Source organism: Pseudodesulfovibrio sp., assembly GCF_028692895.1.
Lineage (GTDB): Bacteria > Desulfobacterota > Desulfovibrionia > Desulfovibrionales > Desulfovibrionaceae > Pseudodesulfovibrio.
The window spans coordinates 1-52,078 of the sequence record NZ_JAQUWN010000024.1 but is presented as its reverse complement, the minus strand read 5'-3'; the positions used below and the strand labels follow the sequence as shown (position 1 = coordinate 52,078).

The 52,078-nt window shown below is 68.5% G+C and carries 47 protein-coding genes; 26 read left to right on the top strand and 21 right to left on the bottom strand.

Features of this window, described 5'->3' with window-relative positions:
* Positions 1 to 88: 88 nt before the first annotated feature.
* From PHP91_RS08185 to PHP91_RS08175, 3 genes are all read right to left on the bottom strand, one after another.
* Positions 89 to 955, bottom strand: a complete 867-nt coding sequence (locus tag PHP91_RS08185; protein ID WP_300139419.1) for a methylenetetrahydrofolate reductase — start codon at positions 953 to 955, stop codon at positions 89 to 91.
* A gap of 392 nt (positions 956 to 1,347) precedes the next feature.
* Complete coding sequence (locus tag PHP91_RS08180) at positions 1,348 to 3,204, bottom strand: N-acetylmuramoyl-L-alanine amidase (RefSeq protein ID WP_300139418.1); 1,857 nt, start codon at positions 3,202 to 3,204, stop codon at positions 1,348 to 1,350.
* 190 nt (positions 3,205 to 3,394) lie between these two features.
* Entirely contained in the window at positions 3,395 to 4,144 is a 750-nt protein-coding gene (locus PHP91_RS08175; protein ID WP_300139417.1) for a metallophosphoesterase family protein, read from the bottom strand.
* Positions 4,145 to 4,263: 119 nt separating this feature from the next.
* Here PHP91_RS08175 and PHP91_RS08170 point away from each other — a divergent pair, with 119 nt between their 5' ends.
* The 3 genes from PHP91_RS08170 (at position 4,264) to PHP91_RS08160 (ending at position 7,501) form a co-directional block, all read left to right on the top strand.
* Positions 4,264 to 6,072, top strand: coding sequence for an ABC transporter ATP-binding protein (locus PHP91_RS08170; protein ID WP_300139416.1), 1,809 nt, complete (start codon positions 4,264 to 4,266; stop codon positions 6,070 to 6,072).
* An 89-nt stretch (positions 6,073 to 6,161) separates the two neighbouring features.
* Entirely contained in the window at positions 6,162 to 6,638 is a 477-nt protein-coding gene (locus PHP91_RS08165) for a chemotaxis protein CheD (RefSeq protein WP_300139415.1), read from the top strand.
* Positions 6,635 to 7,501, top strand: coding sequence for an HDOD domain-containing protein (locus PHP91_RS08160; protein ID WP_300139414.1), 867 nt, complete (start codon positions 6,635 to 6,637; stop codon positions 7,499 to 7,501). The genes PHP91_RS08165 and PHP91_RS08160 overlap by 4 nt, the downstream gene beginning before the upstream one ends.
* Before the next feature lie 54 nt (positions 7,502 to 7,555).
* Here the strand turns inward: PHP91_RS08160 and PHP91_RS08155 are convergent, their stop codons facing one another.
* The 5 genes from PHP91_RS08155 to PHP91_RS08135 form a co-directional block, all read right to left on the bottom strand.
* Positions 7,556 to 8,254 carry a peptidylprolyl isomerase gene (locus PHP91_RS08155; RefSeq protein WP_300139413.1) on the bottom strand — a complete coding sequence of 233 codons (699 nt, stop codon included), beginning with the start codon at positions 8,252 to 8,254 and terminating at the stop codon, positions 7,556 to 7,558.
* Between the two features lie 56 nt (positions 8,255 to 8,310).
* Complete coding sequence (gene aroE / locus PHP91_RS08150) at positions 8,311 to 9,132, bottom strand: shikimate dehydrogenase (RefSeq protein WP_300139412.1); 822 nt, start codon at positions 9,130 to 9,132, stop codon at positions 8,311 to 8,313.
* Positions 9,133 to 9,144: 12 nt separating this feature from the next.
* Entirely contained in the window at positions 9,145 to 10,071 is a 927-nt protein-coding gene (locus tag PHP91_RS08145; RefSeq protein WP_300139411.1) for an ACP S-malonyltransferase, read from the bottom strand.
* A 69-nt stretch (positions 10,072 to 10,140) separates the two neighbouring features.
* Positions 10,141 to 11,202 (bottom strand): NeuD/PglB/VioB family sugar acetyltransferase, encoded by a 1,062-nt coding sequence (locus PHP91_RS08140; RefSeq protein ID WP_300139410.1) that lies wholly within the window; start codon positions 11,200 to 11,202, stop codon positions 10,141 to 10,143.
* The gene (locus PHP91_RS08135) at positions 11,199 to 13,124 is read right to left on the bottom strand and encodes an alpha-ketoacid dehydrogenase subunit alpha/beta (protein ID WP_300139409.1); all 1,926 of its coding nucleotides are present in this window, start codon (positions 13,122 to 13,124) and stop codon (positions 11,199 to 11,201) included. Before PHP91_RS08135 ends, PHP91_RS08140 begins: the two co-directional genes overlap by 4 nt.
* Before the next feature lie 160 nt (positions 13,125 to 13,284).
* On the opposite strand from PHP91_RS08135, the gene PHP91_RS08130 reads away from it, so the two are divergent.
* The 12 genes from PHP91_RS08130 to PHP91_RS08075 all read left to right on the top strand — a co-directional run bounded on the left by PHP91_RS08130 (position 13,285) and on the right by PHP91_RS08075 (position 25,858).
* On the top strand, positions 13,285 to 13,902 hold the full coding sequence (locus PHP91_RS08130) for an acetyltransferase (protein ID WP_300139408.1): 618 nt from the start codon (positions 13,285 to 13,287) through the stop codon (positions 13,900 to 13,902).
* Entirely contained in the window at positions 13,903 to 15,027 is a 1,125-nt protein-coding gene (locus PHP91_RS08125; protein WP_300139407.1) for a DegT/DnrJ/EryC1/StrS family aminotransferase, read from the top strand.
* The gene (locus PHP91_RS08120; protein ID WP_300139406.1) at positions 15,024 to 16,883 is read left to right on the top strand and encodes a nucleoside-diphosphate sugar epimerase/dehydratase; all 1,860 of its coding nucleotides are present in this window, start codon (positions 15,024 to 15,026) and stop codon (positions 16,881 to 16,883) included. The genes PHP91_RS08125 and PHP91_RS08120 overlap by 4 nt, the downstream gene beginning before the upstream one ends.
* A gap of 513 nt (positions 16,884 to 17,396) precedes the next feature.
* Positions 17,397 to 17,822 (top strand): HIT family protein, encoded by a 426-nt coding sequence (locus tag PHP91_RS08115; RefSeq protein WP_300139420.1) that lies wholly within the window; start codon positions 17,397 to 17,399, stop codon positions 17,820 to 17,822.
* A 33-nt stretch (positions 17,823 to 17,855) separates the two neighbouring features.
* A complete protein-coding gene (locus PHP91_RS08110; protein WP_300139405.1) occupies positions 17,856 to 18,140 on the top strand; it encodes an integration host factor subunit alpha in 285 nt (94 codons plus the stop codon).
* A gap of 227 nt (positions 18,141 to 18,367) precedes the next feature.
* Entirely contained in the window at positions 18,368 to 19,096 is a 729-nt protein-coding gene (locus PHP91_RS08105; RefSeq protein WP_300139404.1) for a metallophosphoesterase family protein, read from the top strand.
* A gap of 276 nt (positions 19,097 to 19,372) precedes the next feature.
* Entirely contained in the window at positions 19,373 to 19,693 is a 321-nt protein-coding gene (locus PHP91_RS08100; protein WP_300139403.1) for a cytochrome c, read from the top strand.
* Between the two features lie 255 nt (positions 19,694 to 19,948).
* Entirely contained in the window at positions 19,949 to 22,138 is a 2,190-nt protein-coding gene (locus PHP91_RS08095) for a molybdopterin-dependent oxidoreductase (protein WP_300139402.1), read from the top strand.
* The gene (locus tag PHP91_RS08090; protein WP_300139401.1) at positions 22,138 to 22,890 is read left to right on the top strand and encodes a 4Fe-4S dicluster domain-containing protein; all 753 of its coding nucleotides are present in this window, start codon (positions 22,138 to 22,140) and stop codon (positions 22,888 to 22,890) included. Before PHP91_RS08095 ends, PHP91_RS08090 begins: the two co-directional genes overlap by 1 nt.
* Positions 22,883 to 23,599, top strand: coding sequence for a cytochrome b/b6 domain-containing protein (locus PHP91_RS08085; RefSeq protein WP_300139400.1), 717 nt, complete (start codon positions 22,883 to 22,885; stop codon positions 23,597 to 23,599). Before PHP91_RS08090 ends, PHP91_RS08085 begins: the two co-directional genes overlap by 8 nt.
* 86 nt (positions 23,600 to 23,685) lie before the next feature.
* The gene (locus tag PHP91_RS08080; protein WP_300139399.1) at positions 23,686 to 24,780 is read left to right on the top strand and encodes a rhodanese-like domain-containing protein; all 1,095 of its coding nucleotides are present in this window, start codon (positions 23,686 to 23,688) and stop codon (positions 24,778 to 24,780) included.
* 67 nt (positions 24,781 to 24,847) lie between these two features.
* The gene (locus PHP91_RS08075; RefSeq protein ID WP_300139398.1) at positions 24,848 to 25,858 is read left to right on the top strand and encodes a rhodanese-like domain-containing protein; all 1,011 of its coding nucleotides are present in this window, start codon (positions 24,848 to 24,850) and stop codon (positions 25,856 to 25,858) included.
* Positions 25,859 to 25,910: 52 nt separating this feature from the next.
* Here the strand turns inward: PHP91_RS08075 and PHP91_RS08070 are convergent, their stop codons facing one another.
* A complete protein-coding gene (locus PHP91_RS08070) occupies positions 25,911 to 26,537 on the bottom strand; it encodes a molecular chaperone TorD family protein (protein ID WP_300139396.1) in 627 nt (208 codons plus the stop codon).
* Positions 26,538 to 26,630: 93 nt separating this feature from the next.
* Between PHP91_RS08070 and PHP91_RS08065 the strand changes: the two genes are divergently transcribed.
* On the top strand, positions 26,631 to 26,924 hold the full coding sequence (locus tag PHP91_RS08065; protein ID WP_300139394.1) for a metal-sensitive transcriptional regulator: 294 nt from the start codon (positions 26,631 to 26,633) through the stop codon (positions 26,922 to 26,924).
* Positions 26,925 to 26,970: 46 nt separating this feature from the next.
* On the opposite strand, the gene era is transcribed toward PHP91_RS08065, so the two are convergent.
* The gene (era, locus tag PHP91_RS08060; protein WP_300139392.1) at positions 26,971 to 27,879 is read right to left on the bottom strand and encodes a GTPase Era; all 909 of its coding nucleotides are present in this window, start codon (positions 27,877 to 27,879) and stop codon (positions 26,971 to 26,973) included.
* Between the two features lie 113 nt (positions 27,880 to 27,992).
* Between era and PHP91_RS08055 the strand changes: the two genes are divergently transcribed.
* Positions 27,993 to 31,550 (top strand): PAS domain S-box protein, encoded by a 3,558-nt coding sequence (locus PHP91_RS08055; RefSeq protein WP_300139390.1) that lies wholly within the window; start codon positions 27,993 to 27,995, stop codon positions 31,548 to 31,550.
* 3 nt (positions 31,551 to 31,553) lie between these two features.
* Here PHP91_RS08055 and PHP91_RS08050 read toward each other — a convergent pair whose 3' ends face one another.
* The 4 genes from PHP91_RS08050 to PHP91_RS08035 are packed head-to-tail and all read right to left on the bottom strand — an operon-like array spanning position 31,554 to position 34,566.
* A complete protein-coding gene (locus PHP91_RS08050; RefSeq protein ID WP_300139388.1) occupies positions 31,554 to 31,958 on the bottom strand; it encodes a DUF1992 domain-containing protein in 405 nt (134 codons plus the stop codon).
* A 43-nt stretch (positions 31,959 to 32,001) separates the two neighbouring features.
* Positions 32,002 to 32,766, bottom strand: coding sequence for an aminotransferase class IV (locus PHP91_RS08045; RefSeq protein WP_300139386.1), 765 nt, complete (start codon positions 32,764 to 32,766; stop codon positions 32,002 to 32,004).
* Positions 32,763 to 34,058 carry a chorismate-binding protein gene (locus PHP91_RS08040; RefSeq protein WP_300139384.1) on the bottom strand — a complete coding sequence of 432 codons (1,296 nt, stop codon included), beginning with the start codon at positions 34,056 to 34,058 and terminating at the stop codon, positions 32,763 to 32,765. The genes PHP91_RS08045 and PHP91_RS08040 overlap by 4 nt, the downstream gene beginning before the upstream one ends.
* Positions 34,027 to 34,566: an aminodeoxychorismate/anthranilate synthase component II gene (locus PHP91_RS08035; RefSeq protein ID WP_300139382.1), complete on the bottom strand. Its 540-nt coding sequence runs from the start codon at positions 34,564 to 34,566 to the stop codon at positions 34,027 to 34,029. Before PHP91_RS08035 ends, PHP91_RS08040 begins: the two co-directional genes overlap by 32 nt.
* Positions 34,567 to 34,686: 120 nt before the next feature.
* On the opposite strand from PHP91_RS08035, the gene purD reads away from it, so the two are divergent.
* Both purD and purE read left to right on the top strand, forming a co-directional pair.
* Positions 34,687 to 35,964: a phosphoribosylamine--glycine ligase gene (gene purD, locus PHP91_RS08030; RefSeq protein WP_300139380.1), complete on the top strand. Its 1,278-nt coding sequence runs from the start codon at positions 34,687 to 34,689 to the stop codon at positions 35,962 to 35,964.
* 231 nt (positions 35,965 to 36,195) lie between these two features.
* Entirely contained in the window at positions 36,196 to 36,678 is a 483-nt protein-coding gene (purE, locus tag PHP91_RS08025) for a 5-(carboxyamino)imidazole ribonucleotide mutase (protein WP_300139378.1), read from the top strand.
* A 21-nt stretch (positions 36,679 to 36,699) separates the two neighbouring features.
* On the opposite strand, the gene PHP91_RS08020 is transcribed toward purE, so the two are convergent.
* The 3 genes from PHP91_RS08020 to PHP91_RS08010 all read right to left on the bottom strand — a co-directional run bounded on the left by PHP91_RS08020 (position 36,700) and on the right by PHP91_RS08010 (position 41,405).
* On the bottom strand, positions 36,700 to 38,928 hold the full coding sequence (locus PHP91_RS08020; protein ID WP_300139376.1) for an ATP-binding protein: 2,229 nt from the start codon (positions 38,926 to 38,928) through the stop codon (positions 36,700 to 36,702).
* A 43-nt stretch (positions 38,929 to 38,971) separates the two neighbouring features.
* On the bottom strand, positions 38,972 to 40,927 hold the full coding sequence (locus tag PHP91_RS08015) for an ATP-binding protein (protein ID WP_300139374.1): 1,956 nt from the start codon (positions 40,925 to 40,927) through the stop codon (positions 38,972 to 38,974).
* A gap of 100 nt (positions 40,928 to 41,027) precedes the next feature.
* Complete coding sequence (locus PHP91_RS08010) at positions 41,028 to 41,405, bottom strand: helix-turn-helix domain-containing protein (protein WP_300139372.1); 378 nt, start codon at positions 41,403 to 41,405, stop codon at positions 41,028 to 41,030.
* Between the two features lie 160 nt (positions 41,406 to 41,565).
* On the opposite strand from PHP91_RS08010, the gene PHP91_RS08005 reads away from it, so the two are divergent.
* The 5 genes from PHP91_RS08005 (at position 41,566) to PHP91_RS07985 (ending at position 46,937) form a co-directional block, all read left to right on the top strand.
* Complete coding sequence (locus PHP91_RS08005) at positions 41,566 to 42,075, top strand: nitroreductase family protein (protein WP_300139370.1); 510 nt, start codon at positions 41,566 to 41,568, stop codon at positions 42,073 to 42,075.
* Positions 42,076 to 42,084: 9 nt separating this feature from the next.
* On the top strand, positions 42,085 to 42,660 hold the full coding sequence (locus tag PHP91_RS08000) for a flavodoxin family protein (RefSeq protein ID WP_300139368.1): 576 nt from the start codon (positions 42,085 to 42,087) through the stop codon (positions 42,658 to 42,660).
* Positions 42,661 to 42,913: 253 nt separating this feature from the next.
* Entirely contained in the window at positions 42,914 to 43,762 is an 849-nt protein-coding gene (locus PHP91_RS07995) for an NmrA family NAD(P)-binding protein (RefSeq protein ID WP_300139366.1), read from the top strand.
* Positions 43,763 to 43,772: 10 nt separating this feature from the next.
* Positions 43,773 to 44,546, top strand: coding sequence for an HD-GYP domain-containing protein (locus tag PHP91_RS07990; protein WP_300139364.1), 774 nt, complete (start codon positions 43,773 to 43,775; stop codon positions 44,544 to 44,546).
* Positions 44,547 to 44,657: 111 nt separating this feature from the next.
* The gene (locus PHP91_RS07985; RefSeq protein ID WP_300139362.1) at positions 44,658 to 46,937 is read left to right on the top strand and encodes a PAS domain S-box protein; all 2,280 of its coding nucleotides are present in this window, start codon (positions 44,658 to 44,660) and stop codon (positions 46,935 to 46,937) included.
* 245 nt (positions 46,938 to 47,182) lie between these two features.
* On the opposite strand, the gene PHP91_RS07980 is transcribed toward PHP91_RS07985, so the two are convergent.
* The 3 genes from PHP91_RS07980 to PHP91_RS07970 form a co-directional block, all read right to left on the bottom strand.
* Positions 47,183 to 47,707, bottom strand: coding sequence for a cyclic nucleotide-binding domain-containing protein (locus PHP91_RS07980; RefSeq protein ID WP_300139360.1), 525 nt, complete (start codon positions 47,705 to 47,707; stop codon positions 47,183 to 47,185).
* Positions 47,704 to 48,879 (bottom strand): potassium channel family protein, encoded by a 1,176-nt coding sequence (locus PHP91_RS07975; protein ID WP_300139358.1) that lies wholly within the window; start codon positions 48,877 to 48,879, stop codon positions 47,704 to 47,706. The genes PHP91_RS07980 and PHP91_RS07975 overlap by 4 nt, the downstream gene beginning before the upstream one ends.
* A 75-nt stretch (positions 48,880 to 48,954) precedes the next feature.
* On the bottom strand, positions 48,955 to 49,107 hold the full coding sequence (locus PHP91_RS07970; protein WP_300139356.1) for a hypothetical protein: 153 nt from the start codon (positions 49,105 to 49,107) through the stop codon (positions 48,955 to 48,957).
* Between the two features lie 235 nt (positions 49,108 to 49,342).
* Between PHP91_RS07970 and PHP91_RS07965 the strand changes: the two genes are divergently transcribed.
* Positions 49,343 to 50,212: a tRNA (adenine-N1)-methyltransferase gene (locus PHP91_RS07965; RefSeq protein WP_300139354.1), complete on the top strand. Its 870-nt coding sequence runs from the start codon at positions 49,343 to 49,345 to the stop codon at positions 50,210 to 50,212.
* 69 nt (positions 50,213 to 50,281) lie between these two features.
* Here the strand turns inward: PHP91_RS07965 and PHP91_RS07960 are convergent, their stop codons facing one another.
* Positions 50,282 to 51,259, bottom strand: a complete 978-nt coding sequence (locus PHP91_RS07960) for a glycosyltransferase family 9 protein (RefSeq protein ID WP_300139352.1) — start codon at positions 51,257 to 51,259, stop codon at positions 50,282 to 50,284.
* Positions 51,260 to 51,454: 195 nt separating this feature from the next.
* On the opposite strand from PHP91_RS07960, the gene PHP91_RS07955 reads away from it, so the two are divergent.
* Positions 51,455 to 52,021, top strand: coding sequence for a calcium-binding protein (locus PHP91_RS07955; protein ID WP_300139350.1), 567 nt, complete (start codon positions 51,455 to 51,457; stop codon positions 52,019 to 52,021).
* Positions 52,022 to 52,078: the final 57 nt, after the last annotated feature.

Genomic DNA, 52,078 nt, shown 5'->3' with positions numbered 1-52,078 from the left:
GCCTTTGGCGGGTCCAGGGCAGCGCCCTGGCCTCCCCGGAGGGGCCGCCGGAGGCATTCCCCGTTCCATCTCGCGCCTTGTCGCCGTCCTACAATCCGGCGCGTTCCAGTATTTCGGCGCACATGTCGGGCTGGTTGAAGGGATAGAGGTGGACGCCGGGCGCGCCGTTTTCGAGGAGGTCGGCGACTTGTCGGGCGGCGAGGGAAACGCCGTATTGGCGCACGGCGGGGTCGCCGCCCTTGTCGTAGGCGTTTTCGACGGCGGCGAGGATTTTGCCGGGCACGGGGGCGTCGCAGAGGGAGGTGACGCGTTTGATCTGGCCCATGGTGCGGATGGGGAGGACGGAGGGGAGGACGGGTTTGTGGGTGCCGAGGGAGGCGAGGCGGTCGATCATGTCGAAGTAGCGGCGGTTGTCGAAGAAGAGTTGGGTGACGGCGAAGGCCGCGCCGGAGTCGAGCTTGAATTTGAGGAACCCGATGTCTTCGGCGAGGGAGGCGGACTGGGGGTGTCCGTCGGGGTAGGCGGCGACGCCCACGGCGAGGTCCGGGGCGAGTTCGAGGATGCGTTCCACGAGGTCGGAGGCGTGGGCGAGGGCGCGCGGGGGGCGGGGGGCGTCTTCGGGAAAGTCGCCGCGCACGGCCAGGGCGTTGCGGATGCCGCAGGCGCGGATGGTGTCGAGTTGGGGTTCGAGTCCGGTTTGCGCGGTATGGACGCAGGTGATGTGCGGCATGACGGTGAAGCCGTGGCTTTCGGCCAGGTCGCGGGCCACGGAGAGGGTGCCGACGCTGCCCTTGCCGCCCGCGCCGCAGGTGACGGCGGCGAAGAGCGGTTTCATGCGCTTGATGTTTTCGACGGCCCGCCAGAAGGCGTCCTGTTCGGCCTCCCGGCGCGGCGGCAGCAGCTCCACCGAAACGAACGGCCGGTCCAATCCCCTGAGCAAATCCGGTATACGCATGGTCGCAATCCTCTTTATTTATGGCTAAATCAATTAATCTCAATATACGGATAAATTGATGTATGCACCCAAAGAGGACGACCTGTCAAGGGTGGGGGGGCATGGCGGCAGTTGCGGGCTCAAAAGGGCCAAAACGGAATGCCGCCGTTCCTGAAGAAAGGGGCGTGGCCTGCGTCGGGCTTGGGGCCGCCCGATGACCGTTGACAAAGGGAGCCGGGCGCTTCAATTAATGATGGAGCCGTCGCCCCTTGGGATAAAACGCTTTCAGCGGCCGGGTCGAGGTTCCCATGCTGGTATCCGGCAGACCTTCAAGACTGGTCTGTCGGGATGCGGCGGCTCTTCCTTTTTTCCCAAGCAACGTTTGCTCGGCCGGGGCCGGCCGGAGCATTCGCCTACTTCATGGCGTAGCGCTCGATCTTGCCCTTGTAGGCCAGGACGCCGTCCACGATGCCCTGGGCCAGGTAGTCCTGGTAGGCGGCGGAGCTGAGGCGCTGGGCCTCGGTGCGGTTGGTGATGTAGCCGAGCTCCACCAGGACCGAGGGCATCTTGGCGCCCATCAGCACATAGAACGGGGCCTCGCGCGTGCCCTTGTTGTTGAGCTGCCACTTGCGGCGCACCCGGGTCAGGGTGTTGGTCTGGACGTCCTGGGCCAGGTCCCGGCTCTCCTTGATCTTGGAGTTGACCATCAGGTCGGTCAGGATGAACTGGAGGTCCGAGATGGAGCGCGGGTCCACCGCGTTTTCCCGCGCGGCGATGCGCACGGCGTCTTTGGACTTGGCCAGGTTCAGGCTGTAGGTCTCAAGCCCGTGGGCCGAGCGGCTCGTGCTGGCGTTGCAGTGGATGGAGATGAACAGGTCCGCCTTCTTGACGTTGGCCATGGCCGTGCGCTGCTCCAGCGGGATGAACACGTCCGTGGTCCGCGTGTAGAGGACGTGGAAGCCCTTGTGGGCCAGCTTGTCGCCCAGGAGCAGGGCGAAACGCAGGTTGACGTCCTTTTCCCTGAGCCCGTTGGCCACCGCGCCGGGGTCCTTCCCGCCGTGGCCCGCGTCGATCATGATGGTGCGCACGGTCAGGCCGAGCTGCTCCAGCAGGTCGCCAGCGTGCTGCTTGCTGCCCTTGGGCGGACGGTATTTGCCGTCCGCCGTGGTGTGGTGCGGTTCTTCCCGCCGGGACGAGGACGCGGCCTTGGCGGGAGCTTGGGCCCCGGCCCGGGGCTGGTCCGATCCGCCCTCGGGCGAATAGACGTCGATGACGATGCGGAAGGGGTTGTTCAGCGGAAAGATCTTGTAGTCCTGCATGGACAGGAAATCGAGGACCACGCGGGTGGTGTCCTTGTCGTACTGGCCGGTGCGGATGGAGCGCAGGATGCCGTCCGAGACAGTGGTCGAGGCCTTGACGTCGTGGCCCAGGCGGGAGCCCTGGATGTCGACGTAGAGCCGGTGGGGCCGGTTCACCGATGCGTCGGGCTTGAGCACCTGGTAGCGGTACTTGACCTGGTCGTCCAGCTCCAGGACCACGCGGGTGTATTCGTCGCTCGACTTGTAGCGCACGGTGTCCAGGTGGGCCAGGCCCGAGGGGTCCTTGGCGCGCTCGGCGGTCTCGGCGGGCTTGGCGATGGGCGGCGCGCCCGTCTTGGCCTCGGCCTCGGCCACCACGGCGTCCAGGCCGCTGTCGGGCTGGCCCGAGGGATGGGCGGTGATTTCGGCAACGGCCCACTTGTACTTGCCGAGCTTGCGCAGGGCCTGGTCGGCCTTGGCGCGCATGTCGGACCGGGGGTATTCCACGATGATCCGGGCCAGGTCCAGCCGGGCGGCGTCGTATTCCGCCAGCCGGGCCACGCGGATCTGCGCCCGGCGGTACAGGCAGTCGTCGGCCCAGCCGTGGCGCGGGTAGCGGGCGATGACCCGGCCGAAATAGTCCTCGGCCCGGCGGAAGTCGGACTTGAGGCCGCTGCGCAGCCCGAGTTCCTCCTGCACCCGGCCCAGGTAGTAGAGAGCCTTGGGCGCAAAGGGCCCGTCCGGGTCCTGTTTCAGGCAATCGGAGAACCGCCTGGCCGCGCCGTCCCAGTTGGAGCGGAGCTTGGCCTTGTTGCGGTTCTTGAGCAGGGCGTGGAACTCGTTGTAGCCCTTGGTGAACGCGGCCTGGGGCGAGGCGGCCGGGGCCGGGAGGGCGCACAGCAACAGGGCCAGCACGGCCGCGAGGGCCAGGGCCGGAAACGGGAGGAGTGCGGTGCGGCGTTGCGCTTTCATGCCATGCAAGGTCGGGTCGTGCGGTTTTTCCCGGTGCGTTCCCCCACGCCGGGAGCATATCGGGAATGGTAAGTTTGACGGTATTGTGGGGAAAAATCTAAAAAAAGTCCAGAGAAGAATCGCGACCTTGTGGAAAGGGTCGTCTCGGCGTCCGCGCCGGAGGGCCGTGAGGGGGGGGCGGCGGGCCCGGTCAGGCCAGGCCGGAGGCCAGCCAGCGGGCCCAGTCGGCCCGGCCGTTGCGCCCGGCCAGGGCGGCGGCCGCGTCCCAGTCGTAGGCCACGGCCACGAAGGTCGCGTCCCAGCCCGAGGGGGTGCGCTCGACGATGGCGTAGCGCGCGTGGGGCGAGCCCGAGGCCATGGCGTGGGGCGGCAGGTCGTCGTCGTAGGCGGGCAGGCCGACGGAGCCGGGGTTGACCACCGTGGCCGGGCCGCAATCCAGGCGGCCGGGGAAGTGGCTGTGCCCGGCCAGGACCAGGGTGCAGCCGTCCGCCTCGGGGGACAGGTCCGCGAGCACGGCCGAGCACGGCCGCATTGCCGGACGGCCCGAGGAGACGTCCTCCAGCAGGTAGGCGGCGTCGTCCCTCGGCGTGCCGTGGCAGAGCAGGACGTCGCCGTCCAGGCGCAGGGTGGCGGGCAGCGATCTGAGCCAGGCCAGGCCGTCGGGCCCGATGCCGTCCCGCGCGGCCCGGAGGGCCGGGGCGGCCTCCCGCGCCGGACCCCCTTCGAGCAGGATGCGGTCCTGGTTGCCGAGCACGGCGGGCATGGCGAGCCCGCGCAGGATCGCCCAGGTCGCGGCCGGGTCCAGGGGGCCGTAAAAGGTGTCGCCCAGGTTGGCGAAGCGGGTCACGCCGCGCGCCTTGGCATCGGCCAGGACGGCCCGGAGCGCGGCGGCGTTGCCGTGGATGTCGGCCAGCACGGCCAGGGGGAGTTGGATCGGCATGGTCCGAGCCTTGGTGAAAACGGGGTGAAAAGCAAGTCCTTTGGCTTTACGAAACCGCTCCGACCATTTACACAGTGCTTGGCGGCGCGTTCGGCCCGGCCGCCCGACAAGGAGACGACTTGGCCCGCGACACCAAACTGCACTACATGGGAAACCGCTACATGCTCCGGCGGAGCATCAGCTATTTCTCGCCCTACAAGCTGCGCGTGGCCATCGCCATCGTCGCCATGCTGCTCTACGCCCCCATCGCCCCGGCCCTGGCCTGGCTGACCAAGTACGTCACCGACCAGGTCCTGATGGCCCGCGACATGCCCGCCCTCAAGCTGTGCATCATCGGGCTGGCCGCGCTCATCGTGCTCAAGGGCGTGTTCCAGTTCATGCAGGTCTACGTCATGAACGCCACGGGCATCCTGGTCCTGCGCGACATGCGCCGCGACCTGTTCCGCAAGATCATCCGGCTGCCCATGCCCTTCTTCGCCGAGAGCGAGGTGGGCATGCTCATGAGCCGGATCGTCAACGACGTGGTGGCCGTGCGCCAGTGCCTGCCGAGCGTCATCATGTTCGTGCGCCAGATATTCACTCTCATCGGGCTCATCGGCACGGTCATCTACCTGGACGCCTACCTCGCCTTCTGGTCCCTGGTGGTCATGCCCGTCGCCCTCTACCCGATCATCTGGTTCGGCAAGAAGGTGCGCAAGTACGGCCGCAAGATGCAGTCCGAGCTCTCCGGGGTCAACGTGGTCCTGGAGGAGTCGTTCTCCGGCATCAAGGTCATCAAGGCCTTCGCCAACGAGCTGCGCGAGGACCTGCGCTTCAAGGCCGAAAACGAGAGCCTGTCCAAGGTCATCATCCGCCAGATATTCTACAGCGAGGTCTCGTCGCGGGTCATGGACTTCGTGTCCGCGGCCGCGGGCGCGACGGTGCTCTGGATCGGCGGCTCGCGCGTCATCCAGGGGGACCTGACCCCCGGCGACCTGACCGCGTTCCTCATCTGCCTGGTCCAGCTCTACGAGCCCATCAAGAAGATCAACATGTCCAACAACCAGATCCAGCAGGGGCTGGCTGGGGCCGAGCGCGTGTTCGACATCCTGGACTCCCCGGAGGTCCGGATGGAGGACGACGGCGACGTGGAGTTCGACGGCGCGTTCGACGAGATGGTCTTCGACGACGTGCGCTTCACCTATCCCGGCTGCCCGGTCCCGGCGCTGCGCGGCGTGTCCCTGACCATCCGGGCGGGCCAGAGGCTGGCCATCGTCGGCCCCAGCGGCTCGGGCAAGACCACCCTGGTCAACCTCATCCCCCGCTTCTACGATCCCCAGGAGGGCTCGATCCGGCTCAACGGCCTTCCGCTCACGGACTACCGGCTGGCCAGCCTGCGGCTGAAGCTGGGCCTGGTCTCCCAGGACACCTTCCTCTTCAACGAAACCGTGGCCGACAACATCGCCTACGCCCGCGACTCCTTCGACCGGACCGAGGTGGAGGAGGCGGCGCGCGCGGCCTACGCCCACGAGTTCATCCTGGAGATGCCGGAGGGCTACGAGACCATGGTCGGCGAGGGCGGCGTCAAGATTTCCGGCGGCCAGAAGCAGCGCCTCACCATCGCCCGGGCGATCATGAAGAACCCGCCCCTGCTCATCCTGGACGAGGCCACCAGCGCCCTGGACACCGAGTCCGAGCGCGTGGTCCAGCAGGCGCTGGAGAACCTGATGCAGGGCCGCACCTCCATCGTCATCGCCCACCGGCTCTCCACCATCCTGACGGCCGACCGCATCGTGGTCATGGAGAAGGGACGCGTGGTGGATTCGGGCACCCATGCGGAGCTCCTGGCCTCCTGCCCGCTCTACGAACGCCTCTACCAGATGCAGTTCGAGGACGCGGTCCAGCCTGCGGAACCCGCCCCGGCGGCCCCTACCTGCCCCAACCCTTGACAACCCGGTGGCGTCTTTCGCCGGGGTGGTGTAACGGTAGGCGCAGCCACCACCTCTGACCGCCGCGCCCGCGCGCGGCAGGACCGGACATGGGCCTGCTCGTCGTCTCCATATCGGACATGAAGTTCTCGCGTCGGCGCGAGGACGTCATCGTCACCTACTCCCTGGGTTCCTGTATCGGGGTCACGGCCTACGACCCCGGGACCCGCATGGGCGGCCTGGTCCACTGCCTGCTCCCCACGGCCTTCAACTCCCGCCATCGGGCCGAGGACAAGCCCTTCATGTTCGTCAACACCGGCGTGGCCCGGATGGTCCGCGCGCTGGTGGAGCACGGAGCCGACCGGGACCGGCTGATCTTCAAGGCCGCAGGCGGGGCGAACATGCGCGGCGATTCCCTGTTCAACACCGGCCTGCGCAACCACGAGGCCCTGTGCAAGCTCATGGAGGTGAACAGGGTCTCCCTGTCCGGCGAGGACGTGGGCGGGACCATCCCGCGCACGATGTTCCTGCACCTGGACACCGGCCGCGTGGTGGTGCGATCCCTGGGAAAGGAGAAGGAGTTATGACCCGGCGCGAAGCGATTCTCTCCAAGGTGGCCGAGGTGGTGGCGATCCCGTCGTTCGCCCCCAAGGCGGCCGTCCTGTTGAACGATCCCGACTCTGACCTGGTCCAGCTCGCCCGCATCATCGAGTACGATCCCGGCCTCACGGCCAACCTGCTCAAGATCGTCAACGCCTCCTTTTTCAGCGGGCGCAACCCCCTGCTCACGGCCCGGGACGCCATCGACCGGCTGGGCTCGGCCCAGATGCTCCGGTTCGTCGTCTCCACCGGCGTGGCCCCAACCTTCGTCTGCAAGGTGGAGGGATACGACCTGGCCCCCAACATGCACCTCCAGCACTCGGTGACCGTGGCCCTGGCGGCCCGCGAGCTGGGCGCGGTCCTGGGGCTCGACGCGCCGGACCACGTCTTCACGGCCGGGCTGCTCTCCGGGGTGGGCAAGATCCTGCTCGGGGCCTACGTGGAGGTGGACGTCCGGCCCATCCTGGACCTGGTGGACCGGGGCATGGCCTTCGACCGGGCCGAGGACGAGGTCCTGGGCGTGAACCACGCCGAGGTGGGCGCGCTGCTGCTGGAGAAATGGAAACTGCCGCAGCCCCTGGTCAACGTGGTCCGCCACCACCTGCGGCCCGAGGAGGCCCCGGAGCCGGACCTGGTCCTGGACCTGGTGCACATCGGCAACGTCCTGGCCAAGATGATCGGCGTCGGCCTGGGGCTGGACGGCCTCAACTACGAGCCGTCCCGCGAGGCGGCCCAGCGCCTGAAGCTGACTCCGGAGATCCTGGACGAGGTCTCGGCCAACGTGGTGGTGGACCTGCGCGCGGTCTGGGACCTGTTCCTGGAATGCGCGGGCGAGGCGAGCCCGCTGTAAAAAAAGGCGGGCTCCGGAGAGCCCGCCCTGTCGCGCTGGCGTTGCGTGCCCGGCCTACTGGGCCCGGTACATGCGCTTGATGAAGATGGGCTGGGCTGGCACGTCCTGGAACTGGCCCATGCGCGTGGTCTTCACGTCGAGCATCTTGTCCACCACGTCCATGCCCCGGATGACCCTGCCGAAGGGGCAGTAGCCCTGCCTGACGCTCCTGACGTTGTTCTCCTTGCCCTTGGGGTCGGCGGCGATCTCCCAGTCAGGGCGGTTGACGACGATGGCGTTCAGGCCCGGGTTGTCCTGGACGTTGAAGAAGAATTCGGCCTGTGCCGAGTCGGGGTTGCTCGACCTGGCCATGGCGATGGTGCCCCGCTCGTTGAGCAGGCCTGCGCCGCCCTCGTTGCGGATGGGCCCCCAGGTCGGCTGCTTGCGCTCCAGGGGATAGATGTAGCCGCCGCCCTGGACGATGTTGATGGACTGCTGCATGTCCTTCTTGGACAGTTCCTGGACTTCCATCTTCACGATGCGGTGGAAGATGGTGCCGTTGTAGAAGTTGCTGTCCACGTAGCGCAGGAAGTTGGCCACCGTGATCGGGGCGACGTCCGGATAGAGCATGACGATGATCCGTCCCATGGAGGTCTCGATGACCACCGCCGGATTGGGCTGGGCGCCCGCCAGGGCGGACGGCGCGTTCCCCGGCCCGAGGAGCAGGGCCCCGGCCAGGGCCAGGAGCATGAGGATTTTTCGCAGTTTGAGCATGTTCATCACCTTCGTATGGTTTGATCGGTCGATGATAGGAAAAAATTTCGCCCGTTTCAAGCCGCTGGCCGGGCCGCCAGGGCGTCGAGCAGCAGACGGCGCGCCCCGTCCTCGTCCATGTCCCGGCCGGTCCAGAGCCGGAACTGGGCCAGCCCCTGGTGCAGGAACATCTCCAGCCCGGAGACGGCGGCGCATCCGGCTGCGGCCGCCTCGCGCAAAAAGCGGGTCTCAAGCGGATTGTAGACGATGTCGTAGGCCACGCACCCCTCGGGGAAGCGGTCCGCGTCCCACGGGCTGCGGCCCTCCAGGGCCCCGGCCATGCCGAGCGGCGTGGTGTTGCATATCAGGCCGAAGGGCTCGTCCATGCGCGCCTCCCAGGCCACGGCCCGGACGCCGAAGTCCACGGCCAGGGCCGCCGCCTTGTCCGGGGTGCGGTTGGCCACGGCCACGTCGGCCACGCCCAGCTCCAGCAGCCCGGCCACGGCCGCCCTCGCCGCCCCGCCCGCGCCCAGCACCAGGGCGGAGGCGGGCAGGGAGGCCAGCCTGCGCAGGGGCGCGACCACGCCGATGACGTCGGTGTTCTCGCCGCACAGCGCGTCCCCGTCCCGGAACAGGGTGTTCACCGCGCCCACGCGCCGGGCCCGGTCCGTGATCCGGTCGAGCAGGGGCATGACCGCCCGCTTGTGCGGGATGGTCACGCTCAAGCCCAGGATTTCGCCGGTGCGGACCCGGTCCAGGAAGGCGGGCAGTCCCCCGGGCTCCAGGGGGAAGGCGTCGTAGCGGGCGTCGACGCCGAGCCGCCCGAACCCCCAGTTGTGCAGGGCGGGGCTCAGGGTGTGGCCCAGCGGCCAGCCGATGATGCCGTAGCGCGCGGTCATGTCCGGCTCCGGCTACAGGGCTTCGATCTGTTCCAGGGAGCCCGCGCCCTGGCCGGTCCAGTCTTCGCCCGAGTCCTTGAGGTTCGGGGAGAGGAGCTTGGCCAGCACGCCCTTGGGCCCAACCTCGACGAAGCGGCGCACCCCGGCCCCGTACAGGGCCTGGAGGGTCTGTATCCAGAGCACGGACGAGGTCATCTGGCGCTGCATGACGCCCAGGATGCTCGCCGGGTCCGGCTCGGGCAGGGCCGTGGCGTTGTGATACACGGGAAAGGCGGGGGCGTTCCAGCGCAGGGCGCCCAGGAACGCGGCGAACTCGTCGGCCGCCTCCTGGATGAGCGGGCTGTGGAACGCGCCGGACACGGCCAGGGCGATGGCCCGGCCCTTGGCCGCCTTGACGGCCTCGGACGCGTGGTCCAGGGCCTCCTTTTCGCCGCTGATGACGAACTGGGCCGGGGAGTTGTAGTTGGCGATGCGCAGCTCCCTGCCGGTGGCCGCGGCCGCGTCGGCCACGATGGACTCCACGGCGGCCTGGGGCAGCTTGACCACTGCGGCCATGCCGTGCCCCTCGCCGCCCGCCTCGGCCATGAGGCGGCCGCGCAGGACCACGGCGCGCACCGCGTCCTCGGGCGAGAGGACCCCGGCGGCCGCCAGGGAGGCGAACTCGCCCAGGGAATGCCCGGCCGTGGCCGAGGGGGAGAGTTTGTCCTTCGCCGCCAGCCACAGGGTCAGGTTGGTCACGGTCAGGGCGGGCTGGAGGGCGCGGGTGTCGGCCATGTCGCCCGCCTCGCCGTCCCAGTAGATTTCGCGCAGGGGCAGGCCGGATTCGGTCTCGGCCAGCTTCCACAGTTCCAGGGCCTCGGCGCGGCTCTCGGCCGCGTCCCGGCCCATGCCCTGCTCCTGGGACCCCTGTCCCGGGAAAAGTATCGCTGTCATGGTCATTGGTCGTCTCCTTGGATGGGTGGCGCATAGCCGGTTCCCCGGCCGCGCGCAACTGTGTGCAGGGACGCGTCAGCGGGCGACGCGCGTTCCCTCGGGCACGGACCGGAACAGGGCCGCGCCGTTTTCGATGACGCAACGCGCGCCGATGGCGATGCCGAGATAGGCGGTGACGCCCATGCCGATCAGGCACCCCTCGCCCACCTTGACCGCGCCCGCCAGCACCGCGCCGGGGGCCACGTGGGTGTGGCGGCCCACCCGGCAGTGGTGGGAGATCACGGCCTTGGTGTTTATCATGGCCCCGTCCTCCAGCACGGCCTCCGGGCCGACCACGGCCCCGGCGTGGACCTGCACGCCCCGGCCGAGCACGGCGCGCGGGTCCACCGTGGCCGAGGGATGGACAAAGGGCGGCAGCAGGGCCCCGGCCTCGGCGGCCCGGTCGAAGAGCCGGACGCGCAGGGCCGGGTCCGGGCTGACGAAGCCCACGGCGTTGCACACGGCCAGGGGGTGCTCCCGGCAGAGCCGGTCCAGGTCGGAAATCCTGCCCAGCACGGGGCGGCCGTCCACCGTGGCCCCGCGCGGCTTGTTGTCGTCCAGGTAGCCCAGGAGCCGGAAGGACGGGTTGCCCGCCACCAGGTCGCCCACCACCAGGCCGTGTCCGCCGCCGCCCAGGATGACCAGCGGGATGCGGCCGTCCGGGTCCTCCCCGGCCTCCAGGGCCAGGACGTCGGCGAGCCCCACCATGTCTCGCCCGGCGAACAGGGCGGGGTCGATGTCCTTTGCGCGCAGGTAGCGCTCGGCCGCTTCGGAGAAGACCGGCAGGCCCGGCTCCGAGGGATCGGCGACGCCCGGCGCGGCGAGGTCCGGTCCGGGCGCGGGCGCCGCCTCGGCCGGTCCGTCCGCGATGACCGCCGCCACGCCGCCCACCGGGACGTAGTCGCCCGGCGCGCAGCGGTAGGCCACGCGCCCGTCGGCCGGGGCCGCCACTTCCACCGTGGCCTTGGATGTCTCGTAGACCAGGATGGCCTCGCCCTCGGCCACGGCGTCGCCGTCGGCAAAAAGCAGGTCGGCGATCAGGACCTCGTCGTCGTTGACCGTGTCCTTGGGAATGCAGATCTCGATCAGGCTGTTCATGACAGGAACTCGCTCACGGTTCGGATGATGGACCGGGTGGTCGGCAGGACCCGGTCCTCCAGTTCACGCACGGACGGGATGGGCAGCGGCTCGGCCGCGATGCGCCGGACGCGCACCGGACGGGCCGAGCGCTCGGCCACCACGGCCGCCACCTCCGCGCCGATGCCCGCGAAGCCGGACCCCTCCTCGATGGTCACCAGGCGGCCGGTCACGGCCGTGGAATCGAGGATGGGCCGGGCGTCCAGGGGGCAGAGGCGGCTGGGGACCAGCAGCTCGGCCTTGACGCCGTGGTCCCGGAACAGGGGGGCCAGGGCGGCCACGGCCGCGTCGGCCATGCCGCCATGGGTAACCAGGGTCACGTCCGGCCGCGAGGACCGGGGCCGGACCCGCGCCCAGGGCCAGCCCCCGGCGGTGCGCTCGGCGACGTAGCCGGGCGCGGTCCGGGCCGCGATGCGCCGCCCGTAGTCCAGCTTGTGCTCGACGACCACGGTGGGGTGTTCGCGCTCGAACACTTTTTTATAGATAAGGGCCGGGTCCACCAGGGAGTTCAGGGCGCACAGGACGACGTTGTCGATGCCCGCCAGAAATTTCTCCAGGGACTGGGAGTGGGTGGGGCCGTATCCCCGGCCGCCGCCCATGGGCGTGCGCAGAATGAGCGGGCAGGTCGCCCGGCCATTGTACATGTGATGGAATTTGGAGGCGTGGTTGACCAACTGGTCCAGGGCCAGGAGCACGAAGTCGCCGAACATGATCTCCACCACCGGCCGGAACCCGCCGAGGGCCAGGCCGCAACCGATGCCGGTGAAGCCCGCTTCGCTGATGGGAGTGGAGACGACCCGGCCGGGAAAGCGGTCCGAGAGGTCGCGGGTGATCTTGAAGGCCCCGCCGTAGGGCGCGGCGATGTCCTCGCCCAGGAGCAGGGTCTCGGGATTTGCGGCCATCCGCTCGGCCAGGCAGGCGTGGAGCAGGTCGGCCTGCCGCCGCTCCGACGGCTCGGCCGGGACCCAGCGCGGGGCCGGGTCCGGGTCGGCCACCCGGGCGTACTCGGCCGGGGCCAGGGCGGGCGCGCCCTCCAGGCCGTCGAGCACGGCGCGGATCTCGCGGTCCGCCGCCTCGGCCAGGGCGGAAAAGGTGTCGGGCTCGGCCGCTTCCAGGCGGCAGAGCGGGTCCTGGGCCCGGCAGGCGGCCAGCTCGGCCGGATCGCGGTCGTCGTCGCCCTTGGAGTGCGGGGCCAGCCGGTTGGTCTCCACCAGGTGGAAGGCCGGGCGGCCGGTCTCGCGCACCTGCCGGATGGAGCGGGCCGCGTCGGCCATGAGCGCGTCCGGGTCGGCCGTGGCGGAGTGGAAAGTCGGGATGGCGAAGGCCTCGGCCCGGGCGAGGATGTCCCCGGCGATGGTCCGTTCCGTGGGCGTGGACTGGGCGTAGCGGTTGCGCTCGCAGACCAGGAGCAGGGGCAGCTCCCACTTGGAGGCCATGTTCAGGACCTCGTAGACCACGCCCTCGCCCAGGGTGCCGTCGCCCAGGAAGACCACGGCGATGTCGCCGCCGCCCCGCAGCTTGCGGGCCATGGCCAGCCCGGCGGCCACGGGCGCGGTGCCGCCCTGGATGCCGTTGGAGAAAAAGCCGTCGCGGCAAAGGTGCTGGCTGGAGCCGATCCCGCCGCAGACGCCCGCCGCCTTGCCCGTCAGCTCGGCCACAAGCCCGGCGAGGTCGCCGGTGAAGGCCAGGTAGTGGCCGTGGCAGCGGTGGTTGGAGACCACGGCGTCGCCCGGCCTGAGGCCGCCCGCAAAGGCCAGGGCCGAGAACTCCTGCCCGATGCAGGTGTGCACGGTCCCGTTGAGCCTGCCCTCGGCGAAGAGGCGGAGGAAGGTTTCCTCCACCCGCCGGATGCGCAGGGCGTCTGTGATCCATTCGCGTTTCATGATGCTGCGCTGGGAATATCCCGTGGCGGCGAACCGCGTCAAGCGCGCCCGGCCGCGCACGCGCCGGTTGACAGTAAAATTCACAACGGGGTAGGGAGTGACTGGTTGCGGAGCGGCCGGAATCAAAGCGTTTCAACCGGGACCTGACAGGAAGGCGCGAGTGAAGGTATTGATCGTTGGAAGCGGCGGGCACGCGCGTGTCGTGGCCGACATCCTGCTGGCCGCCCCCGGCGTGGACCCGATGGGCTTCCTCGCTCCCGGGACCGGAGCGGGCGAACCGTTCCGGGGACTGGCCGTCCTGGGCCGCGACCCCGCGGACGTGACCGGCCACGACGGCGTGGTCCTGGCCGTGGGCGACAACCGGGCCCGGGCCGCGCTGGCCGAGGACTACGCCCGCCGGGGCGTCGCCTTCGTCCCGGCCGTGCACCCGTCCGCCATCGTCGCGCCGGACGCCGAACTCGGGCCCGGCTGCGTTATCTGCGCGGGCGCGGTGGTCGGCGCCGGGGCGCGCATCGGCGCGCACGCCATCCTCAACACCGGCTGCTCCGTGGACCACGACTGCGTGGTCGGCGCGTGCTGCCATGTGGCCCCGGGCGCGCGCCTGGCCGGGGCCGTGACCCTCGGAACCGGGGCCTTCATCGGCATCGGCGCGTGCGTGATCCAGGGCCGCACCATCGGCGACTGGGCCACGGCGGGCGCCGGAGCGGCCGTGGTCCGCAACGTGCGGCCGGGAGCCGTCGTGGTCGGCGTTCCGGCCAGAGAACTGCAGGAGTCCTAGGTGACCAGGGATCGCATCTTTCTTTCCCCTCCCCACATGGGGGGCCGGGAGCTCGAATACGTCCACGCGGCCTTCGCCGCCAACTTCATCGCGCCCGCCGGGCCGCAGCTCGCGGCCTTCGAGCAGGCCTTCCGCGAGCTGACCGGGTTCGCCCACTGCCTGGCCGTGTCCAGCGGCACGGCGGCCATGCACCTGGCGCTCCGGCTGCTCGGCGTGGGACCGGGCGACGTGGTCATGGCCTCCACACTGACCTTCATCGGCTCGGTCACGCCCGTGACCTTCCTGGGCGCGGACCTCCACTTCGTGGACAGCGACCGCGCCTCCTGGAACATGGACCCCCGGCTCCTGGCCGAGGCCATCGACGCCGAGGAGGCGGCGGGCCGCCGCGTGGCCGCCGTCATCCCCACCGACCTGTACGGCCAGTGCTCGGACTACGACGCCATCCGAAGCGTGTGCGAGCCGCGCGGCATCCCCCTGGTCATCGACGCGGCCGAGGCCGTGGGCGCGACCTACAAGGGCCGCCCGGCCGGGCGCGGGGGCGACGCGGCCGTTTATTCCTTCAACGGCAACAAGATCATCACCACCAGCGGCGGCGGCATGCTGGCCGGGGACGACGGCGCGTTCATCCAGGAGGCCCGGCGGCTCTCCCAGCAGGCGCGCGACCCCGCCCCCCACTACGAGCACACCACCCTCGGCTACAACTACCGCATGTCCAACGTCTCGGCCGCCATCGGCCTGGGCCAATTGGAGATGCTCGACGGCTTCGTGGCCCGGCGGCGGGAGATTTCGGCCTGGTACGAGGCGGCCCTCGCGGACCTGCCCGTGTCCTTCATGCCCGAGGCCGCCTACGGCCGGTCCAACCGCTGGCTCACGGTCATGCTCCTGGACCCGGCCTTCGGAGCGACCCCCGAGGACCTGCGCCTGGCCCTGGAGGCGGAGAACATCGAGTCCCGCCCGGTCTGGAAGCCCATGCACCTCCAGCCCGTGTTCGCGGGCGTGCCGGTCACCGGCGGCGCGGTGGGCGAGGACCTCTTCGCGCGCGGGATCTGCCTGCCCTCGGGCACGGCCCTGACCGGGGAGGACCTCGAACGCATCGCGGCCGTGGCCAGGAGCGTGGCCGCATGAAGCCGAGCCTGCCCAATTTCCGCAACACCAACTTCTACGTCATGTTCCTCGCGGACCTGGCGATCTTCGCGCTGGCCCTGCTGGCCGCCTATTCCTTCCGCTTCGACTTCAACATCCCGGCCACCTACTTCACCCAGTACAAGGGGCTGCTCAAGTACGTCCTGGTCTTCAAGTCCGTGATCTTCGTGTCCTTCGGCCTGTACCGGGGCATGTGGCGCTACACCAGCCTGGACGACTACTGGAAGCTGCTCCGGGTCACGGCCCTGCAGAGCCTGATCCTCGTCTCCTTCGTCCTCTTCCGCTTTTCCTTCCTCGGCGTCCCGCGCTCCATCTTCGTCTTCGACTGGGTGCTGACCCTGGTCCTGTGCTCGGGGCTCAGGCTCTCCATCCGCGCCTTCTTCGCCCGCTCGGAGACGCACCTCGCGCCCCTGGCGGACCGCAAGACCGTGCTCGTGGTCGGCGCGGGCAGCCTGGCCGAGAAGATCAGCCGCGAGCTGACCGCCAACCCGGCCCAGTACCGCCTCGCTGGCTTCCTGGACGACGACCGGGCCAAGCGCGGCCGGACCATCCACGGCCGCCCCGTGCTCGGCCGGGTGGAGGACCTGCCCGCCGTGGGCGAGCGCGAGGGCGTGGACGAGGTCTTCATCGCCGTGGCCGAGGCCTCGGCCGGGCAGATGCGCCGCATCGTGGAGACCTGCAAGGCGTCCCCCTTCCCCTACAAAATCCTCCCCGCCATGACCGAGATCATGGACGGCAAGGTGGACATCGCCACCCTGCGCGACATCGACTACCTCGACCTGCTCGGCCGCTCCCCGGTCCTCCTGGACGCCGGGCGCATCAAGAGCTACCTCTCGGGCCGGACCGTCCTGGTCACCGGCTGCGGCGGGTCCATCGGCTCGGAGCTCTGCCGCCAGATCGTGCGCTTCGCCCCCGGCCACGTGGTCCTGGTGGATTCGAGCGAATACAATCTCTACGAAATCCAGATGGAGCTGCACCACGGCCTCGGGTTCACCGGCTACACCACGGTGCTCGGCTCCGTCGCCGACCGCGACCTCATGGCCCGCGTCTTTCACGAGCACCGGCCCGCCGTGGTCTTCCACGCCGCGGCCTACAAGCACGTGCCCATGCTGGAGCGCAACCCCTGGCAGGCCGTGCGCAACAACATCCTTGGCTCGCGCACCCTCATGGAGACGGCCGTGGAGGCCGGGGTGGAGCGGTTCGTGGTGGTCAGCACGGACAAGGCCGTCCGGCCCACCAACGTCATGGGCGCGTCCAAACGCGTCACCGAACTGCTCATGCAGTCCCTGAACGGCCGCGGCACCCGGTTCATGGCCGTGCGCTTCGGCAACGTGGTCGGGTCCAGCGGCTCGGTGGTCCCGCTCTTCCGGCGGCAGATCGAGGCGGGCGGCCCGGTCACCGTCACCCACCCCGAGGTGACCCGCTACTTCATGTCCATCGCCGAGGCCTCCCAGCTCATCCTCCAGGCGGGCAGCATGGGCGAAAAGGGCACCGGCGGCGAGGTCTTCGTCCTGGACATGGGCGTGCCCGTGAAGATCGCGGACATGGCCCGCGACCTCATCCGCCTCTCCGGCAAGGAGCCGGACGTGGACGTCCCCATCGTCTACACCGGCCTGCGCGAAGGCGAAAAACTCTACGAGGAGCTCATCACCGAGGGCGAGGACATCGTGCGCACCGAGCACGACAAGATCCTGGTCCTGGGCAGCGACTCCCCGCCCGACCCCGCCGAGCTGGAGCGGGCCATCGCAGAACTCGCCCGGGCCGCCGACGCCTGGGACGGCGAGGCCATCCGCGCCATCCTGCGCCGCCTGGTGCCGGAATACCGGCCGGGCGAATAGCCCCCGCCACGCAACACCGGCCGCGCAAGCCGTCACCCGAGGCCCGGCCCCCTCGCGCCGGCTCAACCCGTCGGGCGCGGCGCCGCCGTTCGCCCGCATCGATTCCCCCGCGCCCCAGGCCCGTCCCGCACCTTTTCCGCCTCTTCCACACTCCCTGCGCCGTCGAGACCGGGCCGGAATTTCCCGCCCCGCCCCCGGGGGCCGGGAACCCGCGTCCCACCTGATCAGGCCGGCAACCACCCGCTTAACCGACCGTAATAAATTATTTTTTTCACAAGTGATTTTTACGGCAATCAAAAAAATACGGCAACTTGCCGTATTTCAAGAACTTTTCTAGACTTCCCGCACGGCCGGGAAACGGGAATTTACGAGAAAATCAAATCGACAGACTTGATTTAACTGAATTTCCCGGTTAAGAATGTGGCTAAGTACGAAAAGGTCTTCGCCAAAGAGCGCGGGCGGCCGGGGGTTCCGGCCCGTCGGGCGCGGTTTTGCGGCGGAGCGGGAGACATGATGACGACCAGGGACCCGGATTGCATTTTCTGCAAAATCGTGGCGGGAGAGATCCCCTGCGCAAAAGTTTACGAGACCGGGACCTGCCTGGCCTTTCTGGATATCGCGCCCGTGAGCGCTGGACACGCGCTGGTGTTGCCCAAGGACCACCATCCCACGCTCATGGATGTTCCGGCCTCTCTGGGCGGCGACCTGCTCGAAGCCCTGGGCAAGGTCGGACGGGCGGTCATGGAAGCCACCGGGGCGGAAGGCCTCAACCTGTTCCAGAACAACTACGAGGCCGCCGGACAATTGGTGCACCACGCGCATTTTCATCTCGTGCCGCGATTCTCGGGCGACGGACTGCGGCTCTGGACCCAGTCCTCCTACGACGACCCGGACGAGATGCAAAGGTTGGCGAAAAAAATGGCCGACCTCTTGAAATAGTCTGTCAGTGAACCTTTTTTTTGGAGGCCACCAATGAGCACCCTCACCAAAGCCGGAATCGTGGACTACATCTACGAGCGCACGGACAAGAACCGGGCCGAAATCAAGGACCTGGTCGAGGTCATCCTCGACATCATGAAGAGCGCCGTGAAAAAGGATCACGCCCTCCTCATCTCCGGTTTCGGCAAGTTCGAAGCCTACGACAAACGGGCGCGCAAGGGACGGAACCCCCAGACCAGCCAGACCATCACCCTGCCCCCGCGCAAGGTCGTCGTCTTCCGGCTGTCCCGCAAGTTCCGCTCGGAACTGAACCCCTAAGCCGACCTGCCTCCCCAGGCCGGCCCGCGCCGCCGCGTCCCTCCGCCGGGGCCGCAGCGACGCTTCGCAACGCCAGAAGGTCAAACCCCGCCCGTGCACTCCACGCGTGGGGCTTGACCTTTTTTCGCGCCCCGCCGCACGCCCGGCCCTGCGGCGCGCAGGGAACCCCGAAGGCCCGCGGGGGCATCCTTGTTGCCCTGTACCGGCCAACGCGTTATTGTACGGGCATGTCGATCATAGCCGTTTATTCCGATGTGCACGCCAATCTGGAGGCGCTCCGCGAGGTCTTGCGCGATTTGGACGGGCGGGCGCACGATGCGGAGGTCTGCCTGGGCGACGTGGTGGGGTATGGGCCGCAACCGCAGGAGTGCTGCGACCTGCTCAGGGAGCGGGACGCGGTCGTCGTGCAGGGCAACCATGAGCAGGGGTTGATTAATATCCATCAGTTGGCCTGGTTCAACCAGTTGGCCAAGGACTCGCTCCGGCGCACGCGCGAGATGATCGACGACGGCACGTTCGAGTGGCTTATTTCCCACCCCCGGAGTGCGGTATTGGACGACTGCCGGTTCGTCCACGGGGTGCCGCCGGACGATGTGAAGGGGTATCTGTGGAAGTACGAGGACAGCGTGGGCGAACTGTTCGCGCGATTCGGGGAGCGGGTCTGCTTTGTGGGCCACACCCATGACCGGATGCGTTTCACGGAGGGGCCGGAGGGGGTGTCGCGCCGGTTGGCGCTGCCCGAGGGCGAAACCGTGCTGGACCCCGACAAACGGCATATCGTCAATATCGGCGCGGTCGGCCAGCCGCGCGACGGCGACAACCGGGCCAAGTACGGACTGTTCGACACGGAGAGCCGCGTCCTGACCATGCGCTTCATTACCTATGATATAAAAAAGACCGCGGACCTCATCCGCGCCCGCGGCCTGCACTCCTCTTTCGCCGACCGCCTCTGGTAGCAAAACCCCGCTTTCGTCGCCCCTGTCCGGGCGACGGCGCAGTCTTTTTTTCGACCGATTCAGGCCGTTTTCCATCTTTTACCTGGAATCTAAGGATTTATTTCCATACCTCTGGACTATTTAATTTTGCCGAATATACTTGACACCTATACCCCGTATGGGTATTTGGGTCTTGAAAGGTTGTTATCAATTTATAATGGCAATTTTGAGGGGCCATTCCTATAGCTGATGCTGGACTCCCCTCGCAGGACCAGAAAAAACAACATGGAGGATATGATGCACCGCAAGCTGACCCTGATTGTCGCCACGATTCTCATGGCCGTCTTCACCGTTTCCATGGCGTTCGCCATGGGTGGGGGCAACGCCCGCAAGGGCAAGTTTCTCTACCGCAAGAACTGCCGTTCCTGCCACGGCGCCACTGCCAGCGACCTGAGCCCGGCTTCCAAGACCCAGGCCGAATGGACCGCCACCTTCTCCGACAAGTCCAAGATCAAGTGTTCCGGCGAGTGGACCGTGACGGACCAGGAGCTCAACGACATCTTCTCCTACCTGCACGACTACGCCAAGGATTCTCCTTCTCCGGCCAAGTGCTCGTAGCGCCGCGCGCCGTCCGGACCACCCGGGCGGCCGTTTCCGGGGGAATGGGCCCGGAGGTTTGGGCGACCCCATTCCCGGCCGGATTGCTTCCGGACCGGACATGAACCGACGAACAGTCACATTGACGGCGGGCGGGCCGTCCGGCCTCCTCACGGCCGGCCCGCCAATCACCCCCCAGGGGTATATGCCCCGATGACGCGCCCGATAGCGCGCCGGATGGCGCGAGGGACAACGCGAGGGAAAAACGGAGTAACCATGCCCGACACCAGACACACCCTTTCCCGCCGGGATTTCTTCAAGGCCTCCGGGCTGTTCGCCGCAGGAGCGGCGGGCGGCGCGGCCCTGCTGGGCGGCCTGCGCAGGGCGCAGGCGGCCCCGGCTCCCCAGTGGGAATCGAAGTTTTCGGCCTGCGACATGTGCTTCAACAAGTGCGGCCTCATCGCCCGCGTCGAGGACGGGGTGGTGAAGAAGCTCGACCCCAACCCCAAGTTCCTCAAGTCGCGCGGGATGCTCTGCGCGCGCGGCAACGCGGGCGTGGCCCAGGTCTACGACCCCGACCGGCTCAAGTACCCCCTGCTCCGGGCGGGCGGGCGCGGCGAGGGCAAGTGGAAGCGCATCCCCTGGGACGAGGCCCTGGACATGGCCGCCCAAAAGATGAAGGAAGTGCGCGAGAAGTACCTGCCCTGCGGCCACCTCTTTTCGGCCGGGACGGACCTGCACTCCCAGTTCGTGGGCCGGTTCGCCGAGGTCTACGGCTCGTTCAACGTGACCTCCCACGAGTCGCTCTGCCTGGTCTCCAACAACCGCGCATTTCTCGACACCTACGGCGAGGTCCCCTTCGCCGACGTGCTCAACTCCAAGTACATCGTCATGGCCGGGGCCAACCGGTTCGAGGCCCTGGTCACGCCAGACTCCATGGACCTGATGACCGCCATGCGCGAAAACGGCTGCAAGCTGGTCGTCCTCGACCCGCGCTACACCAAGACCGCCGCCCTGGCCGACGAGTGGCACCCGGTCCGGCCGGGCACGGACATGGCCTTCATGCTCGCCCTGGCCCACGTCATCATCACGGAAAAGCTCTATGACCCCGAGTGGATCGAGCAAAAGACATACGGCATCGAGCAGCTCGCCGAGCACGTGAAGCCGTACACCCCCGAGTTCGCGGCGGACGAGTGCGGCATCCCGGCCGGAGACATCGCCCGCATCGCGCGCGAGCTGGCGGCCGCCGCCCCGGCGTCCATGATCTATCCCGGCCGGCGCAGCTCGGACTACGAGGACTCCACCCAGATCCGCCGCGCCTTCGCCATCGTCAACGCGCTGCTCGGGAACTGGGACCGGCCCGGCGGCCTGCTCGCCGCCCGCGCCGTGGGCCTCAAGGGCGTGCCCTTCGACGCCCCGTGGTACGACGAGAACCACGAAGACCGCATCGACGCGGGCAAGGTGCCGATGATGTTCGAGCACGAGGGCTCCTTCCTGGTCACGCGCGACTGCGTGCTGGCCGAGGACCCGTACCCCATCAAGGGCTGGCTCGTGTACAAGACCAACCCCATGGGCACGGCCCCCAACCGCAAGAAGACCATCGAAATGATGCACAAGATGGACTTCGTGACCGTCATCGACATCGCCATGTCCGACACAGCCTGGTTCGCGGACCTGGTCCTCCCCTCCCAGTCCTACCTGGAGCGCGAGGACCCGTGCTCCGGCCTCCAGGGCTCGGTGGCCTGCGCCTGCGTGGTCAAGCGCGACCCGGTCATCGCGCCGCTCTACGAGTCCCGCTCCTGCTTCGACATCATGAAGGGGCTGGCGAACCGGCTGGAGCTCGGCGAATACTTCGACTTCACCATCGACGAATACCGGCAAAAGCAGACCCGCGACATCCCCGAGGCCCTCAAGGTCATGGACCGCGACGGGGTCTACTACAACCCCTCCAAGGTCTACGGCATCTACGACGGCAAGATCTACAAGACCCTGTCCCAGAAGATCGAGCTCTACAACCAGCGCTACGAGCAGATGGGCCTCGATCCGCTGCCCAGGTACACCGCGCCGACGCGGCCGGACAAGAGCCGGTTCCGCCTCATCATCGGCCGCAACGCCCTGGTCACCCAGACCTCCACGGCCAACAACCCGCTGCTGCACCAACTGGTGCCCACCAACACCCTGTGGATCAACCCGGATTCCGCAAGGTCCCTCGGCATCGCCGACGGCGACCTGGTCCAGGTGGCCAGCGGCGCGGGCAGCCAGGAGCTGAGGGCCGAGGTCACGGACCGCATCCGGTCCGACACGGTATACATGCTCTCGGGCTTCAACACCCTCTCGACCATGCAGCACCTGTCCCACGGCAACGGCGCGTCCATCAACGACATCCTGGAAGACGACTACGACGCGATCACCGGCAACGCGTCCATGCACACGACCTTCGTGTCCGTAACAAGGAAGGTGGCGTAATGGCGAAGCAGCAACTGGCAATGCTCATCGATGCCGCCAAGTGCATCGACTGCAAGGCGTGCGTCCTGGCCTGCAAGGTGGCCAACGAGGTGCCCGACGGGCAGTGGCGCAACTGGATCAAGCCCGCCGACGCGGCTCCGGCCCCCGGCCCGGCCCCGCGCGCCAAGGCCCGGTTCCAGCCCGGCGCGTGCATGCACTGCGAAAAGCCCACCTGCGTCGAGGCCTGCCCCACCGGGGCGACCTACAAGGACCCGGCGACCGGCGAGGTCGTCATCGACGAGACCCTGTGCATCGGCTGCGGCAACTGCATCCCGGCCTGTCCCTACGACGCGCGCTTCCGCAATGAGCTGACCCGCAAGGCGGACAAGTGCAACTACTGTCCCGAACGGCGCGCCGCGGGGCTCGCCCCGGCCTGCGTGGACACCTGTCCGACCAAGGCCCGCGTCTTCGGCGACATCAATGACCCGGGCTCCGACGCGGGCGCGCTCTACCTCAGGAACCAGGCCCGCCTGACCCGCGTGGCCGCCAAGACCGACACCAGGCCCAACATGTACTACCTGGGCGATCCCGGCCCCGGCGACTGGGGCCGCGAGGCCGTGGTCCCCGCCTCCATGGTGGCCATGAAGCGGTCCGCCCCGGTCATCAAGGCCCTGGTCGGCCTCTCCGGCCTGGGCGTGCTGGCCATGCTCGGCCGACAGCTCTTCGCGGGCGACTCCGGCGAAGGCGACCACAAGGAGGACTCCGATGCCTAGGCTCCACAAGCGGCACGACCGCTCCGACATCTTCATCCACTGGTTCAACGCGGCCTGCTGGCTGCTCCTGCTCCTGACCGGCGTGGGGCTGATCCAAAACCCGGCCATAGACCCCTTCGGCTCCGGCTATCCCGAGGCCCTGCGCAACCTGGTCGGCGGCGGGGGCAACCTCCTGGCCGTACACGAGGGGATCGGCCTGGCCTGGATCGCGGGCTTCGTCCTCTACCTGCTGGTCAACTTCAAGGGCGCGCGCTTCTTCCTGGCCGAGGTCTTCGCGGTCAGTCCCGGCCGCGACATGGCCTGGATGCTCAAGAAGATGGTCCTGATGACCCTCGGGCCCAAGGCCCTGAAGCTCCTCGGCATGGACCCGTCCCTGCCCGACCAGGGGTACTACAACATGGGCCAGAAGGCCTTTGCCCAGGCCAGCGTGGTCGGCGGCATCGTCATCGCCGCCACCGGCGTGGTCATGTACCTGTCCGACCGCACCCTCGGGGCCGAGGCCTCGGGCTGGATCTCCTGGGCCGTGACCCTGCACTTCATCGCCGTGGGCCTGGTCTTCGCCGGGCTCCTGGTCCACGTCTACATGGCCGCCATCTCGCCCGAGGAGCGGCCCGGCTTCAAGTCGATGTTCACCGGCTCCGTGCCGGACGGATACGCCAAGCACCACCACCGGCTGTGGTGGAACAAGATCAGCGCCGGGGAAGAATAGCCCCCGGTCACGATAGGGAAAACCGCTCCGCCGACGGCATCGGGCCGGGCTGCGGAACAACAGACCATTTCAAGGGAGAGTGCACCATGCTGAAGAGAATCACCACCACCGCCATGCTGCTCGCCTTCGCCCTCGCGGCGACGGCCGGGGCGGCCATGGCCCAGGAACAGGCCGATTTCCGGAAGTATCCCCACATCGTGGACTACGGCTTCGTGGCCAAGTACGCCAAGATGCCGCAGCCCAAGGGGGTCATGATCATCGACTCGCGGCCTTACAAGCCCACGTACGTCGAGGGATACATCCCCACCGCCGTGTCCATCCCGGACAGCCAGTTCGACAAGATGACCGACAAGCTGCCCAAGGACAAGAACGCCCTGCTCGTCTTCTACTGCGGCGGCCTGAAGTGCCCGCTGTCCCACAAGTCCGCCTTCAAGGCCGAGGCCATGGGCTACACCAACGTCAAGGTCTACGCCGCCGGATTCCCGGACTTCAAGAAGAAGGCCGCCTATACCTCCGTTGGCCTGGAGACCGTCAGCGACATGCTCGCCAAGGGCGAACCCTACATGCTCGTCGACTCCCGCCCCTACAAGAAGTACCTGGAAGGGGCCATCCCGTCCGCCATCGCCATCCCCGAACGCGAGTTCGCGGCCAAGCGCGGCATGTTGCCCGTGGACAAGGAAAACGTCACCCTGGTCTACTACTGCGGCGGCTACGCCTGCGCCCTGTCCCACAAGTCGGCCGTCATGGCCCGCTCCCTGGGCTACAAGAAGGTCCTGGTCGCCGAGGCCGGATACCCCGGCTGGAAGGAGATGTACGGCACCGGCTCGGCCGTGGCCGTCAAGGCGGGTGCCGCCGAGGGCGCCGTGGACACCGAGTGGTTCCTCAAGGCCCTCAAGGAAAACCCGTCCTCCATCCTGCTCATCGACGTGCGCGATCCCGCCGAGTTCGCAAACGGCCACTTCCCGTCGGCCATCAACATGCCCGTGGACGTCATCGAAAAGAAGGCGGCCGAAATCCCGACCGACAAGCCCATCGTCTTCGCCTGCGCCACCGGCGCTCGCGCGGGCGAGGCCTATTACCTCTACATGGACCTGGTGAAGGACGCCAAGAACGTCTTCTACCTCGAAGCCACCAACTCCTTCGGGGAAGACAACTCCTACACCGTCCACCCGAACAAGTAGCCACCCCGCGCGGGGCCGGAGCCGCCCGTCCGGCCCCGCGCGCATCCAATCAGGGCGGGGAGCGCCGATGCACCGACATATCTCCATCATCGCCTGTACGCTCCTCGCCCTGTGCCTTTTTTCACACCCGGCCGCCCGCGCCTCGGACGAGGACATCTGGATGGAGTCCGCCCGGCGCGACGCCGCCCGCGACGGCTACCAAATCATCGGCGCGAACGAGCTGGCCCGGCTCATCGACGACAAGACGCCCGCCCTCATCCTCGACGCCCGCGCCGACTACGAGTTCGCCGCCGGGCACATCCCCACCGCCGTCAACTTCGAGTTCGACCTCGGCGACCGCAGCGACCTCTCCCCGGACAAGCGCGACGCCCTGCTCCACATCCTCGGCCCGGACAAGAAGCGCCTCCTCGTCATCTACTGCCGGAGCTTCAGGTGACTGCGCGGGGCCATCGCCGCGCGCTGGGCAGCGCGCCTCGGATACGTGAACGTGCACCGCTACCCCGGCGGGCTCCACGGCTGGAAGGCCGCCTTCCCCGACCGGATGGAAGGCCAGCCGGGCTCGCGCCGCGCCCTGGCCCCCGGCGACGTCTTCCCGGCCTGCCGCGTCGCCGTACTCAACGGGGACGAGGATCGGCAATACCTCGGCCTGCCGCCCACCGCCCGCTGGCTGGAACTCTCGGAACTGACCACCCGCTTCGTCCTCATCCAGCTCTACAACACCCTGTGCAACGACTGCGTGACCGAGACCAAGAAGCTCTCCGCCTTCTTCCATGTCGTGGAAAACGACCCGGTCCTCGCGGGACAACTCAAGATCATCGGCCTGGGCGTCTACGACTCCAACCAGAACGTCATGAAGTTCAAAAAGCACTACGACGTCGCCTACCCGCTCTTCTCCGACAAGAGCGGGCAGATCTTCGAATGCCTGGGCCAAAGCCAACTCCCCCTCGCCTACCTCGTGCGCGCCAAGGGCGACGGCTCCTGGATCATCGAACTCGTCAAACGCGGCTACTTCGACCCCGACGAAGCCTTCCTCCATACCCTGCGCCAAACCGTCATCCGCTCCGAAGGCACGGACTGATGCGGCCAGGGGCGGGGGCGGACGCCGGGCCGGGGAATGCCTCCGGCTTCCCCTATGCCAGCGCTTCGGCCACCGCCTCCGCGAGTTCGGCGGCGGCGGTGTATGCGGGGTGGGCGTCGCCGTTTTCCAAGGCCGTGATGAAACGGGGAAGCCAGGCGGCGAGGGTTTGGGTGGCGAAGGCGCGGGCTTGCGGTTCCAGGCCGGGCTGGTTTTGGGTCCAGGAGGAAGCGAGCAGGTGGTAGAGAAGTTCGAGTTCGATGGCCAGGTGGTCGGGCGGCTCGTTGGAGTCGAGGCCGAGGGCGAGTCCGGCGGCGTCGAGACGGCGCTGCATGTCCAGGGCGGGCGCGGCCATGGTCCGGGGGGTGACGGACGGCAGGTGGCAGGACTCGTAGGGAGGTGCGGCGGCGCCGCCGCGCCCGGCGACGAAGAGCCGGACGAACTCGGTTTCGAGAGTTGCGGCGAGGTCCGGGTTCATGGGGGAAAGGGCGGATTGCAGTTTTCGCAGGGCGGGCGTAGCATGGGGAAGCATGGCCGGGGCCCGGTCCAGGAGATCGGGCAGGCCGGCGCCGGCGAGTCGCGTCCAGGCGTCGGCGTCGGGTCCGCGAAAGACGGCGGCGGCGCATTCCAGGCAATCGAGCAGGAAGATGCGGGTGCGGGTATCGGCGGTGGAAACGGGCATGGGGCGACCTCCTTGTGTCCATATGCATCAATACCCTGCCAGCGTAGGGTAAATCAGGAAGACCGGCAAGGCCATGCCGGTGGGGAGAAAGGAATGAACACCTCCACGGAGCTGGAACAGGAACGGATCAAGAAGAACGTGCTTTCGCGCATGCGGCGCATCGAGGGCCAGGTGCGCGGGATTCAGCGCATGATCGAGGACGGGAAGGAGTGCGCGGACATCCTGGTCCAGGTGCGGGCGGTGCGTTCGGCGCTGCAGTCGGCCAACAAGCTGATCCTGAAGCGCTACATGCTGCGCTGCTATGCGGATTCCGTGGAGACCGGCGGGGACGACCACGAGTCCCTGGAGAAGTTCATCAGCCTGCTGACCGGTTTTCTGGAGGGCTGACGGGCGGGGCCGCGTCGTTGCGCGGCCCGGCCGTTTCGCCGCCCGGCTATTCGCCGAGGCCCATGGCGCGCAGAAAGCCGGGGTCCTCGGTCCAGTTGTCCCGCACCTTGACCCACAGTTCCAGGTGGACCTTGCAGTCCAGCAGTTCCGCTATTTCCACCCGCGCCTCGCTGCCGATCTTTTTCAGGGTCGCGCCCTGTTTGCCGATGATCATGCCCTTGTGGTTTTTCTGCGCGGTATAGATGACCGCGTTGATGACGGCCATGCCGGGCCGGGACTGTTCGTCCCAGGCCTCTATTTCCACGGCCGTGGAGTAGGGCAGTTCCTGCTTGAGCTGGTAGAAGAGCTTTTCGCGGATGATCTCGGCGGCCATGAAACGCACCGGTGCGGTGGATATCTGGTCTTCCGGGAACATGGGCGCGCCTTCGGGCAGGAAGGCGAGGATGCGCGCGAGCAATTCGTCCGTGCCCTTGCCGCGCATGGCGGACACGGGCATGAGCTCGGCCCCGGGCCAGAGCTCGCCCAGGGCGGCCAGGACCGGGAGCATGGCGGGCTTGTCCTTGACGCGGTCGATCTTGTTCAGGGCCACGATGACGGGTCGGCCGGACTCGGCCACGGGCTTGACCAGGGGGCGGAGGTCCTTTTCCAGCTTGGCGGGCTTGGCGGCGTAGAGGGCGGCGTCCACCAGGACGACCACGCCGTCGGCCCCGGCCAGGGCGCTCCAGGCGGATTCGAGCAGGAACCGGTTCATGCGGCCGCGCACCTGGTGGATGCCGGGGGTGTCCAGAAAGACGATCTGGGCGTCGTCGGTGGTCAGGATGCCGCTGATGCGGTTGCGCGTGGTCTGCGGCCGGGGCGAGACGATGGCCACCTTCTGCCCCAGATAATGGTTCATGAGGGTGCTCTTGCCCGCATTGGGCGGTCCGATGAGCGCTATCGTTCCGAATTTGTGCATATTCTTGATTCCTTTTCGCCTTGTGATGTCCGGGCTGTGGCCCGGGCCGGGCTGCCCTTGCGGCCGCATAAAATAATGGCCCATTTACAGCGTGGTGTATAGGAGTATTGTTGATGCGAACCCGCGCCGCCGCCTGGGCCCTGCTCCTGCTGGTGCTCCTGCTCCCACCCGCCGCCCCGGCGGCGGGGACCTCTGCGCGCGTGCTGTTCCTCAGCTCCTACCATCCGGCCTTTCCCTCGTTTGCGGACCAGGTGGCCGGACTCCGGCAGGCCCTGGCCGACGCCGGGGCCGAGCTGGATGTGGAGTTCCTGGACAGCAAGCGCTTCTACGACAAGGCCAACTTCGACAATTTCACCCGGCTGCTCGGGTACAAGCTGCGACATTCGCCGCCCTACGACGTCCTGGTGACCGGCGACGACAACGCGCTGAACTACGCCATGCAGCACCGTCAGGACCTCTTCGCCGGGCTGCCCGTGGTCTTCATGGCGGTCAACGACGTAGTCAACGCCCAGGCCATAGCCCGCCGCGACCGGGTCACCGGGGTGGTGGAGACCGTGTCCATCAACGAGACCCTGGACCTGATGCGCCGGACGTTGCCTGGCCTGCGGCGGCTGGTGGCCGTCACCGACGCCACGCCCTCGGGCCAGGGCGACCTGCAACGGCTCCGGGAGGCGCTCTCGGCGCGGGGCGATCCCGCCCCGGTGGTCCTCGACCTCTCCAGGATGACCTGGATGGATTTCGCCAAGCGGCTGCGCGCCCTGGACACGCGCGACGGGGTGCTCCTGCTCTCCGCCTATCGCGACGAGTCGGGCGACACCCGCGACTTCGCCGCCGGACTGGCCGCCGTGCTGGACAACGCGCCCTGCCCGGTCTTCCACCTCTGGGCCCACGGCATCGGCCAGGGACTGCTGGGCGGAAAGGTCATCTCGTTCACCGAGCAGGGCCGCCGGGCGGGCGAGCTGGCCCTGCGCGTCATCCGCGGCGAGGACCCCGGCCTGATCCCGCTGGTGAGCGGCGGCGAGGCCAACGTGGTCCTGTTCGACTGGAACGTCATGCAGCGGTTCGGCGTCAAGCGGGACGCCCTGCCCAAGGACGCGGTGCTGCTCAACTACGTCCCGCCGTTCCACGAGGCCCACCGGGGCATGCTTCTCAAGGGCGGGGGGCTCCTGCTGGCGCTGGTCATGATCATGGCCTACCTGCTGCACCTGACCCGCCGGAGCGCGGCCGCCGAGCGGCGGGTGCGCGAGAGCGAGCAGCGATACCGGGCCTACATCGATTCCGCCCCGGACGCGGTCATCGTGACCGACCGCGAGGGCGTGATCGTCGAGGCCAACGACGCCGCCTCGGAACTGACCGGCCACGCGCCGGAAGAACTGCCGGGCCTGCGCATCCCGGAGGACCTGATCGCGCCGGAGCTGAGCTTCCAGGCGGCCGACTCCCTGCTCCGGCTGGACGTTGGCGAAAAGATCCGGCGCAGCCTGGAGATCGTCCGCAAGGACGGCTCCCGTGCCTTCGTGCTGGCGGCCGCCGCCTCCCTGAATGACGAGACCCGCGTCCTCTTCGCCAAGGACATGACCGACCTCAAGGCCGCGCACGACGCCATGACCAAGAGCGAGGCGCTGTTCCGGGGGCTGCTGGAGCAGGCGGGCGACGCGGTCTTCGCCTGCGACACCTCGGGCCAGCTCCTGTTCGTCAACCAGGCCGCCTGCACCTCGCTGGGCTACACGCGCGAGGAGCTGGAGCGGCTGCGGGCCTGGGACATCGATCCCCTGACCCTCAAGCGCAACGACCCCGAGGGCATCTGGAAACAGGGCCCGACGACCCTGGAGACCCGACACCGGCGCAAGGACGGGACCACCTTCCCGGTGGAGATCAAGACCGACACCATCCGGGTCAACAACGAGGAAGTCGTCCTCACCCTGGCCAGGGACATCTCGGCGCGCATGGGCCGCGATGAACTGAAAAAGCGGGAATCGCGCATCAACCTGGCCCAGGCCGAGATCGTCCGCGCCCTGACCGCGCCGGACGCCACCATCCAGAAGGTGGCCGCCGTGGTCTACGACTGGGCCAAGCGGATCAGCGGCGCGGGATACGGATACGTGGGCTCGGTGGAGCCGCCCGACAACTCGCTGCACATCTACAACATCACGGCCATGCAGGAGGACGGCTGCGCCATGCGCAATCCCCAGACCGTCTTTCCCATCCGGGGCAACCGCTACCCCGCGCTGTGGGGCCACAGTCTGAACACCGGCCAGCCATTCTACACCAACGACCCGCCCGGCCATCCCGCGTCCACGGGCCTGCCCGGGAACCACGTCCCCGTGCGCCAGCTCCTCTCCGCGCCCTGCCGCTACGAAGGCGAGCTGGTGGGCCAGATCGCCCTGGCAAACCCGGACCGCGACTTCACCGACGAGGACCTGCGCGCGACCGAGGTCCTGGCCGGACTCTTCGCCCTGGCCGTGTACCGCAAGCGGGCCGAGTCCGAGCTCATCCGGGCCAAGGAGTCGGCCGAGGCGGCCAGCCGCTCCAAGTCCGAATTTCTGGCCAACGTCAGCCACGAGCTGCGCACGCCCATCAACGGCATGTTCGGCATGCTGCGGCTCGTCCAGGAGACCGACCTGGACCGCGAGCAGGCCGAATACGTCGAGACCGCCATCGCCTCGGGCCGCACCCTGCTCCAGGTCATCAACGACGTCCTGGACCTCTCCAAGATCGAGGCGGGCAAGATCGACTTGGTCAAGACCCTGTTCCGCCCCTGCGGGCTGATGGAGTCCGTGGCAGCCATGTTCCGGCTCCAGGCCGAGGACAAGGGGCTCTCGCTGACCTGGGAGGTGGACGACCGGGTGGCCGAGGCCTACCTGGGCGACCAGGGCCGCATCCGCCAGATCCTCTTCAACCTGGTGGGCAACGCCCTCAAGTTCACGGAAACCGGGTCCATCGACATGCGCTGCCAGGCCGCCGAAAGCCGGGACGAACGCTACGCCAACCTGCTCTTCACGGTCCGCGACACCGGCATCGGCATCCCCTCGGACAAGATCCGGACCATCTTCAAGACCTTCGAGCAGGTGGACGGCTCCTACTCCCGCCGCTACCAGGGCGCGGGGCTCGGCCTGTCCATCGTCCGCCGGTTCGCCCAGCTCATGCACGGCGGCGTGGACGTGGAGAGCGTCTACGGCCAGGGCTCCACCTTCCTGGTCACCGTCCGGGTCCATCGCGTCGAGGGCAGCGAGCCCCTGCTGGTCGACCGGGAGGCCGAGACGACCCGGCCCTCACCCGGCCTGCGCCTGCTCCTGGCCGAGGACGACCGCGTCAACCGGCTGGCGGCCACCAGGCTGCTCGAAAAAAGGGGGTACGTGGTCCACGCCGTGGAAAACGGCGCGGAAGCGATCACCGCGCTCGGAAAGGAGACCTACGACTGCGTGCTCATGGACATCCAGATGCCGGGCATGGACGGCCTGCAATCCACGCAGGCCATCCGCAACCTGCCCGAGGGCGCTCCGGCCCGGACCATCCCCATCATCGCCCTCACCGCCCACGCCATGGCGGGCGACCGGGAAAAATTCATCCAGGCGGGCATGACCGACTACCTGTCCAAGCCCATGGACATCGAAGCCCTGGAGACCCTGATCGCCCACGTCGTGCCCGCGCGCAAGCCGGACCAGGAATCCTGACGGCTACTCCCCGCCCCTGCCGAAGCGGGCCTCGGCCACGCGCACCTTCTCCACGATGCGGCGATAATAGTCGTCGCCCGCCTCCAGGTTCACGGGGCGGCCGCGCCGCTCGTTCATCTTCAGGATCATCACGTCGAGCTTTTGCATCTGGCGATAGCGCTCCCGCTCGTCCTCCATGGAGGACAACAGCTCGATGGCCCTGGTGATCTCCCGCTCCTCCGCGATCTCGGCGGGCACGTAGCCCGCGTTCTTGAGCACGCGGAAGGCCATGCGCAGCTCCGGCGGCAGGTTCTCGGTCCCGTCGGGCCGAAGCGGCTTGCCCGCGCCCTCCAGGTTGTCAAACTTGCCTTCCTCCATGGCCTGGCGGATGCGCTCCTCGGCGATGATGTGCGAATGGAATTCGTCCATCCGCCCATCATCATCCTCTCCGGCCCGGATGTCAAAGGGCGGATCAGCCGCCCAGGACCAGCCCGGTGACCCGGCGGCAGGCCGACTCGTCGGGCACGAAGGCGGTCTCGCCGATGGCCACCACGGGGCGCATGCCCACCAGGGAGTTGAGGACGTAGGCGTGGCTGTAGCGGGGCAGGTCGTCCACGTTGACCACGGCGGGCCGGGCGTCGAGCACGGTCCGGGCCAGCCCCAGGGCGATGGACGGCAGCCGGTACGGCGTGTCCATCTCCACAAACCCGTCCTCCCCGGCCAGGAGCAGCGCGCCGGTGGTGGTCTCCAGCAGGTTGCCGTCGAAGTCGGTCAGGGCCGCGTCGTCGAACCCGCGGGCGCGGGCGCGCTTCAGGGCCAGGTGGAAGAACAGGTAGCTCGTGGTCTTCATGGCGTTGAGGCTGGAGAGGTGGTGGTCCCGGCAGCGGCAGAGCCGGTACATCCGGTCCGGCCGGGGCTCGTGAGGCGCGGCCAGGACCACGGGCCGGGCCGTCGGCCCCTCCACGGGATAGAAGATATTGACGCGCGCGGGCCGCCCGGCCAGCCCGTTGCGCTCCACGACCTGGCCGATGACCCGCTCGAAGTCCACGGCCTCGTAGGCGACGTCGCAGTCGCGCAGGGAGTGGAAGAGCCGGTCCAGGTGCGCTTCGAGGTGCAGGGCGCGGGAGCCGTCATGGTACAGGGTCTCGAAAAAGCCCGCCCCGTAGCGGAACGCGGGCTGCGCCGGGTCCAGGACCACGCCGCCTGAGTGGTGTTCGCCGTTGCGGTAGTGGATCATGTCGCCTCCGTGTCGAAAATTTTCGCCGCGTCGAGAAACTTTTCCGCCTTGGCCAGAGTTTCCTCATACTCGCTCGCCGGGACCGAGTCCACGACGATGCCGCTCCCGGCATAGACGTCCAGCCGCCCGGACGCGGCGTCGAACAGCGCGGTGCGGATGGCGATGGACGAGTCCAGGGTGCGCTCGTCGCGCACCACCACCATGGAGCCGCAGAACAGCTCCCTGGCGTGGGGCTCCAGCTCCTCGATGATCTCCATGGAGCGCCGCTTGGGGCACCCCGTCACCGACCCGCCGGGAAACGCGTCCAGGAACAGGTCCAGGCAGTCGCTCCCCGGCCGCAGCTCCCCGCGCACGTCCGCGTACATCTGGAGCAGGTTGTCCACCGCGAACACTGACTTGTGGTTCTCCACCCGGACCGACCCGTAGGCGCAATGGGCCGAGATGTCGTTGCGAATCAAGTCCACGATCATGGACAGCTCGGCCGCCTCCTTGGCCGAGCCCGTCAGCCGTTCGGCCAGGCCGGGCGCGGGCGCGTCGAACCGGAGCGTCCCCTTGATGGGCTGCGACAGGACCCGCCCGTCCGCCACGCGCAGGAACCGCTCGGGCGAGGTGGAAAGAACCCGGTGGCCGCCCGAGGAAAACCAGGCGTAGAACGGCGCGGGATGGCGACGCCACAGCGAGGCCCACAGGGCCAGGGGGTCGAGGTCCGGGCAGGTCCACGAGAACCGGGTGGACAGGTTGAGCTGGTAGGTGTGGCCCCCCCGGATGCGGGCCAGGGTCTCGCGCACCCCGGCCTCGTACCCCGCCCGGCCCAGGGAGCTCTCCGGCGCGCGCCGGGGCAGCCCGCGCACCGGCTCCACGGCCGTGTGCTCCGGCGCGGCCTCGATCCGCGCCGCCAGCTCGCCGCGCAGCGCCGGGTCGGCCGAAAACACCAGGGCCCGCTCCCCGTCCGCGTCGAACTCCACCCGGGCCGCGTACTTCTTCAGGTGCCCGAGCGGAAACCGCCGCGCCTTGGCCGACGCCACCCCGCGCAGGAGCATCCCGTAGGAATAGCTGATGAACCCCAGCGCCGGGCCAGGGGTGCCGAAGCAAAATTCGCGGATGTCGTCCGGCGTGGTCCCCTCGTCGAAGACCAGCTCCGCCACCGGGTCCACGCCCACCACCGGCTCGGTCCGGGCCGGACAGCCCGGCGCGGAAAAGACCAGGTCCGCCCCACGCTCGCGGGCCAGGGCCAGGGCCGCCGCCTCGAACCGGGCGCGGCTAGCGGATACCGAGATACTCGACCGCGTCATGGATGAACTCCTCCCCGTCCGGCGTCAAAAAGGACTCCGGATGAAACTGGTAGCCGAGGAGCCGCCGCTCCCGGCAGCCCAGGGCCATGACCACCCCGGCGGCGTTGGTCGCCAGCACGGAAAGCCCGCGCCCCACCTCGCTCACGTGCAGGGAGTGGTAGCGCGCCACCGTCCTCGGCCGCCCCCGCCAATCGATGACGTCCGTGCGGCCGTGCACGCAGCCGCAAAGCGGCGAGGTCCGGCCGCCGCACAGGCCGTTGATGACTTGCATCCCCAGGCACACCCCGAGGACCGGGCGGCCCGAGGCCAGCACCCGCGCGTGGTCCGGGTACTCCTCCGGCCCACCGGGGCCCGGCGAGATGACCAGGAAGTCCCACCCGGCCGGGTCCAGGCCGCCAAGCCGCGCATAGGGCTCCACCGCCACCCGCGCTCCCGGCAGGGCCGAGGCCAGCAGGTGCTCCAGGTTGCGGGTGAAGCTGTCGTTGTTGTCGATGAGCAGCACGTCCATGCCGCCCCCCTTACCGGACCCGGCCCGCCCTTTCAAGCCGCCGGGCCCGCCCGGCCAAACTTGATAAAGCCGCCGAATTTCCGTACACCGGAGCATCGCGGAACAAACGGAGGAAACCTCATGAAGATTTTGGTCGTGGGCGGCGGCGGACGCGAGCACGCCCTGTGCTGGAAACTGTCCCAGAGCCCCAAGGTGGAAAAGATCCTGTGCGCGCCCGGCAACGGCGGCACCGCCCAGATCGGCGAGAACATCCCGGTCAAGGACGACGACATCCCCGGACTGGTCGCCCTGGCCAAGCGCGAGGCCGTGGACCTCGTGGTCGCCGGGCCCGAGCTGCCGCTGGTCCTCGGCCTGGCCAACGCCCTGGCCGGGGAGCACATCCCCTGCTTCGGCCCCTCCGCCTACGCCGCCAACCTCGAAGGGTCCAAGGCGTTCTCCAAGAACGTCATGGCCGAGGCGGGCGTGCCCACCTCCCCCTTCCGCGTCTTTGACGAATACGAGCCCGCCGTCGCCTTCATCAAGGAGAAGGGCGCGCCCATCGTGGTCAAGGCCGACGGCCTGGCCGCGGGCAAGGGCGTGGTGGTCGCCGCCACCGTGGAGGAGGCCCTGGACGCCGTCCACGACATGATGGTCAAAAAATCCTTCGGCTCGGCCGGCAAGCGCGTGGTCGTGGAAGAAACCCTCAAGGGCGAGGAGGCCTCCTTCATCGCCTTCTGCGACGGGACCCACTACGCGCTCCTGCCCTCCAGCCAGGACCACAAGGCCGTCTACGAGGGCGACACCGGCCCCAATACCGGCGGCATGGGCGCGTACTCCCCGGCCCCCATCCTGCCCGAGGAGAAATACGCCGAGACCGCCGAGATGTGCATCAGGCCCATCCTGCGCCACCTGGCCGCCAAGGGCGAGCCCTTCAAGGGCATCCTCTACGCCGGGCTGATGTACACCGAAAACGGCCCCTCGGTCCTCGAATACAACGTCCGCTTCGGCGACCCCGAATGCCAGCCCCTGCTCATGCGCCTGACCACCGACCTGGTGGACGTCATGCTCGCCTGCATCGACGGCACCCTGGACCAGATCGAGGTGACCTCCACCCCGCAGACCGCCTGCGGCGTGGTCATGGCCGCCAAGGGCTACCCCGGCTCCTACCCCAAGGGCATGGCCATCACCGGCCTGGACCAGGCCGACGCCCTGCCCGGCGTCAAGGTCTTCCAGGCGGGCACCCGGCTGGAGGACGGCCGGGTCGTCAGCTCCGGCGGCCGCATCCTCTGCGTCACCGCCCTGGGCGACACCCTGCGCGACGCCCAGAAGAGGGCCTACGAGGCCGTGGAGAAGATCCACTACGAAAACAGCTACTACCGCCGCGACATCGCCGAAAAGGGGTTGAAACGGCTCGGCTAAGCGGCCGACCCGGCCCATCGACGCCCGCAAGTCTCCAAAGCGCCCCGCTTCGTCCCGCAAGGCCGAAGCGGGGCGCTTCGCCTTGCCCCGGCGGAAACGGAATCCTCCCGCCCCAAATCCGCACTTGAAAACTTCCCCGTTTTCTTCGACACTTCACCTTGTCCACAGGGATTTCGGAGAGACATTCCGGCTGGCCATTCCCCGGCCGCCGGAGGCAAAAAAGGAGCGCGTATGCCGAGGGTGGTTATTTTCATGGGGTCCGCGTCGGACGAGGGGACGATGCGCGAGTGTTCGAACCTGCTGAACGACCTGGGCGTGGAACATGTGTTCACGATCTCGAGCGCGCACCGCACGCCGGAGCGGACGGCGAAGCTGGTGGCCGAGTACGAGGCCGACGGCTGCCAGGTGTTCATCTGCGCGGCCGGGCTGGCGGCGCACCTGGCCGGCGCGGTGGCGGCCAAGACGGTCCGTCCGGTGCTGGGCGTGCCGCTGACCGGGTCGCCCCTGGGCGGCATGGACGCGCTGCTCTCCACGGTGCAGATGCCTCCGGGATTCCCGGTGGGCACCCTGGCGCTGGACAAGGTGGGCGCGCGCAACGCGGCCTGGCTGGCGGCGCAGATACTGGCGCTGCACGACGAGGAGCTGGCCGGACGCATCCGGGAGGCCCGCGCGGGTTTCAAGGACGCGGTGGAGAAGGCGGCCGCGGCGCTGTAGCTTTCGGGCGGCCGGGAGACCTCAGGGTTTTCCGGCCGCTTCCTCCAGTCGGCGCACTTCGCGCCGCAACTGATCCAGTCTTTCCCCGCTCCGGGCGGAATCTTCCTTTCTCGCGGCGTTTTCGAGCCTGATGGCGGCCTGCCGGGTGGCCTCGGCGCCCACGGTGGCGGCGACGCTCTTGAGGGTATGGGCCTGAAGGGTGACCTCGCGCAGCAGACCGCCCGCCATGCCCTGTTCGGCCAGGGCGAGCTTGTGGCCGATCTCGGCCATGGCGCCCGGCAGGAGGTGGAGCACCTCGGCCCGGGACACGCCCAGGGTCCGCGCGGCCGCGTCCATGTCCAGGACGGCGGCGGCCTCCGGCTCGGGGGGCGGGGCGGGGCGCTCTCCGGCGCACCGGCCGCCCACGATGAGGCGGAGGGCGGCGGCGAGTTCGCCGAACCCGGCCGGCTTGGTCAGGAATCCGTCCATCCGCCCGCGTTCGCAGCGCTGGCGCACCTCGGCCAGGGCGTGGGCCGTGACGGCCAGGATGGGAACGCCGGGCTGGCGGACGGGCCGTCCCCCGCCCTCGCCGCTGCGGATGCGCCGGGCGGTCTCGTGGCCGTCCATGCCGGGCATCTCCAGGTCGAGCAGCACGACGTCGAACTCCTGTTCCGCAAGCAGGAGGAGGGCCTCGGCCCCGCTCCCGGCCACGGTGGTGGTCATGCCCATGCGGTCCAGGAGAATCTTCTCCACCTTGACGTTGAGGGGGTTGTCGTCCACGAGCAGCACGCGCGCCGGGGCGACGGACAGGGCTTCGGCCGGTGCGGCGGCCGGGGTCCCGGCCCCCCCCGCCCGGGCCGGGCCGCTCTCGGCGAAGCGGGCGGTGAAGGAGAACTCGCTGCCCTTGCCGGGCCGTGAGTCCACGCGGATGGCCCCGCCCATGAGCGAGACGAGGTTCTTGCAGATGGCCAGCCCCAGGCCGGAGCCGCCGTAGGAGCGCGAGGCCGAGTTGTCGCCCTGGGTGAAGGGTTCGAAGAGGGTGTCGGCCAGGGCCATGTCCACGCCGGGGCCGGTGTCCCGGACCGAAAAGGCGAGGGCCAGGGGGCGGTCGGGATCGGCGGGCGCGTCGCGCCAGGGGCCGACGGTGACGCGGATGTCCCCCCGGTCCGTGAACTTGGCGGCGTTGCCGAGCAGGTTGATGAGCACCTGGCGCAGGCGGCCGGGGTCGCCGAAAAGGAAGCGCGGGGTTCCGGCCATGATCTCCATGTCCAGCTCCACGCCTTTCCGCCGGGCCTGGAGGCGGACGGTCTTCATGGCCGAGTGGATCACGGCGGGCAGGTCGAAGTGGCTGGCGGCCAGGCGGAGCTTGCGCGCCTCGATGCTGGAGAAGTCGAGGATGTCGTTGATGACGTCGAGGAGGTGCAGGCCGGACTCGCGCGCGGTTTCGATGCAGTCGCGCTGTTCGCCGGAGAGCGGGGAGTGCAGGGCGACCTCGGTCATGCCCAGGATGGCGTTCATGGGCGTGCGGATCTCGTGGCTGATGGCGGCCAGGAAGTCGGACTTGGCCTGGCTGGCCTGCTCGGCCGCGGCGCGGGCCTCCTCGAGCTCCCGGTTCTTGCGCTCGATGACCTTCCTGTTCATGAAGTCTCGGTAGGTGGCGCGGTAGGTGACATGGGCGACCACGAAGGAGACCCAGGAGATGATGAAGGCGTTGATGAGGTGGAAGCGGGCCGTGGCCGCGCCGGGCACGAAGGCGTGGAGCGCCCCGGCCACGGTGGTCAGGCCGATGGCCAGGAGCAGGGTGACCTGCCCGGTGGTCATGGCGATGAAGGCCGAGGGGCCGAGCAGGAAGATGTAGATGGGCCCGATGCTCTCCTTGACCGGGAACATGTAGCCAACGATGAGCGCGGTATAGGCCAGGAAGAAATAGATGTAGGCCTGCCAGACCCAGTGATGGCGGGGGCGGACGTCGTCCACGGAGCGCATGGGGCCGAAGAGGCGGAGGAACCCGGCGCAGGCGGCCATGGCGAAGATGCGCAGGCCGAGAATGACTATCCACATCTCCCGCGCCTCGGGCAGGCCGGAGCGGCGGATGGTCACGTAGTCGGCCACCATGAAAAAGGCCAGGCCGGAAAGGAGCAGCCAGGTGATGGGCTTGAGCCTGCGGGAGTTGGAGAACGTGACCTCGCGCCGGAACTCCTCCCGGAACCCGGCGGGGGGCACGGGCTGGCGGATGATCTTGGGCAGGCGGTCGCGCAGGCTTCGTCGCATGTCCTCCCCTAGCACAACTTTCCCCGGCGCAAAAGCGCGAGTGTTATGTCTCGGCCAGCGGAATGAAGAAGAAGACCTCGGTGCCCACGCCGGGTTCGGAATAGGCCCCGAGCGAGCCGCCCATGGCCGTGACGAACTCGTGGGCCAGCGTCAGGCCGATGCCCGTGCCGCCGTGCCGCCGGGTGCGCGAGCCGTCGCCCTGGCGGAAGGGCAGGAAGATGTGGCGCATCTGCTCCTGGCTGATGCCGATGCCCGTGTCCGAGACCTGGACCAGCAGCCGGGGCTCCTCGCCCACCGCGCCTCTGCCCAGGTATTCGACCTGCACGGAAACCTCGCCCTCGTCCGTGAACTTCACGGCGTTGCCCACCAGGTGGAAGAGGACCTGGCGCAGCCGCCGGGCGTCGCCGAAGACCAGGGCGGGCACGGAGTCGTCCACCTGCCAGGTGAACGCCACGCCCTTGCCCACGGCCTCGGCCTCGTAGGGCTTGGCCACCAGCTCCACCAGCTCCCAGGGGTTGAACTCGTGCTCGTCCAGCGCCAAGGCATGGGCCTCCACCACGGAGAAGTCGAGGATGTCGTTGAGCAGGGCGAGCAGGCTCTTGGCCGCGCCCAGGGCGTGGGCGAGCATCTCGCGGGCCTCCTCGTCCAGGCCCTCCTCCTCGAAGATCTGGAGCATGCCGAGCAGGACGTTGAGCGGGGTGCGGATCTCGTGGCTGATGTTGGCCAGAAAGTCGGACTTGGCGCGGCTGGCGCCCTCGGCCATCTCCTTGGCGCGGAGCAGCTCGCTGACGTCCACCAGGGCCACGACCCGGATGGAGGTGCTGGTCTCGTGGGCGGTGCGGATGGCCCGGCGCGGGCCGTGCGCGGTCAGCACCTCGCAGGGCTCGCCCTGCATGCCCTCCAGGGTCTCGCCGCCCTCCACCTCGGCGATGAAGTCCTCCACCGGCTTGTTCAGCGCGCCCCGGCCGAGCATGGTCACGGCCTCGGGGTTGAGGGAGCGGATGATGCGGCCCGCGTCGGTGTCCTCGACCTTGAGCAGGGCGATGGGAGAGCTGTCGATGAGCAGCTTGAAGTCGCGCTCGGTCTGCTTGCGCCGGGTGACGTCCTCGCTGATGAGGATGCCGCCGCGCACCTCGCCCCGGACCAGGAGCGGGGCGACGCGGATGTTCTGCCACGCCTCCTCGCGGGAGCCGAAGGGCGGGATGTGCACGTCTTCCAGGGATATGGTCCGGCCCTGGAGCACCGGGCGGAGGCGGTCGGCCACCCCGGCCCGGACCAGGCCCGGCAGCTCGTAGACCTTCTTGCCCAGGTAGAACTCGGGCGAGGTGCCGCCCTTGTCGAGCATCCGCAGGTGCCAGTCGTTGACGAAATCGACCGTGCCTTCGGCGTCGAAGGTGATGATGGAGACGGGCGTGGCCAGGGCCAGGGCCTTGTAGCGCTCGTGAGCCTCGGCCAGGTGGCGGCCCGCCATCTCCTGGCGGGACTCGTCGGCCACGATGAGCAGGCGGGCGGGCGGCCCGCCCCGAAAGCTGACCAGGGGATACATGGCGTGGCGGGCCGGAAAGACGTCGCCCGAACGGCGGCGCATATGGCCCTGGGCCCTCGCCCCGCCCTCCGGCAGCCTGGGCCGGCTCACGGCCCGGACGGTCTCCTCGTCGGCGCAGAACAGCTCCACGCCCCGGCCCACGACCTCGGCCCTCGGGCAGCCGAAGATGTGCTCGGCCCCGGCGCTGAACTCGACGATCCGGCCGGATTCCACCTCGATCACCAGGAAGGCCACGTCGCGCGCGGCCTCCAGCACGGCTCCCAGGCCGACGCCGCCCCCGTTTCGGGCGGGCTCCGACGCGGCCAGGGCGTCATGGTAGCGCTCCAGGTCGCCAAAGACCTCGCGCAGGGGGCCGCTCTCCGCAACCCCTTGCCGCTCCAGCACGTCGAGCCGCGCGCGGATGGACCGCCGCAGGACCTGAAGCCTTTCCTCGCCGTTCCCGGTTTCGTGCACACCGCCCCCTTCCGCCCTGTCGGGCCTTTGCCGCAAGAATAGGAGGACGCCGAGCCGGAATACAAGGATAATTCAAAAATAATAATGACGCGGTCCGTGGTCAGACGGCCCTGGCGCGCTCCCGCCGGGTCTCGGCCCAGGCTTCGTACTCCCGGCCCCAGCAGCACAGGGCGTCGATGACCGGCATGATGCTCCGGCCCATTTCCGTCAAGGAATACTCCACCTTTGGCGGCACCTGGGGGTAGACCTCGCGGTGCACCACGCCGTCCGACTCCAGCTCTCGCAGTTGCTGGGTGAGCATCTTCTGGGTGATGTTCGGGATGGACCGCTTGATCTCGCTGAAGCGCACGGCCCCGTCCCGGCTCAGCCGGTAGAGGATGATCGGCTTCCACTTGCCGCCGATGACCTGGAGCGTCAGCTCCACGGTGCAGTAATAGGTCTTGTCGCCGCAGACCTTGAGGGAGCAGGGATGGCTCATGCCGCTCTCCGGGCGCGCCAGCGGGCCGGCCGGCCGGAGGCAAGGAGCGCGCCTATGGTTTCTTTTTGGTAACTATGCCACTTTGAAGTGCGTACTTGATCTTTTTTACCTCTAGCACAAGACTGGGCGCACGTAAACAATGGCAGACCGAGGAGGTCCCATGGAACTCATGCAAGCCCTGACGACCAGACGCAGCATCCGCAAATTCGAAGACCGGCCCGTGGACAGGGCCCTGGTCCGGCAGATGCTTGCGGCGGCCATGATGGCCCCCAGCGCGGGCAACGCCCAGCCCTGGCAATTCGTGGTCGTCGACGACCGCAAGGTCCTCGACGCCGCGTCCGAAATCCACCCCTACGTGAAAATGGCGGCGCGGGCCCCGCTCGGCATCCTTGTCTGCGGCGACCTCGGCCTGGAGAAGTACCCCGGCTATTGGGCGCAGGACTGCTCCGCCGCCATGGAGAACCTGCTCCTGGCCGCCCACGGCCTGGGCCTGGGCGCGGTCTGGACCGGCGTCCACCCCATGGCGGACCGGGAGGCCGGGTTCAGGGAACTGCTGGGCCTGCCCGAGACCGTGATCCCGCTCGGATTCGCGGTGCTGGGCTGGCCCGCCCAGGCCCCTGCGTCCGAAAGCCGGTTCCGCGAGGACCGCGTGCACTTCAACACCTATTAGGAGAATCCCATGAAAGTAGTCGCCATCAACGGTTCCGCCCGCAAGGGCGGCAACACCGCCGAGATGATCCGGCGCGTCTTCGCCCGGCTCACGGCCGAGGGCATCGAAACCGAGATGATCGAGCTGTCGGGCAAGAAGATGCACGGATGCATGGCCTGCTACAAGTGTGCGGAGAACAAGGACCGCCGATGCGCCGTGACCAACGACTTCGCCAACGACTGCATCAGGGCCATGGACGAGGCCGACGCCGTCATCCTGGCCTCCCCGACCTATTTCGCCAACGTCACCGCCGAGATCAAGGCGCTCATCGACCGCGCGGGCATGGTCGGGCTGGTCAACGGCTCCATGTTCGCCCGCAAGGTGGGCGCGGCCATCGTGGTCAACCGTCGCGGCGGGGCCCAGGCGGCCTTTGACGGGCTGAACGCCTTCTTCTTCATCGAGCAGATGATCGTGCCCGGCTCCCGCTACTGGAACCTGGGCGTGGGCCGCGAAAAAGGCGAGGTCCTGGCCGACGAAGAGGCCATGCAGACCATGGACGTCCTGGGAGACAACATGGCCTGGCTCCTGAAAAAGATTCACGCCTAACAGGCCGTTGGTCAAAAAAAGATAAGGCAGACGGTTCAAAAACGGTGAGATGCAAGGAGCAAAAAGAGTTCAGGGCCGAAGCGTACTCCCTGTACGCGAGGGTTTGAACTCTTTGCAGCGACGCAGCAGATCGCCGTTTTTGAACCGTCTGCCCGGCCGCCTCGGGCGGGATATCCTCCATCTCCCGTTTGCCTTTCTCCCGCCATTTCGTGTACCGTTCCCCCGTTCAAGCTTTCACGCAGGGAGATCCATCATGAGCATGATATTCGTGGCCGGGCTCACCGGTCCGGTCCGGGACGCCGTCATCGACGCCCTCGCCAAGCAGGGCGCGGCCGTGGCGGCCGGGCCCGACGGAACCAACGCCCCGGCGGGCGTGGCGGTCCGCGCCTTCGACTTTGACGACCAGGCCTCCATGGCCGCAGCCATGGCGGGCTGCGACCGCCTCTTCCTGGCCCCGCCCTTTTGCGAGACCATGGCCCGCGCGGGCAGCCGCGCCGTGGCCGCCGCCCGCGAGGCGGGCGTTTCCTACATCGTCCTGGCCAGCCGCTACGACGCGTCCTCCGACGCCCACTGGCGGATGGGCCGCGAGTTCGGCATGGTCGAGCAGTTCGTGGAGGACTCCGGCATCCCCTTCACCGTGCTGCGGGCCAACACCCCCATGCAGAAATTCACCGGCCTGCTGGCCGACGCCGTTCGCTCCGGCCGGGTTCCCCTGCCCGAGGAGTCCCACCCCGTCAGCTACCTCGACGCCCGCGACGTGGCCGCCTGCGCGGTCCGCCTGCTCCTGGACAGCGAGGGGCACGAGAACCGGTTCTACGCCCTGACCGGCCCCGAGGGGCTGACCGGCGCGGACGCGGCCGCCCGCCTGTCCGACGCCCTGGGGCGCGCCGTGGCCTACGAGGCCATCGAGGAGGAGCCGTTCATCGAGGGCCTGGACGCGGCCGGATACACCGAGTGGCAGCGCAACATGGAGGTCAGCCTCTCCCGCGTGGTCAAGCTCGGCATGATGGGCAACGTCACCGGGGCCGTGGAATACCTGACCGGCGCGCCCGCCCGGACCTTCGCCGAGTTCGCGGCCGAGCACGCCGCAACCTGGAAATAGGAGCCTTCCCGTGGCCTGGCTGGAGGGACGGGTGGAGCTGATCCGCATCATCAAGGAGATCGCGGCGGGGAAGTATTCCGACGAAATCCTGGAGCTGACCGGCCCCGGCTATCCGCCGGAAATCCAGGAGCTGGCCGAGGCCGTGGGGCTGATGATGGTCAGGATCGAGGCCAGGGAATTCCACCTGGAGCAACTCAACGAGCGGATCAAGTCCGACACCCTGAACACGGTCACGGCCGTGGCCGGGGCCCTGGCCGCACGCGACGCCTACACCGAGGGCCACGGCGAGCGCGTGGGCGTCTATGCCGAGCGTATGGCCCTCCGACTGGGCCTGGCCCCGGACGAGGTGGAGCGCATCCGCATCGCGGGCATCCTGCACGACATCGGCAAGATCGGCTTCTCCGACCACGTCTTCTCCAACGAGGACACGCGGCTCAACAAGGACATGCTGCTGGAGATCCGCAGCCACCCCCAGTGGGGATACGACATCCTGCGCAACCTCGACTTCCTGGGCCCGGCCCTGGACTACGTCTTCGCCCACCACGAGCGCATGGACGGCCGGGGCTACCCGCGCGGCCTGAGCGGCGACGAGATTCCGCTGGGCGCGCGCATCCTCTCCGTGGCCGACTGCTTCGACGCCATGACCACCAACCGCCCCTACCAGCGCGGCAAGACGCCCCAGGAGGCCCTGTCCATCCTCGGCGCCCTGGCCGGGACCGCACTGGACCCGGACCTGGTGGACCTGTTCATCGACGAGGTGGAGTGCGGCGGCATGGCCGACTGACCGGCAGGAACGTCCAAGACCCTCGCCGGGCGGCATTATCATTCCCCTCTTCTTTCCGCCATGCTATAGCTGGCATCCGATATCCTTTTCCCCTGCAACCGGACGCCGCCCATGACCAAGCAGCAGTTCCAGCTCGTCCCCCTCGCCGTGGCCCTGATCCTGGCCGCCGGCCTCGTGGCGGGCCTGTTCGTGGACCAGCAGAACTTCGAGCAAAAATCCCGGCTAGCCGCCCTGGGACGGCTCACCGCCGTCCGGAGCGGGCTGGAGAACGCCCTGCTCACCCGGCTGAACGTCCTGAAGGCGCTGACCACCTACGCCCGGCTGAAGCCGGACCTGGACGCCCGGTCCTTCGCCACCCTGGCCGAGGGACTGACCGCCGGGGTGGACGGCATCCGGCTGGCCGCCCTGGCCCGCAAGAACGTCGTCAGCCACACCTTTCCGCCCGAAGCGTCCGCCCGCTGGATGCACCGCGAGCTGCCCGCCGACGGGCGGGAGGCCGTCCGCGCCCTGGCGGCGAGGGTCCAGCGCACCCGGCAGTTGCGGGTGGCCGCGCCCCTGCCCTCCCCGGACTCCGCCGGGACCATCCTGGCGGCCGCCCCGGTCTTCCTGGAAGGCGGCCGGGGAGACTGGGGCCTGGCCCTCCTGGTCATCGACGCCCCCACCCTGTTCCGCGAAGCCGGGCTAACCAACCCGCTCCCGGACCTGCGGATCGCCCTGCGGGTCCCGAGCCCCGCCGCCGGGGAACGGAGCGAGCTGTTCGGCCCCCAATCCGTCTTCGACCAGCGCCCGGTGCTGCTGCCCGTGCCGGCGCCGGGCGGGGGGTGGCAGGCGGCGGCCGTCCCGGCCGGGGGCTGGGGGCTCTCCCCCAACCGGCCCATCATCCTCTACGGCGGGGGCGGGGCCGCCCTGCTCGTGGCCGGGCTCGTCTTCGCCACCCTCAGCCAGCTCTCGGGCAGGCTGCGCGAACGCGACGAGTTCCGCCGCCTCATGGCCCACGCCCGGAGCATCGTCCTGCGCCTCAACGCCGAAGGGGCCATCACCTATTGCAACGAATACGCCGAGACCTTCTACGGCTACGGCCCCGGCGAACTGACCGGCCGACCGCTGGTGGGGACCCTGGTCCCGCCCGGCTCCCCGGCGGGCGAGGCCCTGGGCCGCCGCCTGGGCCGGCTGCTGGAAAACCCGTCCGCCATCCCGTTCCGGGAGTTCCTCACCCTGCGCCGCAGCGGCGAGGCGGTGTGGATCGCCTGGACCCACGAGCCGGTTCTGGACGCCTCCGGCCGCCTGGCCGGCATCCTCTCCGTGGGCACGGACATCACGGACCGCAAGTTCATGGAGGAAGCCCTGCGCCGACGCGAGCGCCAGTACCGGCTCCTGGCCGAGAACGTCACGGACGTCATCTTCGGCCTGGACGCGGACCTGCGCTACACCTTCGCCAGCCCGTCCGACGAGGTGGCGCGCGGGGTCCGCCGGACCGAGGTCCTGGGCCGCCCCCTGGCCGACTCCCTCAAGCCCGCCTCCCGCGTCCGTTTCCTGGACACGGCGGAGCGGCTGCGCGAACAGCCGGACCAGGGAATGCGCTCCGCCATCCTGGACCTGGAGTTCCTCTGCGCCGACGGCTCGACCCTGTGGCTGGAGACCCGGCTGGGCCCCATGCTGAACGACGGCGGCCAGGTCATCGGCATCCTGGGCGTGGGCCGGGACATCACCGACCGCAAGCTGGCCGAAGCCCTGCGCGAGGATGTGGAGCGCATGGCCCGCCACGACCTCAAGACCCCGCTCGGCGCGGTCATCGGGCTGCCGGAGGAGATCCGGCGCATGGGCGGCCTCACCCCGGACCAGGACCGGCTCCTCGACATCGTGGGAAAGGCGGGCCGGGACATGCTCCGCCACATCAACAGCTCGCTCAGCCTGCACAAAATGGAGCAGGGCGACTACCGGCTGGAGCTCGAAACCGTGGACGTGCTGGCGGTGCTGGAGGAAATCCGGGCGGAATCCCTGTCCCTGATCCGGGACAAGGGCGTCAGCCTGGGCATCGAGATCGCGGGAATCGAAAAGGACCGTTTCCCGGCCAGGGTCGATCCCCCGCTCTTCCGCTCCCTGCTGGGCAACCTGATGCGCAACGCGCTCATCGCCTCGCCCGACGGCGGCACCGTGACCGTCACCCTGGCCGGGGACAAGGTCCTGTCCATCACCATCCGCAACCAGGGCGAGGTCCCGCACGCCATCCGCGACACCTTCTTCGGGAAATACGTCACCGCGGGCCGCAACTCCGGCACCGGCCTGGGCACCTACTCGGCCCGGCTCATCGCCCGCACCCACGGCGGCGACATCCTCCTGGACGCCAGCCAGCCCGGCAGCACCGGCGTGACGGTCATCCTGCCCCGCTAAGCGCGGCAAGACGCGGCGAAACAACGCGGGGAAAGCCCCGCGAGGCCCACCCCTGCGGGGCGCAGGCAAAGCCGACGTCCAAGCCCGCCCACGCGTCCAAGCCAAACCCTCGCCGTAGAAGCAGGCTGTTCCAAAATGGTGAGATGCGAGGAGCAAAAAGGGTTCAAGCCCGAAGCGTACTTCCCGTACGCGAGGGTTTGAACCCTTTGCAGCGACGAAGCAGATCGCCGTTTTGGAACAGCCTGCTAGCGGGTGTGGCGGGAGAGGGCAAGGGCCAGGGCCGTCGAGACCTTGACCAGCTCGGCGTTGCCGTGGCGCACCGTCCGGGCCATGCGCCGGGCCAGGGCCAGGATCAGCCTCGCGCCCACCCCGGGCTCGCGCTCCACCAGGGCGAAGAAGCGGTCGCGGTCCGTGACCAGGAACTCGGCGTCGCTCAGCACCTGGACCGTGGCCGAGCGGATGTCCCGGTCAACCAGAGCGATCTCGCCGAAGATGGGGTAGTCGCGCTCGTCCAGGGTGGCCAGGACCTTGCGCGGGTCGCCCGCCTCCATGATGGGCAGGTTCATGCCCCCCAGCAGCATGGACTTGGTGATGCGCACCTGGCCCCGGATCAGGATGAACATCTCGTCGCCCGGCTCGCCCTCGCTCACCAGGTTCCGGCCCGCCTCCACCCCGCGCACGTCGAAGAGGGGTTTCACCTTCTCCAGCATGTCCGGGGTCAGATCCTTGAACAGGGAGATGGACTCCCAGCCGACGTCGCCCAGGTTCATCGCGCCTCTCCCGGCTTGAGGTAGAGGACCGCGTCATACCCTTCGAGCTTCTGCTGGTCCGGCGGATTGGCCAGCACGCGCGGGCCCATGTCGCCCAGAGACGTGTCCTGGCCCGAGGACTCGAACAATTCGAGGATGAACTGGTCCAGGGCCGAGCCCGGATCGAGCACGTCCTCCAGGGAAAGCTGCTTGCTCAACTGGCACAGAGCCAGGGGCAGCCGCCCGTCGCTGCGGAACCGGGCCATGAGCCCGCCCCAGTCGAGCAGCCGCTCTTCACCGGAAAGAGTGTGGAATTGCAGGTGGTTGCTTCCGCGCACCCCCAGGAGTTCCTGGAGGAAGGTCCACATGGACGGGTTGGCCCCCATCAGCCCGAGGACCAGGCTGGTCAGCTCGCCGCGCACCAGGATCTCGTTGACCCCGGCCCGCAGCAGGTGCTTGCGGTTCTCGGGCTGGGCCGCCTCGCCGTAGAGCGGCACCCGGGGCGCGAGCTCGCGCAGGGCCAGGGCGGCGTAGAGCGTCTCCTGGTCCGCGTCCTTGGGGGCCAGCGTCCCGCGCTGGGAGAGCAGGTAGACCACCTTGGCCCGGTCCGGCCGCGCCTTCTGCAGGACGCTCTCCTGGGTGATGGTCCCCCAGACGAAATGGAGCCGGTCGCCCATGTCCAGGCGGAAGGCCACGGACTCGCGCTCGTCGGCCCCCAGTCCGTTGACCAGCACCAACTGCGACGCGCTCACACCGAGCACCCCGTTGTCGCGCAGCGCCCCCACCAACTCCGGGCCGAAATCGTTCCAGCCCACGATGACCACGTGGTTCGACAGGTTCACCTTGAGCAGCCCCTTGCGTTTTCTGGCCTTGCGCTCCACCAGCATGGAGGCCATGTTGCCGGTCAGGGTGGACACCAGCCCGATGCCGCAGATCATCACGAACAAGCCCATGATCCGGCCGCCCGTGGTCGAGGGAACCATGTCGCCGTACCCCACCGTGGTCAGCGTCACCACCGTCCACCACAGGGAGCCGAACAGATCCGAGGCGTCGCCCTCGGGGTGAAACTCGAAAAACCAGTACCCGCCCGTGCCGAAGGCGAGCATGCCCGAGATGAGCAGGGTCAGTTTCCCGAATGGAGTGCGGCACCACCGGACCACCGGGGCCGCCGCGAGCTTGAGCTGGGCCGTCATGTCCACCTTTCGCCGGTTTACCGCAACGTAGGGCCTGCCGGGCGTCGGCGTCAATGATAGCCTGTGCCTTGCGGACTACTGCAAGCTCGAAATCCCCATCCCGGCCAGCACCGACATCCAGATCCACAGCGCCAGCTTGACCTCGCCGACCCATCCGGTGCACACAGGCTCCAGCCCGCCCTCGGGCGTCACCAAATCCAGCCAGCAAAATCCCGACTTGCCGGTCATCGCAACCTCCCGCGCCCGTCCTCGGGCGCTTTTCTCCTCCTTAAAATCCCGCAGCCTCCGCGTCCAATGGCAATGGCCGAAGGGAGCCATCGCACATTCCGATTGCCCGCAACAATATCCGGTCCACCGTGCCCCGCATGAAACTCTGCCGACCACGGCCGCCGGGACCTTTTTCATTGACTTCCGGGCCCCGCCCCCGTAGCGAAGGCTCAGATTTCAACCTGGGAGGATCGGCATGATCGAAGCCGGACAGCTCGTTTTACTCATCAGCAACAAGGGCAAGCGCTACCTGCGCAAGTTCGAGCCGGGCGCCGAGGTGCACACGCACGACGGCAAGCTGCTCATGGACGAAGTGGCCGAGGCCGGTTTCGGCCAGTACGTGCGCACGCACCTGGGCCGGTCGTACCTGGTCCTCAAGCCCACGCTGCACGACCTCATCAAGGGCGTGAAGCGCCAGACCCAGATCATGTACCCCAAGGAGATCGGCTACCTGATGATGAAGCTCGGGATCGGCCCCGGCTCCACGGTCATCGAGTCCGGCACGGGCTCGGGCGGGCTGACCACGGCCCTGGCCTGGTTCGTGGGCGACACGGGCAAGGTCATCACCTACGAGCGGCGGGCGGATTTCTACAAGCTGGCGGGCAAGAACCTGGAGCGCGTCGGCCTGGCCGACCGCGTGGAGCAGGTCAACCGCAACATCGAGGACGGTTTCCTGCACTCGGGCGCGGACGCGCTGTTCCTGGACGTCCGGACCCCGTGGGAATACCTGGGGGCCATCCCGGCTGCGGTCATCCCCGGCGCCATGTGCGGCTTTCTGCTGCCCACGGTGAACCAGGTTTCCGACCTGCTGCGCGGGCTGGAGGCCGGACCCTTCGCCGAGGTGGAGGTCCTGGAAATCCTGGTCCGCCGCTGGAAGCCCGTGGCCGACCGGCTGCGCCCGGACGACCGCATGGTGGCCCACACCGGTTTCCTGGTCTTCGCCCGCTACATGGAGCCCCCGGCGGAGCTTGAACCCGAGGCCGCCCCGCTCCCGGCCGACGACGACGCCGACCTGCCCGACGCCGACGAGTTCGGCGACAGCACGGACGGCGACGGCGACGAATAGCCGCCCCCCCCGCAATCGAATGAAACGAGAACGCCGCCCTTCGGGGCGGCGTTTTTTTGTGCGGAAAACCTACTCGATGACGTCCAGCCGGTGCTCCACCGCTTCCTGGACCTGGTCCACGGTGACCGCGCCCACCTGAACGTCGGGCTGATGGGAATGGACGATGGTATGGATCGGCGAGAGCGGCCGCCAGCACTGGTAGGTGTAGTCGGCCAGGATGGCCACCATGGGCGCGTCCACGGCCGCGGCCAGGTGCATGGGCCCCGACGAGCTGGTCACGAACAGGTCGCAGGTCCCGAGGAACGCGCCCAGCTCCTCCAGCGCGCCGCCGGGATAGCGCAGGCAGTCCTCGCCCCAGGCAAAAGGCGGCAGCAGCCCCTCGTCGCCCGGACCCGCCACCACGTAAACCTCCACGTCGCCCCGCGCCGCCAGCCGCCGGGCCAGCTCCGCAAAGCGGTCCTCGGGCCAGCGCGTGTCCACCTTCTTGGCGTTGCCGATGAACATGGCCACCCGCCGCTTGCCCCCGCGCCGGGGAAACCGCTCCGCCATGCGCTCGCGCACCGCGTCGGACACCGGAAAGACCATGGCCGGGTCCAGGTCCGCACAGCCCAGCTCTTCGGCCACGCGCAACAGGAACTCGATGGTGTGCTCGCCCTCGCGGCAACGCACGGTCTCCTTGTAATAGCCCGCCGTGGCCCGGTACCAGGTGCCCACGCAAACCGGGGCCTTCACGAACCGCGCCAGCCGCGCCGCAGTCCGGGACTGGCCGTTGAGGGCCACCACCATGTCATAGCGACGCAGCCGGTACTTGAGGAAATGCCACGGCCACGCCCAGAGCCGCTTCAAGGGAAACACGGACACGGAATCGACGTCCGGATTGCCGCGCACCACCGCCGCGTTGCCCGGCGCGGCCACCAGGTCGATGCGCGCGCCCGGATAGGCCCGGCGAATGGCCCGCAGGGCCGGTGTGGTGCAAAACATGTCGCCGATGCGGTCCGTGCGCAACAGCAGAATGGTGCGAATCCTTTCCTTGTCGATGTGCTGCAAAATGCTTGCTCCGTCCTGGTTTCGAGGTCGCGGAATCCTAGGTAACCCGGCCCGGCGCGTCAAGCCGCCGCCGTCCCCGACGTTGCGCGCGGGACACGATTGTGCATATATTTGCCCAAGTCTGAAACTTAATACTGGCGTCCGGCCATCCATTCGGTATAGTTGCCTCAAAAAAACCAGTAAGGAGCGATATTCATGAAACGACTCACCCTGTTCATCACCCTGGCCCTGACCCTGCTGATGGCCATCCCGGCCCTGGCTGTCGACGCACCGGAACTGCGCGGCACCTGGAAAGGAAAATGCTCCATCGCCAAAGAAAGCGGCTTCATCGAAGGCCAGGCCGCCTTCATTATCGACGCCCAGCAGGGCCCGCTGCTCAAGGGTTACAAACTCTGGTTCGACCCCAAGGGCGCCCTCCACAGGGAAGGCTTCGTCGGCGTCTTTTCCCCCGAGGACGGGAAAATCTACTTCGCCGACGGCGACGCGGGCTACAACTTCGGCCAACTGACCGGCAAGCAGACCATGTCCGTCTACTACGTGACCGACGGGGCCACCTACAAGTGCATCCACTTCGCGCTGGAGCGCGTCCACTTCACCGCGGGCTTCATGCAGATCGACCGCGATGGCGACAAGGCCGTCATCACCGCCGAAATCACCCACTACTACCCGCTCAACGCCGAACGCATCATGAAAGAAGCCGATACCAACAAGGACGGCAAGCTCACCAAGCAGGAATGGGAAGCCTGGCAGAAGGCCCACTAGGCCCCACGCAGCTCCCTTCGAAGAAAAGGCCCCGCCAACGACACCCGGCGGGGCCTT

What these genes read in the sequence shown, in the direction of transcription:
- PHP91_RS08115 (WP_300139420.1), top strand. Translation starts at nt 17,397, where the DNA reads ATGACGACCAGGGACCCGGATTGCATTTTCTGCAAAATCGTGGCGGGA.
- PHP91_RS08085 (WP_300139400.1), top strand. Translation starts at nt 22,883, where the DNA reads ATGCCTAGGCTCCACAAGCGGCACGACCGCTCCGACATCTTCATCCAC.
- PHP91_RS07995 (WP_300139366.1), top strand. Translation starts at nt 42,914, where the DNA reads ATGAGCATGATATTCGTGGCCGGGCTCACCGGTCCGGTCCGGGACGCC.
- PHP91_RS07980 (WP_300139360.1), bottom strand. Translation starts at nt 47,707, where the DNA reads ATGAACCTGGGCGACGTCGGCTGGGAGTCCATCTCCCTGTTCAAGGAT.
- PHP91_RS08120 (WP_300139406.1), top strand. Translation starts at nt 15,024, where the DNA reads ATGAAGCCGAGCCTGCCCAATTTCCGCAACACCAACTTCTACGTCATG.
- PHP91_RS08135 (WP_300139409.1), bottom strand. Translation starts at nt 13,124, where the DNA reads ATGAAACGCGAATGGATCACAGACGCCCTGCGCATCCGGCGGGTGGAG.
- PHP91_RS08100 (WP_300139403.1), top strand. Translation starts at nt 19,373, where the DNA reads ATGCACCGCAAGCTGACCCTGATTGTCGCCACGATTCTCATGGCCGTC.
- PHP91_RS08035 (WP_300139382.1), bottom strand. Translation starts at nt 34,566, where the DNA reads ATGGACGTGCTGCTCATCGACAACAACGACAGCTTCACCCGCAACCTG.
- PHP91_RS08010 (WP_300139372.1), bottom strand. Translation starts at nt 41,405, where the DNA reads ATGAGCCATCCCTGCTCCCTCAAGGTCTGCGGCGACAAGACCTATTAC.
- PHP91_RS08000 (WP_300139368.1), top strand. Translation starts at nt 42,085, where the DNA reads ATGAAAGTAGTCGCCATCAACGGTTCCGCCCGCAAGGGCGGCAACACC.
- PHP91_RS08070 (WP_300139396.1), bottom strand. Translation starts at nt 26,537, where the DNA reads ATGCCCGTTTCCACCGCCGATACCCGCACCCGCATCTTCCTGCTCGAT.
- PHP91_RS07970 (WP_300139356.1), bottom strand. Translation starts at nt 49,107, where the DNA reads ATGACCGGCAAGTCGGGATTTTGCTGGCTGGATTTGGTGACGCCCGAG.
- PHP91_RS08090 (WP_300139401.1), top strand. Translation starts at nt 22,138, where the DNA reads ATGGCGAAGCAGCAACTGGCAATGCTCATCGATGCCGCCAAGTGCATC.
- PHP91_RS08165 (WP_300139415.1), top strand. Translation starts at nt 6,162, where the DNA reads ATGGGCCTGCTCGTCGTCTCCATATCGGACATGAAGTTCTCGCGTCGG.
- PHP91_RS08065 (WP_300139394.1), top strand. Translation starts at nt 26,631, where the DNA reads ATGAACACCTCCACGGAGCTGGAACAGGAACGGATCAAGAAGAACGTG.
- PHP91_RS08055 (WP_300139390.1), top strand. Translation starts at nt 27,993, where the DNA reads ATGCGAACCCGCGCCGCCGCCTGGGCCCTGCTCCTGCTGGTGCTCCTG.
- PHP91_RS08175 (WP_300139417.1), bottom strand. Translation starts at nt 4,144, where the DNA reads ATGCCGATCCAACTCCCCCTGGCCGTGCTGGCCGACATCCACGGCAAC.
- PHP91_RS08160 (WP_300139414.1), top strand. Translation starts at nt 6,635, where the DNA reads ATGACCCGGCGCGAAGCGATTCTCTCCAAGGTGGCCGAGGTGGTGGCG.
- PHP91_RS08050 (WP_300139388.1), bottom strand. Translation starts at nt 31,958, where the DNA reads ATGGACGAATTCCATTCGCACATCATCGCCGAGGAGCGCATCCGCCAG.
- purD (WP_300139380.1), top strand. Translation starts at nt 34,687, where the DNA reads ATGAAGATTTTGGTCGTGGGCGGCGGCGGACGCGAGCACGCCCTGTGC.
- PHP91_RS07975 (WP_300139358.1), bottom strand. Translation starts at nt 48,879, where the DNA reads ATGACGGCCCAGCTCAAGCTCGCGGCGGCCCCGGTGGTCCGGTGGTGC.
- era (WP_300139392.1), bottom strand. Translation starts at nt 27,879, where the DNA reads ATGCACAAATTCGGAACGATAGCGCTCATCGGACCGCCCAATGCGGGC.
- PHP91_RS08040 (WP_300139384.1), bottom strand. Translation starts at nt 34,058, where the DNA reads ATGACGCGGTCGAGTATCTCGGTATCCGCTAGCCGCGCCCGGTTCGAG.
- PHP91_RS08155 (WP_300139413.1), bottom strand. Translation starts at nt 8,254, where the DNA reads ATGCTCAAACTGCGAAAAATCCTCATGCTCCTGGCCCTGGCCGGGGCC.
- PHP91_RS08180 (WP_300139418.1), bottom strand. Translation starts at nt 3,204, where the DNA reads ATGAAAGCGCAACGCCGCACCGCACTCCTCCCGTTTCCGGCCCTGGCC.
- PHP91_RS08045 (WP_300139386.1), bottom strand. Translation starts at nt 32,766, where the DNA reads ATGATCCACTACCGCAACGGCGAACACCACTCAGGCGGCGTGGTCCTG.
- PHP91_RS08105 (WP_300139404.1), top strand. Translation starts at nt 18,368, where the DNA reads ATGTCGATCATAGCCGTTTATTCCGATGTGCACGCCAATCTGGAGGCG.
- PHP91_RS08110 (WP_300139405.1), top strand. Translation starts at nt 17,856, where the DNA reads ATGAGCACCCTCACCAAAGCCGGAATCGTGGACTACATCTACGAGCGC.
- PHP91_RS08020 (WP_300139376.1), bottom strand. Translation starts at nt 38,928, where the DNA reads ATGCGACGAAGCCTGCGCGACCGCCTGCCCAAGATCATCCGCCAGCCC.
- PHP91_RS08140 (WP_300139410.1), bottom strand. Translation starts at nt 11,202, where the DNA reads ATGAACAGCCTGATCGAGATCTGCATTCCCAAGGACACGGTCAACGAC.
- purE (WP_300139378.1), top strand. Translation starts at nt 36,196, where the DNA reads ATGCCGAGGGTGGTTATTTTCATGGGGTCCGCGTCGGACGAGGGGACG.
- PHP91_RS08145 (WP_300139411.1), bottom strand. Translation starts at nt 10,071, where the DNA reads ATGACCATGACAGCGATACTTTTCCCGGGACAGGGGTCCCAGGAGCAG.
- PHP91_RS07965 (WP_300139354.1), top strand. Translation starts at nt 49,343, where the DNA reads ATGATCGAAGCCGGACAGCTCGTTTTACTCATCAGCAACAAGGGCAAG.
- PHP91_RS08095 (WP_300139402.1), top strand. Translation starts at nt 19,949, where the DNA reads ATGCCCGACACCAGACACACCCTTTCCCGCCGGGATTTCTTCAAGGCC.
- PHP91_RS08080 (WP_300139399.1), top strand. Translation starts at nt 23,686, where the DNA reads ATGCTGAAGAGAATCACCACCACCGCCATGCTGCTCGCCTTCGCCCTC.
- PHP91_RS07955 (WP_300139350.1), top strand. Translation starts at nt 51,455, where the DNA reads ATGAAACGACTCACCCTGTTCATCACCCTGGCCCTGACCCTGCTGATG.
- PHP91_RS08005 (WP_300139370.1), top strand. Translation starts at nt 41,566, where the DNA reads ATGGAACTCATGCAAGCCCTGACGACCAGACGCAGCATCCGCAAATTC.
- aroE (WP_300139412.1), bottom strand. Translation starts at nt 9,132, where the DNA reads ATGACCGCGCGCTACGGCATCATCGGCTGGCCGCTGGGCCACACCCTG.
- PHP91_RS08185 (WP_300139419.1), bottom strand. Translation starts at nt 955, where the DNA reads ATGCGTATACCGGATTTGCTCAGGGGATTGGACCGGCCGTTCGTTTCG.
- PHP91_RS07985 (WP_300139362.1), top strand. Translation starts at nt 44,658, where the DNA reads ATGACCAAGCAGCAGTTCCAGCTCGTCCCCCTCGCCGTGGCCCTGATC.